Source organism: Mesorhizobium sp. M7A.F.Ca.US.011.01.1.1 (genome assembly GCF_003998295.1).
Taxonomy (GTDB): Bacteria; Pseudomonadota; Alphaproteobacteria; order Rhizobiales; family Rhizobiaceae; genus Mesorhizobium.
This window is the reverse complement of the sequence record NZ_RZRT01000002.1, coordinates 49,840-105,583: the sequence shown is the minus strand read 5'-3', so window position 1 is coordinate 105,583 and position 55,744 is coordinate 49,840. Positions and strand designations below refer to the sequence as shown.

57 protein-coding genes and 1 pseudogene (1 of these 58 cut by a window edge) are annotated in these 55,744 nt (G+C 63.6%); 21 read left to right on the top strand and 37 right to left on the bottom strand.

Annotation, left to right across the window (positions count from 1 at the left end):
- Both EOA13_RS03090 and EOA13_RS03085 read right to left on the bottom strand, forming a co-directional pair.
- Window positions 1–355 carry the 5' portion of a cytochrome b gene (locus tag EOA13_RS03090; RefSeq protein WP_127289610.1) on the bottom strand. It extends 218 nt beyond the left edge of the window, so only the first 355 of its 573 coding nucleotides appear in the window; its start codon is at window positions 353–355; the stop codon falls past the left edge of the window.
- Between the two features lie 201 nt (window positions 356–556).
- The gene (locus EOA13_RS03085) at window positions 557–1,447 is read right to left on the bottom strand and encodes a LysR family transcriptional regulator (protein WP_127289608.1); all 891 of its coding nucleotides are present in this window, start codon (window positions 1,445–1,447) and stop codon (window positions 557–559) included.
- A gap of 96 nt (window positions 1,448–1,543) precedes the next feature.
- Here EOA13_RS03085 and EOA13_RS03080 point away from each other — a divergent pair, with 96 nt between their 5' ends.
- Window positions 1,544–2,539, top strand: a complete 996-nt coding sequence (locus EOA13_RS03080) for an aldo/keto reductase (RefSeq protein ID WP_127289606.1) — start codon at window positions 1,544–1,546, stop codon at window positions 2,537–2,539.
- A gap of 273 nt (window positions 2,540–2,812) precedes the next feature.
- Here the strand turns inward: EOA13_RS03080 and EOA13_RS03075 are convergent, their stop codons facing one another.
- The 9 genes from EOA13_RS03075 to infC form a co-directional block, all read right to left on the bottom strand.
- Window positions 2,813–3,415, bottom strand: a complete 603-nt coding sequence (locus EOA13_RS03075; protein ID WP_127289604.1) for a nucleotidyltransferase family protein — start codon at window positions 3,413–3,415, stop codon at window positions 2,813–2,815.
- A 38-nt stretch (window positions 3,416–3,453) separates the two neighbouring features.
- Window positions 3,454–5,862 carry a phenylalanine--tRNA ligase subunit beta gene (pheT, locus tag EOA13_RS03070; RefSeq protein WP_127289602.1) on the bottom strand — a complete coding sequence of 803 codons (2,409 nt, stop codon included), beginning with the start codon at window positions 5,860–5,862 and terminating at the stop codon, window positions 3,454–3,456.
- Window positions 5,859–6,281, bottom strand: coding sequence for a GFA family protein (locus tag EOA13_RS03065; RefSeq protein WP_127289600.1), 423 nt, complete (start codon window positions 6,279–6,281; stop codon window positions 5,859–5,861). The genes pheT and EOA13_RS03065 overlap by 4 nt, the downstream gene beginning before the upstream one ends.
- Window positions 6,278–7,375 (bottom strand): phenylalanine--tRNA ligase subunit alpha, encoded by a 1,098-nt coding sequence (gene pheS / locus EOA13_RS03060; protein WP_127289598.1) that lies wholly within the window; start codon window positions 7,373–7,375, stop codon window positions 6,278–6,280. Before pheS ends, EOA13_RS03065 begins: the two co-directional genes overlap by 4 nt.
- Window positions 7,376–7,516: 141 nt before the next feature.
- Entirely contained in the window at window positions 7,517–7,918 is a 402-nt protein-coding gene (rplT, locus tag EOA13_RS03055; protein WP_023672281.1) for a 50S ribosomal protein L20, read from the bottom strand.
- Between the two features lie 148 nt (window positions 7,919–8,066).
- Complete coding sequence (gene rpmI / locus EOA13_RS03050; RefSeq protein ID WP_006201248.1) at window positions 8,067–8,270, bottom strand: 50S ribosomal protein L35; 204 nt, start codon at window positions 8,268–8,270, stop codon at window positions 8,067–8,069.
- A gap of 182 nt (window positions 8,271–8,452) precedes the next feature.
- Entirely contained in the window at window positions 8,453–9,097 is a 645-nt protein-coding gene (locus tag EOA13_RS03045) for an isoprenylcysteine carboxylmethyltransferase family protein (RefSeq protein ID WP_127289596.1), read from the bottom strand.
- Window positions 9,098–9,239: 142 nt separating this feature from the next.
- Entirely contained in the window at window positions 9,240–9,866 is a 627-nt protein-coding gene (locus EOA13_RS03040) for an isoprenylcysteine carboxylmethyltransferase family protein (RefSeq protein WP_023810607.1), read from the bottom strand.
- 129 nt (window positions 9,867–9,995) lie between these two features.
- Window positions 9,996–10,532 carry a translation initiation factor IF-3 gene (gene infC / locus EOA13_RS03035; protein WP_023810608.1) on the bottom strand — a complete coding sequence of 179 codons (537 nt, stop codon included), beginning with the start codon at window positions 10,530–10,532 and terminating at the stop codon, window positions 9,996–9,998.
- A gap of 203 nt (window positions 10,533–10,735) precedes the next feature.
- Here infC and EOA13_RS03030 point away from each other — a divergent pair, with 203 nt between their 5' ends.
- The 4 genes from EOA13_RS03030 to EOA13_RS03015 all read left to right on the top strand — a co-directional run bounded on the left by EOA13_RS03030 (window position 10,736) and on the right by EOA13_RS03015 (window position 14,206).
- Window positions 10,736–11,506, top strand: coding sequence for an alpha/beta hydrolase (locus EOA13_RS03030; protein WP_127289594.1), 771 nt, complete (start codon window positions 10,736–10,738; stop codon window positions 11,504–11,506).
- On the top strand, window positions 11,506–12,648 hold the full coding sequence (locus EOA13_RS03025; RefSeq protein ID WP_127289592.1) for a benzoate/H(+) symporter BenE family transporter: 1,143 nt from the start codon (window positions 11,506–11,508) through the stop codon (window positions 12,646–12,648). Before EOA13_RS03030 ends, EOA13_RS03025 begins: the two co-directional genes overlap by 1 nt.
- Before the next feature lie 117 nt (window positions 12,649–12,765).
- The gene (locus EOA13_RS03020; protein WP_013528315.1) at window positions 12,766–13,248 is read left to right on the top strand and encodes a DUF2852 domain-containing protein; all 483 of its coding nucleotides are present in this window, start codon (window positions 12,766–12,768) and stop codon (window positions 13,246–13,248) included.
- Between the two features lie 199 nt (window positions 13,249–13,447).
- Entirely contained in the window at window positions 13,448–14,206 is a 759-nt protein-coding gene (locus EOA13_RS03015) for a M48 family metallopeptidase (RefSeq protein ID WP_127289590.1), read from the top strand.
- 5 nt (window positions 14,207–14,211) lie between these two features.
- Here EOA13_RS03015 and EOA13_RS03010 read toward each other — a convergent pair whose 3' ends face one another.
- Window positions 14,212–14,430: a hypothetical protein gene (locus tag EOA13_RS03010; protein WP_127289588.1), complete on the bottom strand. Its 219-nt coding sequence runs from the start codon at window positions 14,428–14,430 to the stop codon at window positions 14,212–14,214.
- Window positions 14,431–14,542: 112 nt separating this feature from the next.
- Here EOA13_RS03010 and EOA13_RS03005 point away from each other — a divergent pair, with 112 nt between their 5' ends.
- The 6 genes from EOA13_RS03005 (at window position 14,543) to EOA13_RS02980 (ending at window position 20,248) form a co-directional block, all read left to right on the top strand.
- The gene (locus tag EOA13_RS03005; RefSeq protein ID WP_127289586.1) at window positions 14,543–15,202 is read left to right on the top strand and encodes a phosphoribosylanthranilate isomerase; all 660 of its coding nucleotides are present in this window, start codon (window positions 14,543–14,545) and stop codon (window positions 15,200–15,202) included.
- Between the two features lie 92 nt (window positions 15,203–15,294).
- A complete protein-coding gene (trpB, locus tag EOA13_RS03000) occupies window positions 15,295–16,545 on the top strand; it encodes a tryptophan synthase subunit beta (RefSeq protein WP_127289584.1) in 1,251 nt (416 codons plus the stop codon).
- A gap of 2 nt (window positions 16,546–16,547) precedes the next feature.
- Window positions 16,548–17,387, top strand: a complete 840-nt coding sequence (gene trpA / locus EOA13_RS02995) for a tryptophan synthase subunit alpha (RefSeq protein WP_127289582.1) — start codon at window positions 16,548–16,550, stop codon at window positions 17,385–17,387.
- Window positions 17,388–17,432: 45 nt separating this feature from the next.
- A complete protein-coding gene (gene accD, locus EOA13_RS02990) occupies window positions 17,433–18,359 on the top strand; it encodes an acetyl-CoA carboxylase, carboxyltransferase subunit beta (protein WP_127289580.1) in 927 nt (308 codons plus the stop codon).
- Window positions 18,360–18,478: 119 nt separating this feature from the next.
- The gene (locus tag EOA13_RS02985; protein WP_127289578.1) at window positions 18,479–19,804 is read left to right on the top strand and encodes a folylpolyglutamate synthase/dihydrofolate synthase family protein; all 1,326 of its coding nucleotides are present in this window, start codon (window positions 18,479–18,481) and stop codon (window positions 19,802–19,804) included.
- 24 nt (window positions 19,805–19,828) lie between these two features.
- Window positions 19,829–20,248: a VOC family protein gene (locus EOA13_RS02980; RefSeq protein ID WP_127289576.1), complete on the top strand. Its 420-nt coding sequence runs from the start codon at window positions 19,829–19,831 to the stop codon at window positions 20,246–20,248.
- A gap of 137 nt (window positions 20,249–20,385) precedes the next feature.
- On the opposite strand, the pseudogene EOA13_RS02975 reads toward EOA13_RS02980, so the two are convergent.
- The 15 genes and pseudogenes from EOA13_RS02975 to EOA13_RS02900 all read right to left on the bottom strand — a co-directional run bounded on the left by EOA13_RS02975 (window position 20,386) and on the right by EOA13_RS02900 (window position 38,989).
- Window positions 20,386–20,798: pseudogene (locus EOA13_RS02975) on the bottom strand (type II toxin-antitoxin system VapC family toxin).
- Window positions 20,795–21,043 (bottom strand): plasmid stabilization protein, encoded by a 249-nt coding sequence (locus EOA13_RS02970; RefSeq protein WP_127289574.1) that lies wholly within the window; start codon window positions 21,041–21,043, stop codon window positions 20,795–20,797. The pseudogene EOA13_RS02975 and the gene EOA13_RS02970 overlap by 4 nt, the downstream one beginning before the upstream one ends.
- 71 nt (window positions 21,044–21,114) lie before the next feature.
- Window positions 21,115–21,396, bottom strand: coding sequence for a cupin domain-containing protein (locus EOA13_RS02965; RefSeq protein ID WP_127289572.1), 282 nt, complete (start codon window positions 21,394–21,396; stop codon window positions 21,115–21,117).
- 131 nt (window positions 21,397–21,527) lie between these two features.
- Window positions 21,528–21,851 (bottom strand): thioredoxin, encoded by a 324-nt coding sequence (trxA, locus tag EOA13_RS02960; protein ID WP_127289570.1) that lies wholly within the window; start codon window positions 21,849–21,851, stop codon window positions 21,528–21,530.
- A 75-nt stretch (window positions 21,852–21,926) separates the two neighbouring features.
- Entirely contained in the window at window positions 21,927–25,445 is a 3,519-nt protein-coding gene (addA, locus tag EOA13_RS02955) for a double-strand break repair helicase AddA (RefSeq protein WP_127289568.1), read from the bottom strand.
- A complete protein-coding gene (gene addB, locus EOA13_RS02950) occupies window positions 25,442–28,576 on the bottom strand; it encodes a double-strand break repair protein AddB (RefSeq protein WP_127289566.1) in 3,135 nt (1,044 codons plus the stop codon). The genes addA and addB overlap by 4 nt, the downstream gene beginning before the upstream one ends.
- Window positions 28,573–29,301 (bottom strand): nucleotidyltransferase family protein, encoded by a 729-nt coding sequence (locus EOA13_RS02945; RefSeq protein WP_127289564.1) that lies wholly within the window; start codon window positions 29,299–29,301, stop codon window positions 28,573–28,575. The genes addB and EOA13_RS02945 overlap by 4 nt, the downstream gene beginning before the upstream one ends.
- Window positions 29,298–30,809: a tRNA (adenosine(37)-N6)-threonylcarbamoyltransferase complex ATPase subunit type 1 TsaE gene (gene tsaE, locus EOA13_RS02940; protein WP_127289562.1), complete on the bottom strand. Its 1,512-nt coding sequence runs from the start codon at window positions 30,807–30,809 to the stop codon at window positions 29,298–29,300. Before tsaE ends, EOA13_RS02945 begins: the two co-directional genes overlap by 4 nt.
- A gap of 8 nt (window positions 30,810–30,817) precedes the next feature.
- The gene (locus tag EOA13_RS02935) at window positions 30,818–33,373 is read right to left on the bottom strand and encodes a PAS domain-containing sensor histidine kinase (RefSeq protein WP_127289560.1); all 2,556 of its coding nucleotides are present in this window, start codon (window positions 33,371–33,373) and stop codon (window positions 30,818–30,820) included.
- Window positions 33,374–33,572: 199 nt separating this feature from the next.
- Window positions 33,573–34,973, bottom strand: a complete 1,401-nt coding sequence (gene ahcY / locus EOA13_RS02930) for an adenosylhomocysteinase (RefSeq protein WP_023810629.1) — start codon at window positions 34,971–34,973, stop codon at window positions 33,573–33,575.
- A 172-nt stretch (window positions 34,974–35,145) separates the two neighbouring features.
- Window positions 35,146–35,442, bottom strand: coding sequence for an HPr family phosphocarrier protein (locus tag EOA13_RS02925; protein WP_127289558.1), 297 nt, complete (start codon window positions 35,440–35,442; stop codon window positions 35,146–35,148).
- Entirely contained in the window at window positions 35,439–35,840 is a 402-nt protein-coding gene (locus tag EOA13_RS02920; protein WP_010912939.1) for a PTS sugar transporter subunit IIA, read from the bottom strand. Before EOA13_RS02920 ends, EOA13_RS02925 begins: the two co-directional genes overlap by 4 nt.
- Window positions 35,841–36,004: 164 nt before the next feature.
- Window positions 36,005–36,478 carry an HPr kinase/phosphorylase gene (locus EOA13_RS02910; RefSeq protein ID WP_127289556.1) on the bottom strand — a complete coding sequence of 158 codons (474 nt, stop codon included), beginning with the start codon at window positions 36,476–36,478 and terminating at the stop codon, window positions 36,005–36,007.
- Window positions 36,479–36,482: 4 nt separating this feature from the next.
- Window positions 36,483–38,267, bottom strand: coding sequence for a sensor histidine kinase (locus EOA13_RS02905; protein ID WP_127289554.1), 1,785 nt, complete (start codon window positions 38,265–38,267; stop codon window positions 36,483–36,485).
- A 20-nt stretch (window positions 38,268–38,287) separates the two neighbouring features.
- Window positions 38,288–38,989: a response regulator transcription factor gene (locus tag EOA13_RS02900; protein WP_013528337.1), complete on the bottom strand. Its 702-nt coding sequence runs from the start codon at window positions 38,987–38,989 to the stop codon at window positions 38,288–38,290.
- A 342-nt stretch (window positions 38,990–39,331) separates the two neighbouring features.
- Here EOA13_RS02900 and EOA13_RS02895 point away from each other — a divergent pair, with 342 nt between their 5' ends.
- From EOA13_RS02895 to EOA13_RS02880, 4 genes are all read left to right on the top strand, one after another.
- On the top strand, window positions 39,332–40,942 hold the full coding sequence (locus tag EOA13_RS02895) for a phosphoenolpyruvate carboxykinase (protein WP_127289552.1): 1,611 nt from the start codon (window positions 39,332–39,334) through the stop codon (window positions 40,940–40,942).
- A gap of 85 nt (window positions 40,943–41,027) precedes the next feature.
- On the top strand, window positions 41,028–41,465 hold the full coding sequence (gene arfB / locus EOA13_RS02890; protein WP_127289550.1) for an alternative ribosome rescue aminoacyl-tRNA hydrolase ArfB: 438 nt from the start codon (window positions 41,028–41,030) through the stop codon (window positions 41,463–41,465).
- An 89-nt stretch (window positions 41,466–41,554) separates the two neighbouring features.
- Entirely contained in the window at window positions 41,555–42,028 is a 474-nt protein-coding gene (lysM, locus tag EOA13_RS02885; RefSeq protein WP_127289548.1) for a peptidoglycan-binding protein LysM, read from the top strand.
- 164 nt (window positions 42,029–42,192) lie between these two features.
- Window positions 42,193–42,837: an alpha-ketoglutarate-dependent dioxygenase AlkB gene (locus tag EOA13_RS02880; RefSeq protein WP_127289546.1), complete on the top strand. Its 645-nt coding sequence runs from the start codon at window positions 42,193–42,195 to the stop codon at window positions 42,835–42,837.
- On the opposite strand, the gene coaA is transcribed toward EOA13_RS02880, so the two are convergent.
- From coaA to hisB, 9 genes are all read right to left on the bottom strand, one after another.
- Complete coding sequence (coaA, locus tag EOA13_RS02875) at window positions 42,824–43,783, bottom strand: type I pantothenate kinase (protein ID WP_027039969.1); 960 nt, start codon at window positions 43,781–43,783, stop codon at window positions 42,824–42,826. The two genes, EOA13_RS02880 and coaA, sit on opposite strands and share 14 nt — an antisense overlap.
- 24 nt (window positions 43,784–43,807) lie before the next feature.
- Complete coding sequence (locus EOA13_RS02870) at window positions 43,808–44,131, bottom strand: phosphoribosyl-ATP diphosphatase (RefSeq protein WP_127289544.1); 324 nt, start codon at window positions 44,129–44,131, stop codon at window positions 43,808–43,810.
- Between the two features lie 70 nt (window positions 44,132–44,201).
- Window positions 44,202–44,996 carry an imidazole glycerol phosphate synthase subunit HisF gene (gene hisF, locus EOA13_RS02865; RefSeq protein WP_164779973.1) on the bottom strand — a complete coding sequence of 265 codons (795 nt, stop codon included), beginning with the start codon at window positions 44,994–44,996 and terminating at the stop codon, window positions 44,202–44,204.
- Complete coding sequence (locus EOA13_RS02860) at window positions 44,993–45,829, bottom strand: arginase family protein (RefSeq protein ID WP_127289540.1); 837 nt, start codon at window positions 45,827–45,829, stop codon at window positions 44,993–44,995. Before EOA13_RS02860 ends, hisF begins: the two co-directional genes overlap by 4 nt.
- Complete coding sequence (gene hisA / locus EOA13_RS02855) at window positions 45,826–46,575, bottom strand: 1-(5-phosphoribosyl)-5-[(5-phosphoribosylamino)methylideneamino]imidazole-4-carboxamide isomerase (RefSeq protein ID WP_127289538.1); 750 nt, start codon at window positions 46,573–46,575, stop codon at window positions 45,826–45,828. Before hisA ends, EOA13_RS02860 begins: the two co-directional genes overlap by 4 nt.
- 4 nt (window positions 46,576–46,579) lie before the next feature.
- Entirely contained in the window at window positions 46,580–46,870 is a 291-nt protein-coding gene (locus tag EOA13_RS02850; RefSeq protein WP_127289536.1) for a DUF1330 domain-containing protein, read from the bottom strand.
- Window positions 46,871–46,876: 6 nt separating this feature from the next.
- Window positions 46,877–47,527, bottom strand: coding sequence for an imidazole glycerol phosphate synthase subunit HisH (hisH, locus tag EOA13_RS02845; RefSeq protein WP_127289534.1), 651 nt, complete (start codon window positions 47,525–47,527; stop codon window positions 46,877–46,879).
- Between the two features lies 1 nt (window position 47,528).
- Window positions 47,529–48,005 carry a DUF2628 domain-containing protein gene (locus tag EOA13_RS02840; RefSeq protein ID WP_027039976.1) on the bottom strand — a complete coding sequence of 159 codons (477 nt, stop codon included), beginning with the start codon at window positions 48,003–48,005 and terminating at the stop codon, window positions 47,529–47,531.
- A gap of 4 nt (window positions 48,006–48,009) precedes the next feature.
- Window positions 48,010–48,609 (bottom strand): imidazoleglycerol-phosphate dehydratase HisB, encoded by a 600-nt coding sequence (gene hisB, locus EOA13_RS02835; RefSeq protein WP_127289532.1) that lies wholly within the window; start codon window positions 48,607–48,609, stop codon window positions 48,010–48,012.
- 242 nt (window positions 48,610–48,851) lie between these two features.
- On the opposite strand from hisB, the gene hslV reads away from it, so the two are divergent.
- From hslV to EOA13_RS02805, 6 genes are all read left to right on the top strand, one after another.
- Window positions 48,852–49,403, top strand: a complete 552-nt coding sequence (hslV, locus tag EOA13_RS02830; protein WP_127289530.1) for an ATP-dependent protease subunit HslV — start codon at window positions 48,852–48,854, stop codon at window positions 49,401–49,403.
- 71 nt (window positions 49,404–49,474) lie between these two features.
- On the top strand, window positions 49,475–49,987 hold the full coding sequence (locus EOA13_RS02825) for a GNAT family N-acetyltransferase (protein ID WP_127289528.1): 513 nt from the start codon (window positions 49,475–49,477) through the stop codon (window positions 49,985–49,987).
- The gene (locus EOA13_RS02820; RefSeq protein WP_127289526.1) at window positions 49,984–51,144 is read left to right on the top strand and encodes a hypothetical protein; all 1,161 of its coding nucleotides are present in this window, start codon (window positions 49,984–49,986) and stop codon (window positions 51,142–51,144) included. Before EOA13_RS02825 ends, EOA13_RS02820 begins: the two co-directional genes overlap by 4 nt.
- A 52-nt stretch (window positions 51,145–51,196) precedes the next feature.
- Complete coding sequence (locus EOA13_RS02815; protein ID WP_127289524.1) at window positions 51,197–51,796, top strand: DUF2585 domain-containing protein; 600 nt, start codon at window positions 51,197–51,199, stop codon at window positions 51,794–51,796.
- 4 nt (window positions 51,797–51,800) lie between these two features.
- Window positions 51,801–53,114, top strand: a complete 1,314-nt coding sequence (gene hslU / locus EOA13_RS02810; RefSeq protein WP_127289522.1) for an ATP-dependent protease ATPase subunit HslU — start codon at window positions 51,801–51,803, stop codon at window positions 53,112–53,114.
- A 232-nt stretch (window positions 53,115–53,346) separates the two neighbouring features.
- Window positions 53,347–54,306, top strand: a complete 960-nt coding sequence (locus tag EOA13_RS02805) for a DUF1402 family protein (RefSeq protein ID WP_127289520.1) — start codon at window positions 53,347–53,349, stop codon at window positions 54,304–54,306.
- Window positions 54,307–54,551: 245 nt separating this feature from the next.
- On the opposite strand, the gene EOA13_RS02795 is transcribed toward EOA13_RS02805, so the two are convergent.
- A partial coding sequence (locus tag EOA13_RS02795; RefSeq protein ID WP_245490292.1) for an FAD-dependent oxidoreductase occupies window positions 54,552–55,744 on the bottom strand: 1,193 nt, incomplete at its 5' end.

The following is a 55,744-nucleotide window of genomic DNA, read 5'->3' as shown; positions in this document are numbered from 1 at the left end:
CCAGCATCGAGACCGACACCAGCGCCCAGCCGGACAAGGGCAAGGCAAGCTGGAATGCGTAGAGCGCAAAATGGGCCAACGGTGCTGCCCGACGTTCCACAGACCCGACCGAACGCGGCAGCGCCGGCGTTGCATTGCCCAGGCGCCAGGCGATGCGCAGGATGATCAGGCCGAGCAGCAGAAAGCCGAAGGATTTGTGCAGCTGGATCAGCTCGAAGGCGGTGCGCTGACTGGTCAGCCGCACCATGACGAAGCCGAGAGCGAACTGGCCAATGAAGATCAGCGCAATCAGCCAGTGAAGAATGATCGCGCCCCAGCCATAGCGGGTGGTGCTGTTGGTGATCGATGTTTGCATGGGACGTGAACGAACGGTGAGGCGGCTTTCTTCCGACGCGCTTCACCCTCCCCCTTGTGGGGAGGGTCGGCTCGCGGTCGGAGCGAAGCGAAGACTGCGAGACGGGGTGGGGGTGCGCCCTACGAGACCCCCACCCCGCTTCGCAAAAGCCGCCTTCGCGGCATTTTACTGCGCGACCCTCCCCACAAGGGGGAGGGTGGGCTATCCACTCACCTTGAAGAAATCGACGAAGGCGCGCAGCGCCGGGCGCATCTGTCGGCGGCTCGGATAATAGACGAAGAAGCCGTCGAAGGACGGACACCAATCCTCCAGCACGCGGATCAGCCTGCCGTCGGCGAGCGGGGCGCGGACATAATCCTCAAAGACGAAGGCGAGCCCGGCGCCGTCGACCGCCGCCTGCGCGATCAGATGGTCCTCATCGAGGATCAGCGGTCCCTCCACCGCCATCTCGATCGTCTCGCGGCCTTTCTCGAATTCCCAGCGGTAGAGAATGCCGCTGGAGAAGCGGAAGCGGATGCAGCGGTGGCCGGCCAGGTCGCGCGGGTGGCGCGGCTTAGGGCTCGCCTCGAAATGGACCGGGGCGCCGACCACCGCGCCGCGAAGGTCCGGCCCGATGCGCACCGCGATCATGTCGCCCTGCAGGCTCTCGCCTAGCCTGACGCCAGCATCGAAGCCGCCTTCCACCACGTCGGTGAAGCGGTCCTCGATGGCGATCTCCAGCACGATGTCGGGATAGGCCGCCGCAAAGGCGCCCAGCCGCGGCGTCAGCACCAGATGCGCTGCCGTGCGCGGCACGGTCAGCCGCAGATTACCGGCCGGCCGGTCGCGCGCTTCGATTGCCGTCTCCAGCGCCAGGTCGATCTCGGAAAGCGCCGGCCGCAATCGCTCGAGTAGTTGCGCGCCCTCCTCGGTCGGGGCAACGCTGCGCGTGCTGCGTGCCAACAGGCGCACGCCAAGCCGGGCTTCGAGGCTGGATACCGCGTGGCTAACCGCCGAAGGCGCGATGGCCAATTCCCTGGCAGCGCCGCGAAAGCTGCCGCATTGAGCGACAGTCGCCAGCACCGCCAGTTGTGAAAGATGCGCTCGATTCATTGATCTATCTTTTAGTACAGCCCGTGCGGATGAAAACCGATTATCGAACACAAGGCAAGGCGCTATTTCTGCCACATCGCAACAAGGAGACGCGTTATGCAAACCCGCAAGCTAGGAACTGAATTGAACGTCTACCCCGTCGGCCTCGGCTGCATGGGCATGAGCTTCGCCTATGGCGGCCAAGCGGAAGCCGATGCGATCGCCACGCTGCACCGCGCCGTCGACATCGGCGTCAATTTCTTCGACACGGCGGAAGTCTATGGCCCCTTCGAGAATGAGATCCTGCTCGGCAAGGCGCTGAAACCGGTGCGTGACAAGGTGACGATCGCGACAAAATTCGGCTTCAAGATTTTGGAGGAAGGTACAGGCCTCGACCGCATGGCGGGCGTCGACAGCCGCCCCGAGCACGTCAAGGCGGTCGCCGAGGCCTCGCTGAAACGGCTGGGCACCGATGTGATCGACCTCTACTACCAGCACCGCGTCGACCCCGACGTGCCGATCGAGGACACCGTCGGCGCCATGGCCGAACTGGTGCGCGAGGGCAAGGTGCGCGCGCTTGGCCTGTCCGAGGCGAGTGCCGCGACCATCCGCCGGGCCCATGCCGTGCATCCAATTGCTGCCGTGCAGAGCGAATATTCGTTGTGGAGCCGCGACCCGGAGGACGAGGTGTTCGCCATCTGCCGCGAACTCGGGATCGGCTTCGTTCCCTACAGCCCGCTCGGCCGTGGCCTGCTGACCGGCACGATCGGCAAGCCCGAGGCCTTGAGCGACGACGACTGGCGCCGGACCTTGCCGCGCTTCCAGGCCGAGGCGATGGAAGCCAATGCCGCCGTCATCGCCACGCTGGAAAAGCTGGCGGCTGAAAAGGGCGCAACCTCGGCGCAGCTGGCGCTGGCCTGGGTGCTGCACCAGGGCGATTTCATCGTGCCGATCCCCGGCGCGCGAAAAATCCGTCATCTCGAGCAGAACACGGCGGCGGCCGGGATCGAACTGAGCGCGGCAGAGGTTGCGGCGATTGGTGATGCGCTTTCGCCGGATAAGGTGATGGGCAAGCGCTATACTGAGGAGCTTCTGGCGCTGGTGAATGGGTGAGCCTGATCACCACTTGGTAGTCGAAGGGGGCGCTTCGGCGTCCCTTTTGCGTGGCGCGGGACGTAGAAGATTGTGAGACCCTGGCGCGAGACACCCCCCTCTGGCCTGCCGGCCATCTCCCCCGCAAGGAGGGAGATTGGCAGCTCCACTGCCGGCACCTCTCCTTCGATGTTGGTGATTGGCGAAAGCCGGCGTGACATCCGATCTCCCCCCTTGCGGGGGAGATGTCCGGCAGGACAGAGGGGGGTGCCTCGCGCCGACATTCCGGCATTCCTACCAAGCCACCACTGAAATCTCCGGCCAGTGCTCCTTCGCCCGCGCACCCTTCACCTCATGCGTTCGCTGGTTGTCCATCACCCGGTTCGGCACGATGCGAAACGAGAAAATGTCGTCGAGCCCGAATGGTGCAACCAGATCGAGCTGCCCATCCGCGTCGTATCGGACACCGACCGCGTGGGTCTTCGACGCGAAATAGCTGACGGATTCGCTGGAGCTGAAATAGCGCGGGCACGGTTGCCCGAATTTCTGCGGATACCACAGATGCACCCGCGCCTGGTTGCGCACCTCGACCGGCAGCGGCAGTCCTTCGAAATGCGCCGCCGCACGGCGGATGACCGCGTCCTCGGCTTCGTAGGACAGGTCGCTGTCATCGAAGTAGAAAAGATCAACATCCCTGATGCCGTAGCCCGACGGTTTGCCGGTCAGGTGGTTCCAGACACTGTTGTAGAGCGCGCCGGACACCACCAGCCAGTCCGGCAGGTCGAGCGTGCGAGCCAGCGCCAGCGCGTCGCGGACCAGCGGGTCGGCAGGCACGATGGCGAGAAACGCCGCGCGCTGTTCTTCGAAAGGAAGTCCGGAATACCGCAGATGGTCCATCGCCCTTTGGAGGGCGATTCGCCATCTGCTCGCAAGTCTTAGCCGCGCAGAACGCCACCCGTCTGCTTGCCGACATTCTCGACGATACGCTTGGCCAGTGCCTCGAAATCCTCGTCGGTCAGTGTCTTTTCAACCGGCTGGATCGACACTTCGATTGCAATAGACTTCTTGCCCTCGCCCAGCGAAGCGCCTTCGAAGATGTCGAAGACCGAAACCGCGGTGATCAGCTTCTTGTCGGCGGCAAGGGCTGCGCGGACCAGCGTGCCGGCCTCGACCGACTTGTCAACGACGAAAGCGAAGTCGCGCTTGACCGCCTGGAAGGGGGACAGTTCCAGTTTCGGCTTGGTTTTCGTCGGCTTGGCCTTCGGTTCGGGCACCGCATCGACGAACACCTCGAAGCCGCACAGCGGCCCGGAAACATCGAGCCCCTCCAGCGTCTTCGGGTGGAATTCGCCAAAGGTGCCGAGCACGGTTTTCGGGCCGAGCTTGATGGTGCCGGAACGGCCGGGATGGTACCAGGCTGGACCGCCGGCCTCGATCTGCAGCCGCTCGACCGGCGCACCGCAGGCTTCGAGCGCGGCGATCGCGTCGGCCTTGGCGTCGAACACGCCGACCGGGCCGGAATTGCCGGCCCAGTTGCGGCCGGAGCCGTCGAGCTTGGCGGTGCCGCGACGCACACCGGCGGCGACGCGCCGCTGTTGGTCGGCGCCGTCGCCCTCATAGGTGCCCGACACTTCGAACAGCGCCACGTCGCCAATACCTTTGTCGGCATTGCGCTGTGCAGCGGCGATCAGCCCGGGCAGCAGCGACGGCCGCATGTCGGACATATCGGCGGCGATCGGGTTGGCAAGCTTCAGCGCGCTCTGGCCACCGCCGAACAGTTCGGCGTGTTTGGCCGGAATGAACGACCAGGTGACGGCCTCCATCATGCCGCGTACGGCAAGAGCGCGCTTGGCCGTGCGGGTGCGGACCTGCAGCGTGGTGAGGATCCTTGCGTTGACCGCGTCATGCGCACCGAGCGGCTGCGGCGCGATGTTGTCGACGCCGTGGATGCGCATGACTTCCTCGACCAGGTCTGCCTTGCCATCGACGTCGGGGCGCCAGGACGGCACGGCGACATCGACGACATCGCCCGATCCCTCCGGCTTGAAGCCGAGGCGCGACAGGATGTCGAGGCTTTCCGCCCTGGGAACCTCGATGCCGGTCAGCCTCTTCACTTCCGAAAGCGGGAAGGAAACGATCTTCGGCTGATAGCCGGCATAACCGACGACTTCCATTTCGGTCGGCGTGCCGCCGCAGAAATCGAGCACCAGTTTCGTTGCCAACTCGACGCCGGGAACCATGAATTCGGGGTCCACGCCGCGCTCGAAGCGGTAGCGCGCGTCGGTGATGATGCCGAGCGTGCGGCCGGTGCGCGCCGTGGTGATCGGATCCCAAAGGGCCGATTCGATCAGCACGTCGGTCGTGTTCTCGTCGCAGCCCGAATGCTCGCCGCCCATGATGCCGGCGATGGACTCGACGCCATTGTCATCAGCGATGACACACATTTCCGGCGTCAGCGTGTATTCGCGGCCATCGAGCGCCTGCACCTTTTCACCATCGCGCGCACGACGCACGACGAGATTGCCGGCAACCTTGCTGGCGTCGAACACATGCAGCGGGCGACCGCGGTCGAAGGTGACGTAATTGGTGATGTCGACCAGCGCGCTGATCGGTCTCAGACCAATGGCGATCAGCCGCTGCTGCAGCCATTTTGGCGACGGCCCATTCTTGACGCCCTTGACCAGGTTGAGCGCGAAGCCGGGGCAAAGCTCCGGCGCTTCGATCGTTACCTTGACCGGACACATGCCGTTGCCAACATGCGGCATGATGGCGCCGCCGACGAGGCGGCCAAGCCCGCTCGCCGCCAGATCCCTGGCGATGCCGTAGACGCTGGTGGCATCCGGCCGGTTCGGCGTCAAATTGACCTCGATGACCGGATCGTCGATATGCGCATAAGCGGCGAAGCTGGTGCCGACCGGCGCATCCTCGGGCAGGTCGATGATGCCGTTGTGTTCGTCTGACAGTTCCAACTCGCGCTCGGAACACATCATGCCGTGGCTTTCGACCCCCCTGATCTTGCCGACCGCCAGCGTCACGTCGATGCCGGGCACATAGGTGCCGGGCGCGGCAAAGGCGCCGATCAGGCCAGCGCGGGCGTTTGGCGCGCCGCAGACGACCTGCACCGGTGGCTTGCCGTCGCCGGTGTCGACGGTCAGCACGCGCAGCCGGTCGGCATCGGGATGCTGAACCGCCGTCAGCACCCTGGCGATGACGAAGGGCTTCAAGCTCGACTTGTCGTCGACATGCTCGACTTCAAGGCCGATCGAGGTGAGCCGCTCGACGATCTCGTCGAGCGTGGCGTCGGTCTCGAGATGATCCTTGAGCCAGGAGAGGGTGAATTTCATGGGACTGTTCCGTCTGGTCTTTTGACGCTTGATTTCAGATGTCTCGGCAGGTCGTCGGACATATGCAGGTAGGGCAGTTGCTCGCCGACATAGGCATGCAGCGTGGGTTCAAAATCGGCTGGCATGTCCATGGCGCCGAGCATGAAATAGATGTCGTCTTCCAGCCGCTCGTCGACATAGGCGATGGGCGAGCCGCAAGTGCCGCAGAACGAGCGCGTCACCGGGCCGTTCTCGTACATCTTCAGCGCCTTGCCGGTGAACGCGACCTGACCGGCCAGGAAGCCGACAAAGGCCGACACCGGCGCGCCGCTGGCCCGCCGGCAATCGCCGCAATGGCAATAGCTGACGTGATGCGGTTCGACTGATGCCTCGAACCGCACGGCGCCGCAGCGGCAGCCGCCGGCGAAGGGCGCTGTCATGCGCTCAGGCCTCCGAACAACGTCGGCATGTCGAGCGGCCTGAAGCCGTAATGCGACAGCCAGCGCACGTCGGCATCGAAGAAGGCGCGCAGGTCCGGCATGCCGTATTTCAGCATGGCGATGCGGTCGATGCCCATACCCCAGGCAAAGCCCTGATATTCGTCCGGATCGAGCCCGCCATGGCGCAGCACGTTGGGATGGACCATGCCGCAGCCGAGGATCTCCATCCAGTCGGAGCCTTCGCCGAAGCGCACTTCGCCCGGCCGCGAGCGGTCGCACTGGATGTCGACCTCGAGGCTCGGCTCGGTGAACGGGAAGAAGGACGGCCGGAAGCGCATCTTGACCTGCGGCACCTCGAAGAAGGCCTTGCAGAACTCCTCCAGCACCCACTTCATGTTGGCGACGTTGGCCGTCTTGTCGATCACCAGCCCCTCGACCTGATGGAACATCGGCGAGTGAGTGGCGTCCGAATCCTGGCGGTAAGTCTTGCCCGGAATGACGATGCGGATCGGCGGCTTCTTCGTCTCCATGGTGCGGATCTGCACCGGCGAAGTGTGCGTGCGCAAAAGCTTGCGCTCGCCCTTCTCGTCCGGCTGGAAGAAAAAGGTGTCGTGCATCTCGCGCGCCGGATGGCCTTCTGGGAAATTCAGCGCGGTGAAATTGTAGTAATCGGTCTCGATATCGGGACCTTCGGCGATGGAGAAACCGAGGTCGCCGAAGATCGCCGCAATCTCGTCGATGACCTGGCTGATCGGGTGGATACGGCCGCGCTCGGCCGGCGACTGCCGCACCGGCAGCGTCACGTCGACCCTTTCGGCGGCGAGGCGTGCGGTGATCGCCACATCTTTCAACTCGGCCTTGCGCGCAGTCAGCGCATCTGTGACGCGGTTCTTGAGCCCGTTGATTGCGGGGCCTTTGACCTGACGCTCCTCGGCGGTCATGGCGCCAAGGGTCTTCAGCATCTCGGACACGGCGCCCTTCTTGCCGAAGGCAGCGATGCGCACGGCCTCGATGGCCGGCTCATCGGCGGCCGAGGCGATTTCGGCCAGAAGTGAGTTTTCAAGCGTATCCAGGCCAGTGGTTGCGTCGTTCACGGTCAAACTCGCTACGTTGGAAATCAGCTCAAAGTGAAAGTCACTTTTAAGTTGAAAGTTCAGGCAAAAGAAAAACCCGCGCCAGCCGTGCCAGCGCGGGTTCCCCAAATCAGAATTGCGAATGCTTGGGAAGCGCTGGTCTTAGGCGACAGCGCTTTCAAAAGCGTTCGGCGTGGTGTTCTTCAGATATTCGAGCGCCACCTTGGCCTTGGCGACCAGGGCTGCGAAAGCCTGCGGCTCATGGATGGCCATGTCCGACAGGATCTTGCGATCGATCTCGATGCCCGACTTGTTGAGGCCGTCGATGAAGCGGCCATAGGTCAGGCCATGCTCGTGCGTCGCGGCGTTGATGCGCTGGATCCACAGCGCGCGGAACGAGCGCTTGCGATTCTTGCGGTCGCGATACGCATACTGCATCGACTTTTCCACCGCCTGCTTGGCGATGCGGATGGTGTTCTTACGGCGGCCGTAGAAGCCTTTCGCGGCTTTCAGGACCTTCTTGTGCTTGGCGTGCGAGGTGACGCCTCTTTTTACGCGTGCCATGTCATGATCTCCTTAAAAGCAATTCGAGGAAAAGTGCCTTGCGGTTTTCCGTTCGGAATTGCGTAAAACAAATGCGCGTCCGGACCGAATGATCTTATTTTGGCGAATGATGTTTTCCAAAAAGTCTGCAACTTTTTGGCATCATTCCCTAGAGACCGTTCGGCAGAAAATTCTTGATGACCTTCTTGCCATCCGGTTCAGCCAGAACCATCGTGCCGCGGGCATTTCGAATGAACTTGTTGGAACGCTTGATCATGCCGTGACGCTTGCCGGCCGCAGCCGACAGGACTTTACCCGTACCTGTGATCTTGAACCGCTTCTTGGCGGCCGATTTGGTCTTCATCTTGGGCATTTTGCTACTCCGTATTGTTGGCGCACTATCGCGCTTCTTGTTCGCTTCGGGCCGACCAAAGCCCGAAAAGCAAATGAAACCGCCACGGCATGCCCTGCCGGGCGGTTTTCTTGAACGGCGGTGCTATACGTCAAAGACGGCCCGCGCGCAACACCTGTGGAGATGCGGCGCCGTGTCCTTGGTCAGGGCAGCGTGAACCAGACCGGCAACATACCTGACAGCTGGGCTCCGTCTATCAGCTCGAAGGCCGGCAGGGCGACGAGGAAGACCAGGCCGTCGAGCAGCGTGGTCAGCAGCAGGCGGGGCTTGAAGCTGCCCGTATCGCCCTCCTGGTAGAGCGACAGCTTCGGGAAGAAGCGCGGCACCTTCTCCAGATAGGCCTGGTACGGCGCGCCGAGCGCTTCCTTGAGGAACTTCTCTTCGCGCAGGATGACGATGTGGAAGGCACCCGCGCACAGCAGCGCAAAGAGGATGATGCCGGAGAACGAGCCGATCTGGGCGCCGACGCCGGCCGCGGCCACGGTCGAGAACACATAGAGTGGGTTGCGGGTGATCGAGTAAGGCCCGCCGGTCACCACCTCGGAAGATTTGCGCCCGCCTATGTAGAGCGTCGCCCAAAGGCGCCCGACGATGCCGAGGAAAATCAGCAGCACGCCGAACATTTCGATCGACTCATGCACCCAGGTTTCAGGCGGAAACGTCGATTGACCAAATAGCAATGCTGCGAACAGCACGACCACGAGAACGGCAAGCACTATCCGGCGCATATGCTGGTAGTTGCCCAGCCCGTGTGCCTCGACAGGCGCAGACTTGATTTCATTGACCATGGCGGAATCCGATCGTCGAAAAAATTGCCGGCGATCGCAGCTTCTGGCCAAGAAAACAGGGCCCCGCCGATCGTTGGGACGGCTTGCAGGATAATTCAGGCGGATTTAATGCATGTCGCCTCTTTTGACTGCCTACCGCAGCTCAATACAGCCAGAAGAGGACGGGAATTACACCGCTTTCCTGTCCGGACTCGATGAGTTCGAAAAACGGTATGGAAACCAGAAACATCAAGCCGTCGCGCAGCGTGTGATTGAAGATGCGCGGTGTGAAGGTGACCTCGGCCTGATCGCGATAAAGCCGGGGATTGGGAAAAAAACGCGGCACCCGTGCAACGTAGTCCTTGTACGGCGCCCCGAGCACGGTCGTCAAATGCCGTTCCTCGCGCAGCGTGACGATGTGGAACGCGGCCGCGCACAAAACCGCCGACGCTACCGCGACGATCGCGCTGCCGGTCTGGGTGCCGATGCCGACGGCCGCTACGGTGGAGAAAAAATACAGCGGGTTGCGCATCACCGAATATGGGCCGGTTGCAACCACTTCGGCCGACTTGCGGCCGCCGATATAGAGGATCGACCAGAGCCGGCCGCCGATCCCGATCAGTATCAGGGCGATCCCGTGCGCCTCTATGCGTTCGTGGGTTAGTTCATCGTGCGGGGAGCCGCCGAAGATCAGCAAAGCGCAAAAAGCGCCGATTAGCAGCGCCAGCAGGACGCGCCGGCGCCGCTGATAGCGACCCATTTCACTCGTAGAACGTGCCGCAGCGGTCATGGGAGAATCCTTTCGCCGCGAGGACCGGCAACCAGAATCCTTGTCGAAGCAAGTTGCGGAGAAATCATGGCGGAGGCAAAACAAAACAAAAGGCCGCCGAAGCGGCCTTTGCTTTTGACGGGGATCGCTCTAGCGCGGCGACAGCACCATCATCATCTGGCGGCCTTCGAGCTTCGGTTCCGCTTCGACCTTGGCAATCGTCGCCACTTCCTCGCGGACCTTGTTCAGAAGCTGCATGCCGAGTTCCATATGCGCCATCTCGCGGCCACGGAAGCGCAGCGTCAGCTTGACCTTGTCGCCTTCCTCGAAGAAGCGGCGAACCGCCTTCATCTTGGTCTCGTAGTCATGGCTGTCGATGTTCGGGCGCATCTTGATCTCCTTGATCTCGATGACCTTCTGGTTCTTGCGCGCCTCGGCCGCCTTCTTCTGGTTGGCGTATTTCAACTTGCCGAGATCGAGGATCTTGACGACGGGGGGCACCGCATTGGGCGATATCTCGACGAGATCGAGCCCAGCCTCTTCGGCGAGCAGCAACGCATCGTTGATGGAAATATCGCCGCGGTTCTGGCCATCGGCGTCGATAAGCTGGACCCGGGGAACCCGGATGTCACGGTTGGAGCGCGGGCCATCCTTGGTCGGCGCCGCTGCTTTGAAAGGTCTGCGAATGGTCGTGGTCTCCTTGGCCGTTTCGTTCAGGTTCGTCAGTCTTGATGCGTGGACGCGCAATGTGGTGAGCGCGCGGGCGGAGTCAATAGCACAGCATTGACAGAAAATCACCCTGATCGCTGCCCTGCACCAAACAAAGAACATAGTGAGCACTTTTCGCCACGCCACCGGCTGTGTCACAAGACCCGCGTTGAGGAAAAGCCATGACTGCCACGCCCCCAATCTTTCTGGATGTAGATGGATCGCGCATCGCGGTGCGCCATACTGCTGGCTCTGCGCCAGGCATCGTCTGGCTCGGCGGCTACAAGTCGGACATGCTGGGCACGAAAGCTCAGACGCTGTCGGACTGGGCGGCAAGCGAGGGCCGCGCCTTCCTGCGCCACGACTATTCCGGCCATGGCGAATCCGGCGGCGCCTTTGCCGACGGCACGATTTCGACATGGCTTGCACAAAGCCTTGCCGTGTTCAGGCATTTCACCCGGGGCAGCCAGATCCTGGTCGGCTCCTCGATGGGCGCCTGGATCGCGCTGCGCATGGTGCAGGAATTGCGCAAGGCAGGCGATAGCAACGTCGCCGGCATGGTGCTGCTGGCGCCGGCCCCGGATTTCACCGCCGACCTGGTCGAACCGGTGCTGACCAAGGCGCAGAAGCGCGATCTCGCCAAAAAGGGTTTCTTCGAAGAGCCGTCGGACTATTCCACGGAACCCTACATCTACACCCGCGCGCTGATCGAGGACGGGCGCGATAACCGGGTTATGACAGGCCCGATCGACACCCATTGCCCTGTGCACATCCTGCAGGGCCTGGCCGATGCGGACGTGCCTGCAAGCCACGCACTGAAGCTGGTCAGCTTGCTGCCCGCCGACGACGTGACACTGTCACTGATCCTCGACGGCGACCATCGCTTGTCGCAACCCCAAGATCTCGACATGCTGGTGCGGGCCGTCGATGCGATGGCGCAGAGGGGAAACTGATGCGCGTATCCATCCCGATATCCGCCTTCGTCGCGGCGATCGTCGGCTTCGGCGGCACGCTGGCCATCGTCATCGCCGCCGCCACCGCAGTCGGTGCGACGCAGATCGAGACGGCAAGCTGGGTGACGACGATCTGCCTGGCTATGGCGATCGAGAGCCTGTGGCTGTCATGGCGCACGAAAATGCCTGTCATCACCGCCTGGTCGACGCCGGGCCTGGCGCTGATCGCGGCATCGAGCGGCTTTTCGATGAGCGAGGCCGTCGCCGGCTTCATCGTCACCGGCGTCCTTCTGATCGCCACAGGGCTGTTTCGGCCCCTGACCAAGCTGATCTCGAGGATACCGCCCTCCGTAGCCTCGGGCATGTTGGCCGGTATCGTCGTCACCTTCGCGCTCAATGCGGTGAAGACCATTCCGATCGACCCGTGGCTGATCCTGCCGCTGATCGCCGCCTTCTTCGTCATCAGGCTGTTCAACCCGGCGCTATCGGTGCTGGCGGTTCTGATCGGCGGTGGCCTCGCCGCTTTCCTCACCGGCCGTGTCGGCGGCCTGCCGACACCGGAACTGTCGACGCTGACGCTGATTGCGCCTGACTTCACCACCAAGGCGGTGATCGGCCTGGCACTGCCGCTCTACCTCGTCACCATGGCGTCGCAAAACCTGTCCGGCCTCGCCGTGCTGCGCGCCGCCGGCTATCACCCGGAGCCCGGCCCGCTGATCGGCGTCACCGGCCTGTTTTCGCTGCTCTCGGCGCCGTTCGGCGGCTCGACGACCAATCTGGCGGCGATCTCGGCGGCGATCTGCACCGGACCGGACGTCCACCCCGATCCCGCCGAGCGCTGGAAGACCGGGCCGTTTTATGCGCTCGCCTATCTCATCTTTGCTATTTTCGGCGCCTCGCTGGTGGCGATCTTCGCGGTGCTGCCGCAGAGCCTGATCGTGCTGGTGGCAGGCCTGGCGCTGATGGCGTCGCTCGCCAACGCGCTGTCTATCGCGCTGAAGGAAGAGGCGGATCGCATGGCCGCCACCGTCACCTTTGTCGTCACCGCGTCGGGCCTGACGCTGTTCGGCGTTGGCGCCGCATTCTGGGGCCTGATTGCCGGGCTGGTCGTGCTTTCCCTCGATATGATCAAAAAGCGATAATCATTTCAGATGCTTGTCCGGATTTGGCGGATATTGTCTTGAATCGCCGTTTTTCTCTTCCCATTTCGATTCCACGCAGCCGGGTTTGGCTGTCTCCAACCGAAGGAATGGGAGAAAATGAACACATCCGCATTGATCCGTCCGGCCTGGACGCCGGCAACCATCGCGTTGATGGTTGTGGGTTTCATGGTGTTCTGGCCACTCGGCTTCGCCATGCTCGCCTACATCATCTGGGGCGACCGCCTCGATGGCTTCAAGCGTGACGTCAACCGCGCGACCGACGGCATCTTCGCCGGATGCCGCCGCGGTTCCGACAAGGCCGCGCGCTGGGGCAATGGCTCCGCCCGCACCGGCAACGTCGCTTTCGACGACTGGCGCGAAAAGGAACTGGAGCGCCTGAACGAAGAGCGTCGCAAGCTCGACGAGATGCTGACCCAGTTCGACGAGTATGCCCGCGAATTGCGCCGCGCCAAGGATCAGGACGAGTTCGACCGGTTCATGGCCAACCGCAACAAGTCGACGGCTCCGACGAAGACCGATCCGGGCACTGGGACAACGACCACCAAGCGTGGCAAGGGTTCGAACCTGCTTGACGACTGAGGCCCGACGCATAACCCCGAAACCGGAACCGGTTTTCGGAAAGGGTCATGCGCCAACTTAAAGTGCTACAGCGTCCTTTGCGCGTCCCAGAGGACGCGCGGCGCTGTAGGACAGGCCAAGGTATGACGACGGCGTCGCGCGAGCGGCGCCGTTTCTTTTTTGTTCTAGTCGTTTTTCTCGAATCGCGTATCGTCCCGCCATGACTCTCGGCTTCTTGCGCAATCTGACAAAGCCCAAGCCCACGCCTGTCGTGGAACGCGAATATTGCGTCGCCGGCCGCACGCTGCCGCTCAAGATCGTCGAGAGCGCCAGGGCGCGCCGAATGACGCTGCGCATCGATTCAGGCGGCCAGGGTCTGCGCATCACCGTGCCGCCAGGCCTGCGCCGCGGCGAGGTGGACAGGTTCCTCGAGCGGCACCAGGACTGGCTGGAGCAGCGACTGGCCAAGGTGCCGACGCGGCCGCAGGTGCGGCCCGGCATCAGGATCCCGGTGCGTGGCGTGGCGCACCGCATCGTCCATGAGCCATCAAAGCGCGGGACCGTGACGGTGTCGAGCGATGAGCGCGGCCCGCTGCTGATCGTGCACGGCGATCGCATACACCTACCGCGCCGCATCGCCGACTTCCTCAAGCGCGAGGCCAAGAAGGACATCGAGAAGCTGGTGCTCAAGCACACCCAGGCGTTGGGCAAACGCGCCAAGGCCGTCCGCTTCAAGGACACGTCGAGCCGCTGGGGCTCCTGCACCTCCGAAGGCAATCTGTCCTTCTCCTGGCGCATCATGATGGCGCCGTCGCCGGTCATCAACTACCTTGTGGCGCATGAAGTGGCGCATCTCAAGGAGATGAACCACGGTCCGAAATTTTGGAAATTGTGCGAAAAGCTCTGCCCCGACACCGATCGCTGCAAGGACTGGCTGAAGCGCAATGGCGGTGCGCTGCAGGCGATCATGTTCGAGTAGATCGCTCAGTCGTCGTTGGCGGCGTTCAAATCCTCAGGCCGCAGCCCCTCATCGCCATGATGCGGCCACGGCAGGAAATTGCCGTCGAACTCATCGCCGCCGAAATAGTCGAGCGCCCGGTGCGCTTCGGCGCCATTGAAGGCAGCCTTGTCGATCAGGTGCGCGATGACCTCGCGCGCCTGCGCTATCTTCTGCCTGAGTTCGGCAATTGTCCTGTCGGTCATGATCGTGCTCCCGCCTTGCATCCTGTCCATCCATAGGTAGCGCCTTTGGCCGTGCCGGCAAACAGCATGCTTTTTCTCGACTTTTATCGCTTTTCATGCCAATTCCCGCGCCATGGCACTCGACATCAAGATCTGCGGCTTGAAGACCGACGTGGCAATGGCCGCGGCGCTGGCCGGCGGCGCCAGCCATGTCGGGTTTATCTTCTTCGCCAAAAGCCCACGCTATGTCGAACCTGCCGAGGCTGGCCGTCTGCGCGAGACTGCGCGCGGCAAGGCGATGGCGGTTGCCGTCACCGTAGATACCAGCGACGCCTTCCTTGATGAAATCGTTGCCAAAATGCAGCCTGACATGCTGCAGCTGCATGGTGCGGAAACGCCCGAGCGCGTCGCCGAGGTCAAAGCCCGCTATGGCCTGCCGGTGATGAAGGCGCTGCCGCTCAGCGAGGCCGCCGATCTCGAACGGTTAAAGCCGTTCATCGGCATAGCCGATCGGTTCCTGTTCGACGCCAAGCCGCCGAAAGGCTCCGAACTGCCGGGCGGCAATGGCGTGGCCTTCGACTGGCACATCCTAGCCGGCCTTGACGGCAGCGTCGATTACATGCTTTCCGGTGGGCTCAACGCCGCCAATATCGGCGATGCCCTTCGGCTTGCCGACCCGCCCGGAATAGACATTTCCTCAGGCGTGGAAAGCGCGCCGGGCATCAAGGATCCGGCGCTGATCGAACAGTTTTTCCGGGCCGTCAGGGCCGCGCGGAACACCCGCGCAGCCTAGTATTGCCTTAAACCAGAGCATGTCCCGGAAAAGTGGGAACCGGTTTTCCGACAGGGACATGCTTCATAAGTCAAGATGCCAGGAGATCGGCGATGAACAAGCCGGCGACACCCAATTCCTTCCGCACTGGGCCCGATGAACAGGGCATGTTCGGCATTTTCGGCGGTCGTTTCGTTGCCGAAACGCTGATGCCGCTGATCCTCGATCTGGAGCGGCACTGGAACGAGGTCAAGAACGATGCGGATTTCAGGGCCGAGCTGACTGACCTGTCGACCCACTATGCCGGACGGCCGTCGAAGCTTTATTTCGCCGAGGGGCTGACCAGGCATCTTCGTGAGGTTTCCTCGGCGAAGGGCCTCGGGGGCGGCGCAAAGGTCTATTTCAAGCGCGAAGATCTGAACCACACCGGTTCGCACAAGATCAACAATTGCCTCGGCCAGATCCTGCTGGCCAAGCGCATGGGCAAGAAGCGCATCATCGCCGAGACCGGTGCCGGCCAGCATGGCGTGGCCTCGGCCACGGTCGCGGCCCGCTTCGGCTTTCCCTGCGTCGTCTATATGGGCGCCACCGACGTCGCCCGGCAAAGCCCCAATGTCTTCCGCATGAAGCTGCTGGGCGCCGAAGTGCGGCCGGTGACCGCTGGTCACGGCACGCTGAAGGACGCCATGAACGAGGCGTTGCGCGACTGGGTGACCAATGTCGAGGACACCTATTACCTGATCGGCACCGCCGCCGGCCCGCACCCCTATCCGGAGTTGGTGCGCGACTTCCAGTCGGTGATCGGCATCGAGGCGCGGGCACAGATCCTCGAGCAGGAAGGCCGGTTGCCGGACACCATCATCGCCGCTGTCGGCGGTGGCTCGAACGCCATCGGCCTGTTCCATCCCTTCCTCGACGACAAAGAGGTTCGCATCATCGGCATCGAGGCCGGCGGACGCGGCCTCGACGGCATCGAGCATTGCGCCTCGATGAATGCCGGCGCGCCGGGCGTGCTGCATGGCAACCGCACATACCTCTTGCAGAACGCCGACGGCCAGATCATGGACGGCCATTCGATCTCGGCCGGCCTCGACTACCCCGGCGTCGGGCCGGAGCATTCCTGGCTGCGCGATTCAGGCCGCGTCGAATACGTGCCGATCCTCGATGACGAGGCGCTGGAGGCCTTCAAGCTGACGACGCGCGTCGAAGGCATCATCCCGGCGCTGGAATCGGCGCATGCCATCGCGCATGCGGTGAAGATCGTGCCTGCCATGGACAAGGACCAGATCGTCATCGTCAACCTGTCCGGCCGGGGCGACAAGGACGTGCATACCGTAGCCTCGATGCTGGGCATGGAGATCTGATCATGGCCACCCGCATCGACCGCCGCATGGCAAAACTGAAAGCCGAAGGCCGCCCGGCGCTCGTCACCTATTTCATGGGCGGCGACCCCGACTACGACACCTCGCTGTCGATCATGAAGGCACTGCCCGGCGCAGGCTCCGACATCATCGAGCTCGGCATGCCGTTCTCCGATCCGATGGCCGACGGCCCGGCGATCCAGGCAGCGGGCCTGCGGGCGCTGAAGGGCGGCCAGACGCTGGTCAAGACGCTGAAGATGGCGTCTGACTTCCGCGCCGGTGACAATGAGACGCCGATCGTGCTGATGGGCTATTACAATCCGATCTACATCTATGGCGTCGACCGCTTCCTCAAGGACGCGATCGCCAGCGGCATCGACGGGCTGATCGTCGTCGACCTGCCGCCGGAGATGGACGAGGAACTGTGCATTCCGGCGCTCAAGGCCGGCATCAACTTCATCCGGCTGGCGACGCCGACCACCGACGACAAGCGCCTGCCCAAGGTGCTGCAGAACACGTCGGGCTTCGTCTACTACGTGTCGATGACCGGCATCACCGGCTCGGCACTGGCCGACACCGGCAAGGTGGCGGCGGCGGTCAAGCGCATCAAGGGCCACACCGACCTGCCGGTCTGCGTCGGCTTCGGCGTCAAGACCGCCGAGCAGGCCCGGGTGATCGGCGCCAATGCCGATGGCGTCGTCGTCGGCACCGCGATCGTCAATGCGGTGGCCAATGTGCTGGGACCGAAGGGCGAGAAGACCGCCGACCCGGCCGAAGCCGTCGCCACGCTGGTCAGCGGCCTTGCGCAAGGCGTGCGCTCGGCCCGCCTTGCTGCTGCCGAATAGTTCTCCTATCTCTTCCCAATCCTCGTCAGGACAGGAGCCGAAGCGATGAACTGGATCACCAATTACGTTCGCCCGAAGATCAATTCGATGCTCGGCCGGCGCACCGACATGCCCGAGAATCTCTGGATCAAGGATCCGGAGACCGGCGAGATGGTGTTCCACAAGGACCTGGAATCCAACCAGTTCGTCATTCCTTCGTCCGGCCATCACATGAAGATCTCGGCCAAGGAGCGGCTGAGATTCTTCTTCGATGGCGGCAAATACGAGACCCTGGACAACCCCAAGGTGATGCAGGATCCGCTGAAATTCCGCGACGAGAAGCGCTATGTCGACCGGTTGAAGGACGCCAAGGCCAAGACTGGCCTTGAGGACGCGATCATCAATGCGCTGGGCACCGTCGAGGGTCTGCCGGTTGTGGTCACGGTGCAGGACTTCGCCTTCATGGGCGGCTCGCTCGGCATGGCTGCCGGCGACGCCATCGTGCATGGCTTCGAAGTGGCCCTGCAGCGCAAGCGGCCGCTGATCCTGTTCGCCGCTTCCGGCGGCGCGCGCATGCAGGAAGGTATCTTGTCCCTGATGCAATTGCCGCGGACAACGGTCGGTGTCGACCGGCTGAAGGAAGCCGGCCTGCCCTACATCGTCGTTTTGACCAATCCGACCACGGGCGGTGTGACCGCCTCCTACGCCATGCTGGGCGACGTGCACATCGCCGAGCCCGGCGCGCTGATCGGCTTTGCCGGACCGCGCGTCATCGAACAGACGATCCGCGAGAAATTGCCCGACGGCTTCCAGCGCTCCGAATATCTGATGGAGCACGGCATGGTCGACATGGTGGTGTCGCGGCTGGAGCTGCGCGAAACCATATCGCGGCTGCTCAAGATGCTGCTCAAGCTGCGGGAGGAGCAAAAGCCGCTGGAGCCGGAAGTCCTCCCGCCGGCGGCGGTCGCCGCGGAAGCTCGGCCGCAAGCCTGAAGCGACACGAAGCGCCGCGACCGCGATTGCACGAGGGCTTCGGCGCGCTGTAGCTTTTTGATTGCCATGGCCATCCGAAACCGATTCTGGTTTTCAGGCTCATGTGCTGGGATTCTGCCATGACGACGCTTGCCGCCGACCGCGAAATCGAAGCCCTGATGGCGCTCCACCCGAAAGGGTTCGACCTTTCGCTCGACCGCATTTCGCGGCTGCTGGAGCGGCTTGACAATCCGCAGGATCGGCTGCCCCCGGTCATCCACATCGCCGGCACCAACGGCAAAGGCTCGTGCGCCGCCTTTTCGCGCGCCCTGCTCGAGGCAGCGGACTACCGCGTCCATGTCCACACCTCGCCGCATCTGGTCAACTGGCATGAGCGTTACCGGCTGGCCGCCGATGGCGGCGGCAGGCTGGTCGAAGACAGGGTTTTCGCCGATGCCATTGCCCGTGCGGCCAGAGCCAATGAAGGCGAGAAGATCACCGTCTTCGAGATCCTCACCGCAGTCACCTTCCTCTTGTTTTCCGAACACCAGGCCGACGCCGCCATCATCGAGGTCGGGCTCGGCGGCCGCTTCGACGCGACCAATGTCGTCAAGGAGCCGGCCGTGTCGGTGATCATGCCGGTGTCGCTCGACCACGAGGCCTATCTCGGCGACCGTGTCGAACTGATCGCGGCCGAAAAGGCCGGCATCATCAAGCCCGGCTGTCCGGTGGTCATCGGCGCGCAGGAGAGCGAGACGGCGCTGCAGGTGCTGATCGAAACCGCCGAGCGGCTTGAATGCCCCACCTTCGTCTACGGCCAGGATTTCCTTGCCTTCGAGGAAAACGGCCGCATGGTCTACCAGGACGAAGACGGGTTGATGGACCTGCCGCCGCCCAGGCTGCCCGGACGCCACCAGTTCGCCAATGCGGCGGCGGCGATCGCTGCGGTCAAGGCGGCCGGTTTCGAGATCAGCCATCGTGCCGCCGAAAAGGCGATGATCAATGTCGCCTGGCCCGGCCGCATGCAGAAGCTGATGCAGGGCCGGCTGGCCGAACTGGCACCCAAGGGCGCCGACATCTGGCTCGACGGTGGCCACAATCCGGGCGCCGGCGTGGTGGTTGCCGAAGCGTTGGCCGAGCAGGAAGAGAAGAACTCGCGTCCGCTGTTCCTCATTTCGGGCATGATCAACACCAAGGACCAGAGCGGCTATTTCCGTGCCTTCAAGGGCCTCGCCCGGCATGTCTACACGGTGCCGGTGAGCCTCAGCGAGGCCGGCGTGCCTAACGACGAACTGGCGATCCGCGCAACGGAAGCCGGGCTGACCGCCGAGCCGGTGAGTTCCGTCGCCAGCGCACTGATGCTGCTGCGCGACACCTGGGACGGCCCGGCGCCACGCATCCTGATCAGCGGTTCGTTGTATCTGACAGGCGCGGTGCTGGCCGAGAACGGCACTCCGCCGACCTGAGGTCGGAGTTGCGAGGAACCCGTCATGATCAAGGTCAAGCAGCTCGCTCACGTCTGCATCTTCGCGCATGACCTGGAGGCAACGCGAAGCTTCTATCGCGACGTGCTGGGCCTGGATGCGCAGTTCAATTTCCTGCGCGACGGCAAGATTTTCGGGTTCTATCTCAATTGCGGCGGGCGCAGCCACATCGAGGTGTTCCAGAAGGACGGCACGGCCTACACCGAGCAGAACCAGATCAACCATTTCTGCCTCGAGGTGGAAAACATCGATGCTGCGATCGATCACATCAAATCGAAGGGCATCGACGTCACGGCCAAGAAGCACGCCTGCGACGACACTTTCCAGGCGTGGATCCGCGATCCCAACGGCCTGAAGATCGAGCTGTTCGAATACACCGGCAAAAGCGCACAGTTCGCCGGCGGCGACCGCATCGCCGATTGGTAGAGCATTCCTCCTTTCCGTGAAACGGTGAAACGCCCTAAAGCGTGTCGCGTCTGAACGGATTCAGGTGACCCGCTTTAGGCCATTGTTTTTATGCATGTCGTCTTCCCAAAACCGAGATCACTTTTGGGCGACATGCATTAGAAATCCCAAGGTGAGATCAGCTCGAGGTTGGCCGGGCCGAAGTCATTCAGGTTACGCGTTGCCAGCCGACCGCCATTCACGCGCGCTATCGCTGCAATCATGCCATCGGGTGCCGACATGCCCCGGCCCTGGCGCGTCGCCGTTCCCATAATCTCGCCATAAGCCAGAGCCGCCTCCTCCGTCAGCCCAAAAATGCGACCGGCAAAGCGATGGCGCCATTGGGAGAGACCTTGCTCCAGGCGATCGGCACGCTCGTCAGGTCGTATCTTTTGGATACCGAAAGCGATTTCGGCAATCGCCACCGTGGGAGCGCCAGTTCGGTATCGTTGCGGACCAGCCAAGCCATGACAGCCGCGTCAGGCGCCTTTCTAAGGCTCTCTGAAATCACATTGGTGTCGACGAAAATCAAAGCTCCGGCCCTGTATGGACCTTGCGGCTTTCCCGGATGATTTTTTCCAGATCGATGTCGACGCCAACGCTTGCCGTCAGGCGAGAGTAGAAGGCGGATGCCGGTTCTCGCCCGGCCTCGCGAATCTCATAGGATTCAAGCGCGCGTTCGACGATATCAGCTATTGAGCGGTTTTCGCGACGAGCGAGTCGATGCGCAAGATCACGTGCTTTTGCGCTGCGGACGGAAAGCTGGGGTTCGGCCATTTCAAACTCCCTTTTGAAAAAGATATAGCCTTCCTGCCCCTGCCATCAAGATGGCAGATGATGGCACGCCATCACTTCAGCTCGATCTCGATGAAGGCGTATTCACCCTCATTGGCGCTGATCACGTCGTGCTCGACGCCTTCCTTGCGGAAATAGGGCGCGCCCTTCTTCATCTCGGCGAAGCTCTCGCCATCCTTGGTCACCAGCTTCACCTTGCCGTCCATCAGCGGCACCACGACATAGTCATGGCCATGGCGATGCCAGCCAGTATTGTCGCCAGGCTGGAAGCGGTATTCGGTGACGATGACGCGCTCATTGTCGATGAAGACGGTGGCCTTGGCGGATCCAGTCATATCGCTTCTCCCTGCTCGGCCGCCAACAGAAGACACGGAGTGGCCGTACGTCAGGGCCAGAGCGGCCCAGCGATGACGCCAACAAAAAGCCCGGCACGAGGCCGGGCTGATGGTCATGAATTTCAGATGGATCAGGCGAGATTGCCGTTGATCCAGTGCGACAGCGCGGTCTTGGGCGCCGCACCCACCTTCATGTCGGCCATTTCGCCGCCCTTGAAGATCATCAGCGTCGGGATCGAGCGCACGCCGAACTGGGCTGCAAGCTCCGGATTCTCGTCGATGTTGAGCTTGGCGATCCTGACCTTGGCGCCGAGTTCGGTGGCGATTTCTTCGAGCGACGGCCCGATCTGCTTGCAGGGGCCGCACCATTCCGCCCAGAAATCAACCACGACCGGTACGCTGGCGTCCAGCACATCGGCCTGGAAATTGCTCTTGTCGACCTTGACGGTTGCCATATGGAAAATCCTTTCGAAAGTTTTCGTCGCACCAAATGTGGTGGTGATCGCGCCCTTCTTCAAGCAGGTGTTGTGTCACGCTCCCGTGAGTCGAGCAAGGGCGTCGTCCATGGCCTTGGCCGGCAGTTCGATCAGCCGCGGCGCCTCGGTGAACAGCAAGGCCGCCTTGACCGCGCGGCCGGGATAAAGCGGTTGCAGCAAGGCGCGATAGAGCGCGAGCTGCAGCAGATAGGCCGGCGGCACCTCGGCCAGAGTGGCGGGCGCCGGCCGGTTGGTCTTGTAGTCGACGATCGACACCGTATCCGGCGTCACCGCCAAGCGGTCGATCTTGCCGGAAATCGAGCGCTTTTTGCCCTTGACCTCCAGGCTGCCCATGATCGCGACCTCGGCGCGCGACGACGGTGCAAACAGCTGACCGAAGCCGGGATCCGCAAGGATTGATGTGACCGACGCCAGGGCCTTTTCACGCTCTGACGAAGGCCAGTCCGCACCCGTTCGTGCGAGATAGCGTTCCGCCGCGCCCTGGCGTTCGGGCTCGGCAATGCCGGGCAACATCTGCAGCAGTTTGTGCAGGGCAAGCCCACGCAGCACGGCAAAGCCAGGCTCGGCATCGGCGTCGAGCACCGGCGACGCCTTGTCGACCACCGCTTCCTTGCCTTCGTCGATCAGCGCCGAGGCGCCGGATGGCGACAGCGGGCGCGGCAGGTCCTCGAAGGGCGGCAAGGGCCGGAACAAAGTCGCCGGCAAAGGCCCGAAAGCATCCGTCCGCCGCGCCTGCTCGCTGGAAGCCTGTGCGACCGGCGGCAGCTTGGTGACATGGAAACGATGCACCGGCTCGCCGCCGGCGGGATGCGCACGCTGTTCGCTTTCCGGCGCGCCGATCAGCGCGCGGCTGACGATCGAGTGCCAGGTGCCGGCGTTCGGCGCCCGCTTGCCGTGATAGCCGCAGACGATCAGCCGGTCCTCGGCACGGGTCATGCCGACATAGAGCAGCCGGCGGTATTCGTCGTCGGCGAGTTCTCGTGCCCGCGCTGCCGCTGCTTTCGAAAAGCCGTTGGCGACGTCGCTGGCCGAGCGCCAGAGATAGCCCTTGCCGTCCCAATTCGCGCCGGAGCCGTCGAAGGGCATCAGGCGCGGCAAATGCTGGTCGCTGAACGGGGCGGAACCGCCATCGACCAGGAACACGACCGGCGCTTCTAGCCCCTTGGCAGCGTGCACGGTCATGACCCGGACCTCGTCGCGGGTCTGGTCCATCTCCCGCTTGATCTCGGGACCGGCGTTTTCCAGCGTCGACAGGAAGGCTTCCAGCCCCGGCAGGCCGGTTCGCTCCTCGGCAAGGCAGAAGCTCAGGAACTCGTCGAGAATGTCGCCGGCTTCGGGCCCAAGCCGCGCGATCATCTTGCGGCGCACGCCATCGCGCGCCAGCAGGCAAGCGTAAAACTCGAACACCGGTTTGAAGGCGGCCTCGTTCGTCCAGATGTCGACCTGAGCGACGATCTTCGCCAGTCTCTCGCTCTCGCCGGCGTGCTGGCGCAGCGATGCGATCAACGACAGGCCAGCCGGCCTCTGCGCGGCGAGCGTGAAAAGCGTCTCTTCCGGCAGATCGAAGATCGGGCTGCGCAGCACGGCGGCGAGCGACAGGTCGTCCTGCGGCTGGATGAGGAGGTGACCGAGCGCAATCAGGTCCTTGACCGCGATGTGCCCGGGCAGGCTCAGCCGGTCGGCGCCGGCGACCGGAATGTCGCGGCGTTTGAGTGCGCGGGTCAGCGCATGGACGAAGCGATCGCGCTTGCGCACCAGCACCAGCACATCGCCCGGCCGCAGCCGCTTGCCGCGACCTTCGATGATCTCGCCACTGCCGATCCAGCCGGCTATGGTGGCGGCGACGTTCTCGGCCACGCGCACCGCCGGCGCGTGCGCATGGTCGATGGCTTGCGTCCAGTCGTCGGGCTCATCGACGACATCGGCGCCGACTGACGGCCACACCTCGACATAGCCCGGTGCGTCGGTGCGGATCGCCTGGTGGCGCAGCGGATCGGGATCATGGCTGATGCCGCGCCGCACGCTCGCGTCGGCAAAGACGCGGTCGACCGCGGTCAGAACATCGTCGGTCGAGCGGAACGACCAGGTCAGCTTGAGGTCGGCAAAGGACGCCTCGGCGTCACGCACTCGTCCGGCGAACAACAGCCGGCCGTCGGCGAAGGAGTCCGGGGCAGCACCCTGGAACGAATAGATCGACTGCTTCTCGTCGCCGACGGCGAAGACCGTGCGATGGACCCTGTCGCGCGCGCCAAAGCCGGCAAAGAATTCTTCCGCCAGCCGTTTCACCACTTCCCATTGGTCCGGACTGGTGTCCTGCGCTTCATCGAGCAGGATATGGTCGATGCCCTGGTCGAGCTTGTACTGCACCCAGGGGCCGGCGTCTGGTCGCGCCAGCAGGTTGACGGTGCGGGTGATCAGGTCGTTGAAATCGAGAAAGCCGCGGCTGCGCTTCAGCATTTCGTAGCGGGCGATCAGCCAGTCGGCGATGGTCAGCGCCGCTCTTGTACCCTCCAGCATCCGGAACAGGGCCAGCCGGTCGGTGGTTTCGACGATGGCGTTGGCGGCCGAGAGATAGCGCTCCGCCAGATCCGGCAGCCGGTCGACCAGGGCCTTCTTGAAGGCCTTTGCCGGGTCGTAGGCGTCGCCATCGGTCTTGAGGAAGGCTCGCGCGAGCAGTTGCAGGCGCCGAATGGGATCGCCCTCGGCGAAAGCCTGCCGCGCATAGGGCAGGATGTTGTTCAGCACCGATCTGGCGTCGGTGGCCTCGGCTGCGTGGGCGAAGCCGGCAAAATAGTCGGGCAGGAAGCCCTGCAACGGCCATACCGAAGCGGCTATGCCCTCGGCCGTCTGGCCTGGATGGAAATGGAATTCGTCGAACAGGGCCTGGAAGCGCGTGCCGTCACGCCCGACGGCGTCGATGAAATTGCGCAAGCCGTCGCGCTTGCGCACGATCTCACCCAGCAAGGCGTCTAGCCCGGCTTCGCCGCCCCGATCAAGAATGGCGGCAAAAGCCTCGGCCAGATCCTTGTCACCGGCGGATGTGCCCGAAATCATCTCGCGGCGAGCCGCGGCAAACAGCGAGGCCTCCATCTGGCCGTCGAGCATCTCGAAATGGGCCGGGATATTGGCTTCCAGCGGGAACTGGTGCAGCACCGATTCGCAGAAGGCATGGATGGTCTGGATCTTCAGCCCACCGGGTGTTTCCAGCGCCTCGGCGAACAGGCGCCGCGCCCGGCGCATGGTCTCGAGATCGGGCCGGCGGCCCTCCAGCGCCTCGACCTTTGCCGCAAGGTCCGCGTCACCAAGCGTCGTCCACTCCGACAGCGTCGAGAACACCCGGTTCGACATGTTGGCGGCGGCGGCACGCGTATAGGTCAGGCACAGGATCTTCGACGGATCGGTGCCGCGCAGCAGCAGCCGGATGACGCGCTGGGCCAGCACATGGGTCTTGCCGGATCCGGCATTCGCCGACACCCAGGCGGAATTGCCGGGATCGGCGGCGCGGGCCTGGCTGGTCGCGGTGTCGCTGGGGATCGGATAGGCCTTTTTCATGCCTCCCCTCCCTCGTCACCCGCGTCGCCGCCGGCGGACCATTCGAGCACGCGGGCGAGATGGTCGTAGTCGCCATCGGTCTCGCCTTCGCGAAACGGCAGCGCGCGCGACAGATAACCGGTCGCCGGGTCCGCATAGTGGATCAACAGCTTTTCCAGCCGCGCCCAGGCCTCCTCGGCAAGATCGGCGGCGGTTCGCGGCTGGCGATTGTGTTCGAGGATGGACTCTTCGAACACCTCGCCATTCGGCTTCAGCCTGATGAAGGCCAGTTGCGAGGGCTCGCGCGCGCCCAAATCCTTGAAGGCGCCGCGCCTGAGCAGCGCGCCCTCCAGCGCCAATTGCGGCGCCAGCAGCGTGTGCGCCTGCGCCTTGGACGGCGAGGACCCCGTCTTGTAATCCAGTATGTCGGCCATGCCGCCGGCCAAAAGGTCAACGCGGTCGGCGTAGCCGGACAGAGTCACGCCGGATTGGCCGACGACGGTCTTTCCGGCGCGCTCCTCGGCATGGCGCCTTGTCACTGCATCGGCGCGCGTGCGCTCCCACTCGATGATGTTTGCGGCGAGTTTCTCGAAACGGGGCCACCACACGGCCTCGACATCGGCCGGAAGGTCGGCTTCGGCGAAACAGGCGCGGCCGGCGGCGATGAGGCCGGCAAGCGCATCGGGCGCGCGCGGATCGGCGACGCGCGCCGAGAAGAGGTGCAGGATGGCATGAAACAGCGTGCCGCGCTCGGCCGCACCAGGATCGCGAATGACCGGATCGAGCGGCATTAGGCCGAGGATGCGTCTGGCATAGACGGCGTAGGGGTCGCGGCGCAGGGTCTCGATCTCGGTGACCGAGAAATGCGTCGGGCGCACCGACAGGGGCGGCTTCGGCTGCGGCCGTGGCGCGAAATCCTGCCTTGGGCCGGTATCCAGCGCGCGCGCCCAGGCGAGCAGTTCGTCGCCACGCCGGCGCAGCTCCACTGCCTGATCTTTGCCGATGAAGGTCAGCAGCCGCTGAAGCCAGCGCGACGGCACGGCGGGTGCGTCGCCGGCACGCGCCGAGCGGGACAGCACAACCTTCCTGGCGCCCATGGCCATCTGGAAATCATGCGCGGCAAGGCCGATGCGCCGCTCGGGCGGTTCGAGGTCGATGCCGGTCTTCATCAGCCGCGACATGAAGCGGTCGCTCTCGGGCTTGCGCGGCCATACGCCCTCGTTGAGCCCGCCGATGACCAGCGTGTCGACGGTCTGCAAGCGCGCTTCCAGCGCGCCCCAGATGGCGATGTTCCGGTCGGTGCCGTGTGCCGGCTTGACCGTTTCAGGCGCGATCAGCGCCGCCATGATATCGGGCCACTCGGTCGCCGCGAAGGATAGCGAAGCCGAAGCCGCGACCAGCCCGCGCAGCAGTTCGGCAAGCTTCTCGCCGGCGTCACCGGCATAGAGTTCGCCAAGGCCACCATCGGCGGTGCGGCCGAGATTTTCGAGGGTGGCGACACTGGCCCTGACAAGCGCGGCAAGGTCGGCATCGTCCCGGCCGCGGAAGGCTGCGAGCGGCGCCAGCGCCTGCTTGAGACGTTCAAGCAAATTCCGGGCGGTTTCGATGGAGCGCACGGTCAGCCGGGAAAACCAGAAGGGCTGCCGGCTGCCGCCGCCCAGGCCGGTGAGGCGGGCCTCAAACAGTTCCGGCAGCGAAACGATGTCGGGGCGGCCGGTGCCGCCGCGCAGCGCCACCAGTTCAATCAGCTCCCCCGCGTGGCGCACATCGGCCCGTTCGAGGCCGAGGCCAAGCAGCGGATGCTTGAGCAGCGACAGCAGGCCGACCGGATCGCCTGGCCTGAACAGCGCCTCGAGCGCCAGCCTGAGCAGGCTGGCCGCCGGGGTGTTGGCCAGCGGCGTGCCACCGGCATCGTCGGCAACGACACCGAAGCGCTGGAGCTCGATCGAGACGCGCCGCGCCAGCGCGCGGTCGCCGGTGACGAGAGCCGCCCTTTGGCCGGGCTGTTCAACCGCGCGCTTGAGCGCGACGGCGATGGCGACGGCTTCATCACGTTCGCTTGCAGCTTCGAGCAAGGTCACCCCGGCGAAGGCGCCGGCCATATCGGAGGCCGGGAAGCCCGCACGTGTCTCGGCCCAGAGTTCGGTGGTCTCGGCCGGCCGCAGCGCTTCGCCGACAAGGGCAGCGCGAAGCGCAAGCTGCGGTTCGGCCGCGCCGATCTCCTCGACATCGCCGCGCAGCACGCCGATCTTGGCAATCAACCTGGCCAGGCCATATTGCGGGTGGCCGAGCACGGCTGGACGCGCGCCAGGCGCGGCGATTGCCTGGAACGACGCTTCGTCCAGCGTACGGTCGAGACCGGGCAGCACGATGGCGCCGCCGGGCAAGCGCGCGATCGCGGCAAGCAGTTCGGCCGTGGCGGGGATCGAGCCTGTGGAGCCCGCGGCGATGACGGGGCCGGCGGGCGGATTGCGCAGCAGCCGCGCCGCCTCGGCGCGGATCAGCGCACTGCGATGCGCGGCCGGATTGGAGCGGTCGCTTTCCGCGAGGAATTTCGGCCAGGCTTCGGTGACGATGCCGAGGAATTCGAGGGTCACCTGCCACCATCCGGCAAGGTTGCCGGTCACCAGATCGGTGAGCTTGGCCCAGTCCGCTCCTTCCGTCTCGATCTCGTCCATCAGCCGGGCGAGATCGCGCGCCAGCCAAATTGCGTCGGCGGTGGAAGCCGGGATGACGATCTCCTCGGCAAAGAGGGCGGCGACATGCGCCGGCAGCCGGCGTTTCCAGGCACGAACCAGCGGCGTCAGCAGCAACAGGCGTTCGATCGCGGCGATCGGCGGCGCGAGATCGATGGCCGCCGATGCCTCGGTCTCGAATGCGGCCTCATCCTCGTCGAACTCGCCCAGTGGCCGGATGACCGGCAGGATAGCCGAGCCGCCGCCGCCGCGTGCCGCCAGGCTGTCGACGAAGACACCCCGCAGAGCGCGCGCAGCACGGCGTGTCGGCACATAGATGGTGACATCGGCCAAAGCGAGCGGGTCGCCGTCAAATCGAAACCCCGGGACAAGACGGCCGGCCAGCAGCGCCTCGGCAAGCGTCGGCAGAAACGGCGCTCCGGGCGGGATCGAGAAAACGCGGCTGGAGCCGCTCATTGCGACTCGATGAGCGCGCCGGCGACCGCCGCTTCCGCGAGCGGTACGGCATCGGGCGTGCCGACGGTGATCCAGTGGCCCTGCATGGGCATGCCGAACAGGCGCCCCGCGGCAATGGTCGAATCGAAATAGGCGTTAAGCGAGTGCGGCCCGGCCGGTGCTTGCCTGAACAGGCGCGGATGGACGATCGCCGCGCCGGCATAGATCAGCCCCGCCGGGTCGCCTTTCGAACGCCGCAAGCCGCCATCCGGCGCCACCAGGAAATCGGTGCTGCCGCAGTGTCCGGTCGCCTGTTGGAGATCCGCCAGCATCAGCAGAATATCCATTTTCGCCGCGTCCCATGCAAGGGCGAGGCGCTGGAGATTGAGAGGACCGTCATCGATCCAGAAGGTGTCGGCGTTGAGGATGTAAAAGGGCTGATCGCCCAGTTCCGGCAACGCCTTGACGATGCCGCCGGCGGAATCGAGCAGTTGTTCGCTCTCATCGGAAATGACGATTTTTGGCGCGCGGCGCGCGGCGACATGGGCGACGATCTGTTCGGGAAAGTAGTGAACGTTGACGACCGCCTTGCCGACGCCGGCGGCGGCCAGGCTGTCCAAGCTCCAGTCGAGCAACGTCTTGCCGGCAATCCTGACCAGCGGCTTGGGAATGGTGTCGGTGATCGGCCGCATGCGTTTGCCAAGGCCGGCGGCAAGTACGATGGCGGTGTCCGGTCCTGCTGTCACAGCGCTCGCTCCTCCAGCAAACCGTGGGCGTCGTAGAACTCGCGCAGGCTTGCCAGCGCCGGATGAGACAAGGCCCGGCGCAGATAATCGCGGATGCGCGGCAGGTGCTTCAGGTAATACGGCTTGCCGTCGCGTTTTTCGAGGCGAACGAAGATGCCGAGGATCTTGGAATTTCGCTGCGCCGCCATGATGGCGTAGGATTCCAGGAAGCTTGCCTCGTCGAAAGCGCCGGCTGCGTGGCGCGCAGCGACGTAGGCATCCAGCGTCTTTCTCTCGATGTCGGGCGACATCGTAACACGCGCGTCCATGGCGAGCGAGGCGACGTCATAGGCACAGGGGCCGATCAGCGCATCCTGGAAATCGACGATGCCCAATCGATCATGCCCTGAACGGTCGCCGCGCCAGATGATGTTGGGCGAATGGAAGTCGCGCAGCATCAGCGTGACCTCGCGGCCGTGCAGCCGGTCGAGCAGCGTGTTCCATTGCTTGTGGTAACCGGCGCGCAAGCTGTCGCTTGCCGGAGCGCCAGTGATTGCCGGCACGTACCAGTCGACCAGCAGATCGGCTTCGATCATCATGGCGTCGCGGTCGAAAGGCGGCACCTCGTGGAAGCCGTCGTGTCCTGTTTCCAGGCGCCTGGGCCAAGTCCTGCCATGCATCATGGCCAGCAGCTCGGCCGCCGCCGCGCAGCGCTCGGCCAGCGGCTGGCCATCACTGCCGAGAAACCCTTCCGAACCAAGATGTTCGAGCAAAAGGAAGCCTTGCTCCTGGTCCTCGGCATGGATTTGCGGAACGCTGACGCCGCCTGCCTTCAAGACGCGGTCGATGGCAACGAAGGCCGAGACCGACTGAGCGGTATGCGCGATCTCGGCATAGGGCTTGCCGCCGCGCACAGGGGGACCGAGAATCAGCCGTGGCGAGTTCATCAAGACCCGCGGCTTTTGGTCCGGCAACGAAACGATCTCGTAAGAGCGGGCCGAAGCATCGCCGATGAAATGGCGGCGTTGCGCTTCCCCCCAGCCGGCGTTCACGAGAAAGTCGCGCATGGCCAGCGACCGTGCCGCCCGATCGAAGGCAGTTCCCTGCCCCGACAATCGCGCCAGCCGGCCGTCGCCATGCTGGACGAGCTCGATCAGGATCGTGGTTTTCGGCAGATGGGCTTCCGCCCGTTCCGGCCATTCGACCAAAGCAGCACCTTGCGCCAGGGCTTCGTCGAACCCAAGCTCATCTATCTCGTCCGCCGAGGACAGGCGATAGAGATCGAAATGATGGACCGGAATGCGGGTGTCGTAGCTCTGCACCAATGTGAAGGTCGGACTCGGAACGTCGAGGCCGGCATCATCGGCCAGGGTCCTGATCAAGGCCCGCGCCAGCGTCGACTTGCCGGCGCCCAGATCGCCCTTGAGGGCGAGCACGTCGCCCGGGCGCAGCGACAGCGCCAGATCTTCGCCCAGCCGCGCTGTGTGGGTCTCGTCGGCGAGTAATCGCTCCAGCACCAGTCCGGTCATCGAACGCGCTACTCGGCCGCGGCGCGGATGCCCGGCATGTCTGGAAAGGTGCAGATGACGGTCGTGCCCTTGTCCTTGCCGGTTTCGATGCGAACGCTGCCGCCATGCAGCTCGACGAAGCTCTTGACGATCGACAGGCCGAGGCCGGCGCCGCGCCGGCGGCCGCCATTGGCGCGCGGCTCGAAACGGCGGAACACCGAATCGAGCACATCCGGCGGCATGCCGGGGCCGTCGTCATGAACCGAGAATTCCACCCCATCCGCCAGATGGCGGCAAGTGAGCCGGATGATGCTGGCTTCCGGGGCGTAATTGGCGGCGTTGCTGAGCAGATTGTAGAGGATCTGGCGGACGCGGACCTCATCGCCGTGAAACGTCTTCGGCGCCGCGACGGCGTCGACCTGGAGACTGATCGAATGCTCTTCCAGCCGGTCGGCCACCAGTTCGGCCGCAGCGGCGATGGTGCGATCGACCTGCACCTCGGAAATGTCGAGCTGCATGATGCCGGCGTCCACCGTCGCCAGGTCGAGGATATCGTTGACGATGGTGAGCAGGACCGAGGAGGACGAGCTGACATGCTCGACATATTCGCGCTGCTTCTGCGTCAGCGGACCGGTCGTGGGCTGCGACAGGAGTTCGGTAAAGCCGATGATGTTGGTCAGCGGCGAGCGCAGTTCATAGGAGACGTGCTGGACGAATTCGTTCTTGAGCTGGTCGGATTTTTGCAGCGCCTCGTTCTTGTCCTTCAGCGCCCGCTCGACATGGACGCTGTCGGTAACGTCGACGAAGGTCATCATCACCTGCCCGTTGGGCAGCGGGATCATGGCGTAACTCAGCACATTGCCGTTGTTGAGCTCGGTCTGTCCGTGGCGGTCGCGGCGCTCGTCGTCAAAGCCGGTGATGGCGGCAACGAAGCTGGGCCAGGGGCTGTCCGCGGCCTGCCGGTCGCAGAGGTCACGTATCGCCGACACATGGACGCTGGGCTTGGCCGCTTCACCGCTCAATCCCCAGAGAGTGGCAAAGGCAGGATTCGACAGCCGGAGCCTGCCGTCGGGTCCGAACACCGCCACGCCTTCGGCAAGATTGTCGAGCGTCTCGCCCTGAACCCGCACCGCTGTCTGGTAGCGGCTTTCGAGGTCCATCTTCTCGGTCAGGTTCTCGTACACCCAGGTCACGCCGCCCTTGGGCTGCGGATTGGCGACGACGCGAATGGTCTTGCCATCCGGCAGATGCCACCAATGTTCCTGGGATTCGACGGCGCGATAGGCGCCGAGCAGGCCTTCCTTCCAGCGGCGCCATTCAGGCTGTTCGGCGATCTTGCCTTCGCTGCGCAGTCGGTCGAGCAGCAAGGCATTGTCGGGTGCGCTGTGCAGGAAGCCGGCGTCCAGCCCCCAAAGCTTCTGGAAGGCCTGATTGAAGAACCGCAGCTTCTCGTCGGTGTCGAAAATGGCGACCGCCGTGTTGAGCTGGTCGAGCGTGTCGGCGTGGCTTCGCACGGTCCGTTCGTATTCGCCGCGAACGGCCTCAATGGCACTGGTGTCGCAGGCAAGGCCGGCCGAGCCATCGCTGCCGGCGAAATCGGTGACCGCGAACACACGGCGGTCACCTTCGATCACGGTGGACAGCGACTGCTCGAAAACCGGATGCGTCTTGTGCTGGGCGGCAATAGCATCGCGCGCCTGACCGCCGAGGAACTCCTTTTTCTCCCGAACCGCGGCTTCGGCATTTTCGGCTTCGACGGCATCGGCATAGGCGCGGTTGACCCACTTCAGCCCGCCATCCTCGCCGCGGAGCCATGCCGGCATGTTCAACGCGTCGAGCAGGCCGATCATCGTGTCGTGGTCGGCGGCCAGCCGCTGGTTCTCGATCTTCAGCCTGGCCTGGCTGCGCTGCGTCTCCGAGAGCGAGACAAAACGCACGAGCACATGCGCGGCACTCTTGCGGCCATGCACTTCGAGCGGCGCGCCGGCCTGCGATTCGATGACGAGGTCGAAGGGTCTGGCCTTTTCGCGCAATCCCGCGACGGCATGTTCGAGTGCCGCCGCCGAACGCGGCATCAGCCAGCGGCCGAAAGCAAGAAAAGCGGCCCTATCCTCGGGAGCGCCGCTTTCGACGGGCAATGTGCCGATGAGCTCGGGCTTCTTGTTTTCCGCGGCCCAGACAACGACGCGCTGGTCGCGCAGATTGAGCAGCGCCTCCGAACGGCGGAGCGCCGCGTTGATGTCGGCCAGGCGGCTCCTGAGTTCGACATTCTCCGCCGAGGTGCGGGCTCTTTCGCGGATGAGAACGATGGCCGATATCAGTGCGGCACCCGTCACGCCGACGAACACGGCAAGCTGCATGACCTCGATGGCGCTCAGCGACAGTCCGGCGACGCTGGCAGCAGCGGTTTCGGCATGCGCGACGGCGCCAGCCAAGGGGACCGTGAGCGCGGCGGTGGCAAGAAATGTCGACGCGCGGGCGCGCCAAGACAGGCTCCCGCCTTCCTGGGCGGAGCCAGCAATCCCCGAATCGTCATGGCCGCCGGAAACGGCCCGTCCCGCTCTGTGCGGGTGTTGCCCCGGCATGTCTTGGTCCTCTCCGCCGCCTGAATGCAAGACCGCCCTGATGCGTGCCTCTCTTGACCCTCTTGGGCTGGAAGCATCGCCGAATCACCTGACAATAACCCCTCGCCGAATCGCCGTGAAGGCTGATGGCGCGCAAAAATATGGCCGGGCGAAAAGTCAATCGCCCGGCCTCAATATCTGGTAGTAATTTTAGCTTTGGTTAATAGCGGTAGTGTTCCGGCTTGAACGGACCCTGCGGCGTGACGCCGATATAGGCGGCTTGTTCACCGGACAGTTCGGTCAGACGGGCGCCGAGCTTGTCGAGATGCAGGCGCGCGACCTTTTCGTCGAGATGCTTGGGCAGGACATAGACCTGGTTCTCGTACTGGCCGGGCTTGGTGTAGAGTTCGATCTGGGCCAGCACCTGGTTGGTGAAGGATGCCGACATGACGAAGCTCGGGTGGCCGGTGGCGTTGCCGAGATTGAGCAGCCGCCCTTCCGACAAAAGGATCATCCGCTTGCCGTCCGCGAAGGTGATCATGTCGACCTGCGGCTTGACGTTTGTCCATTTCAAATTGCGCAGCGCGGCGACCTGGATCTCATTGTCGAAGTGGCCGATGTTGCCGACGATGACCATGTCCTTCATCGAGCGCATATGGTCGAGGGTGACGACATCCTTGTTGCCGGTGGTGGTGATGACGATGTCGGCGGTGGGGGCCGCATCTTCCAGCGTGACGACTTCAAAACCGTCCATCGCCGCCTGCAGGGCGCAGATCGGATCGACCTCGGTGACCTTGACGCGGGCGCCGGCGCCCTTGAGCGAGGCCGACGAGCCCTTGCCGACGTCGCCATAACCGCACACGACAGCGACCTTGCCGGCCATCATCGTGTCGGTGCCGCGGCGGATGCCGTCGACCAGCGATTCCTTGCAGCCATATTTGTTGTCGAACTTCGACTTGGTGACCGAGTCGTTGACGTTGATGGCGGGGAAGGGCAGCAGGCCCTTCTTCTGCAGTTGGTAGAGCCGGTTGACGCCGGTAGTCGTCTCTTCGGTGACGCCGCGGATCGCCGCCTTCTGCTTGGTGAAGAAGCCGGGCGAAGCCTTCAGGCGCTTCTTGACCTGGGCGTAGAAGTATTCCTCTTCCTCGCTCTGCGGGTTGGACAGCACATCCTCGCCGGCCTCGGCGCGGGCGCCGATCAGGATGTACATGGTGGCGTCGCCGCCATCATCGAGGATCATGTTGGAGAGGCCGCCATCGGCCCACTGGAAGATCTTGTCGGTGTAGTCCCAATACTCCTCGAGCGACTCGCCCTTGACGGCGAACACCGGGATGCCGGCTTCGGCGATGGCCGCGGCCGCATGGTCCTGGGTCGAGAAGATGTTGCAGGAGGCCCAGCGGATATCGGCGCCCAACTCCTTCAGCGTCTCGATCAGCACCGCCGTCTGGATCGTCATGTGCAGCGAACCGGTGATGCGCGCGCCCTTGAGCGGCTGCTTGGGACCGAATTCCTCACGGCAGGCCATCAGGCCCGGCATTTCGGTTTCGGCGATCTCGAGTTCCTTGCGGCCCCAGCCGGCAAGCGAGATGTCGGCGACCACATAGTCCTTGCTACCCGTCATGGCAGTACTCCGATGCGAATGTTGTGCTTGCGAATTTGTTGCGGATGCGCCCGCGCCGGTCGGCGCGTCGAAGGGCGCGAATTGCCGGCCTGACTAGCAGATCGGAGCAAGGACGACAATGGGATATAAAGAAATCTTTATCCCTGCATGTCTCTCAGACACGCATCTGCACTCAGCATTCCTCGCCAAAGCGGGACGCCACCAGCTGCTCCAGGGCGTCGATGACCTGCCGGGCCTCCGGCCCGCTGGCGGTGACGCGGATCGAATAGCCGGGGCTTGCCGCCAGCATCATCAGGCCCATGATCGAGGTGCCGCCGACCTTGACGCCATCCTTCTCGACATGCACCGAGGCATCGAAGCCGCTGGCCAGCTGGACGAACTTCGCCGAAGCGCGCGCATGAAGGCCACGTTGGTTGATGATGGGAAAATCCCGGACAATTTGTTCTTTTTCCGGGGACAGCGCGGTCATTTGCTGCTCAGGAGCTGGCTGGCGACGTTGATGTATTTGCGGCCGGCGGCCTGAGCCTCATCGAGCGCGGCGGCCATATTGTCGCCCTTGCGGATCGAGGAGAGCTTGATCAGCATCGGCAGGTTCATGCCGGCGATCACCTCGGTGCGGCCGGATTCCATCACCGAGATGGCAAGGTTGGAGGGCGTGCCGCCGAACATGTCGGTCAGCACGATGACGCCCGCCCCGGTATCGACACGGGCAACAGCGTCGACGATGTCGCGGCGACGCTGCTCCATATCGTCGTCGGCACCGATCGCCACGGTTTCGAAATTGTCTTGTGGCCCGACGACATGTTCGACGGCATGTCGGAACTCGGTGGCCAGTTGACCGTGCGTTACAAGCACGAGTCCGATCATTCTTTGGTGGCTCCCGTCATCGCCGCTTCACAGGCGCATTTTATGCTCGCCAGCCAATCCAGGCGGCGGGAGCGCTATCTTGTCGACGCACGGCCCGTTGACAAGCCCAAAATTGCGCAGGCACATGCCATTTTGACGCATTGCAGCAAAAAACCCGGAACGGATCATAGAAAAGGCGCGATCGACAGCCGCGCCATCACGACCGGCAAGACCGCTGGGACATTGCGTTCGACCACGTCGACCCGCGGCACCAGACAGCCCGCGATGCTGCTTGCGGCATCCTCCTGGAAGCGCACCGCTTCGCCGGCCGGCACCAGGCGGACATGGAGGTCGACGAGGCCTGCCGGCTCGAATGGCAGAGGTCGGGGGCCGAGCCCCGGCACCTCGACGAGCCCTTCTATGGCGACGGGAGCGCGGCACAGCAGCCGCCCGGCATGCGCCTCGACGAAGAGCTGATCGTCGCCGACGAGCCGCGAGAACAGGCCGCGATGGCGACAATGGTCGATGAGCGCCAGCGCCAGCGTCGTCTTGCCCGAGCCGGAGGCTCCGGTGACGAGAATGCCGCGCTCGCCGATCAAAACCATTGTCGCGTGAATGTTTTCAGGCTGCACGGCTGGACCAAGCGTGGTGGAATTCATGCTCTCAGCCTTCGGCCGGCAACGTCACCACAAAGCGTGCGCCCTTGATCTCGCCGGGCTTGGTGCCGGGGATGTTCTCGGCGGTCAGCGTGCCGCCATGGGCCTCGACGATCTGCCTGGAGATCGACAGGCCAAGGCCCGAATTCTGGCCGAACGCCTCGCCGGCCGGCCGGTCCGTGTAGAAGCGCTCGAAGATGCGGTCGATGTTGTCGGCCCGGATGCCGGGACCATTGTCGTCGACGGTGACGATGTTGAACTTGCCGGCGCGCGTCAGCGACAGGCTGATGTGGCCATGATCCTCGGGAACGAAGGAGCGGGCGTTCTCGATCAAATTGGTGATGACCTGGCCGATGCGCAGATCATGCCCGACGACGACGTAGCCTTTGACGCCTTGCGGCAGTTTGGCGGCCTTGAACTCGATTTCGACCGCCTTCTTGTTGCGCGTGGCTTCGCGCGAAACGGCGACGAGATCGGTGATGAATTTCTTCAGGTCGACCGTCCCGGCATCTTCACGCGCGAGCTCCGCGTCCAGGCGCGATGCGTCGGAAATATCGGTGATGAGCCGGTCCAGCCGCCTGACATCGTGCTGGATGATATCCATCAGCCGGCCGCGCGAATCGTCGTTCTTGGCCAGCGGCAAGGTTTCCACCGCGCTGCGCAGCGACGTCAGCGGGTTCTTCAACTCGTGAGAGACATCGGCCGCGAAGCTTTCGATCGCCTCGATGCGGGCGTAGAGCGCGTTGGTCATGTCGCGTATGGCGATCGACAGATTGCCGATCTCGTCCTGACGGTCGGAAAAGTCGGGGATCTCTTCACGGCTCTTGACGCCGCGCCGCACCCGAACCGCCGCCGCCGACAGCCGGCGCAGCGGATTGGCGATGGTGGAGGCGAGCAGCATCGACAGGATGGCGGTGACAAGGGCCGCGATGCCGAAGACGCGCAGGATCGCCTTGCGCTCGGCGGCGACGATCTTGTCGATGTCGCCGCCTTCGGTCGACAGCATCAGCACGCCCAGGACGGCACGAAAGCGCTGGATCGGCACCGCCACCGAAACGATCTGCTCGCCCTGTTCCGAGACGCGCACGATGGTCGACGGGCTGCCGGTGAGTGCCTTGACCACTTCCGGGAAAGCGGCGCCATTGCCGCCCGGCTGCTCGTGATAGACCGGCAGCTCGGTGTTGCGGAAGAAGTCGAAGACGAATTTCTGGATGCGCTCGACAAGATCGGGCTCTTCCTCTTCAACCGGCGGCAGGTCGTAGCGCAGGATCTGGCCGCGCGAATAGAGGTGGCGCGAATCGAGCAGCAGATTGGCGTCGCGGTCATAGATGCGTGCGCGGGTCCTGGTCGGCGAGATCAGCCTTCTCAGCACCGGCGCGACCCGCTCCGGGTTGATCGGGAAGTCGAGATTGTCGAGTTGGTCGGAGCCGGGTCCCAGGCTTTCGCCGGCCTGCAGCTCAAGCAGCTTTTCCGGGTCGATGCTGATCGAATCCGTCTCGACGGTCGCCGACGCGGCAATGGCGCCGGCGATGATCTCGCCCTGGGTCATCAGGCTTTCGACGCGGGCGTCGATCAGTCCGTCGCGGAAGGTGTTGAGATAGAGGATGCCGGTCACCAGGACGGCGAGGCCGGCAAGGTTGAGGAACAGGATACGCCGCGTCAGGCTGGAAAAGATATGATGGCCAAGGAAGCGGCGCATCGGCACCGTGATCTTCGAGACGAAGGACGGCATGATCCGGGACGGCCGCCTGGAGGCGCCCGCCGGTCTTGTTCGCTGTGTTTCCACTGCCATCGAATAGCAGGCCCTGCTACTTACGCTTCGCGGAACCGGTATCCGACTCCGTAAAGGGTTTCGATCATCTCGAAGTCGTCGTCGACGGCTTTGAACTTCTTGCGCAGCCGCTTGATGTGGCTGTCGATGGTGCGATCGTCGACATAGACCTGTTCATCATAAGCCGAATCCATCAGCGCATCACGGCTTTTCACGACGCCGGGACGCTGCGCCAGCGAATGCAGGATCAGGAACTCGGTGACGGTGAGCGTCACCGGCTCGCCTTTCCAGGTGCAGGTGTGGCGCTCCTGGTCCATGACGAGCTGGCCGCGCTCGAGCGAGCGGGCCTGCTGGCTTGGCGTCTTGGCGGCAGCCTCGCGGGCACTGGCGCGGCGCAGCACGGCGCGCACGCGCTCGACCAGCAGGCGCTGTGAGAAGGGTTTGCGGATGAAGTCGTCGGCGCCCATCTTGAGACCGAACAACTCGTCGATCTCATCGTCCTTGGAGGTCAGGAAGATCACCGGCAGGTCGGACTTCTGGCGCATCCGGCGGAGCAGTTCCATGCCGTCCATGCGCGGCATCTTGATGTCGAGGATGGCAAGGTTCGGCGGGCGTGCCGCCAGGCCTTCCAGCGCTGACGCACCATCCGTGTAGGTCTCGACGCGATACCCCTCGGATTCCAGGGCGATCGACACCGATGTCAGAATGTTGCGGTCGTCATCGACAAGCGCGATTGTTGCCATTTCAAGCGGCTCCCTCATGAGCTGTCCCTTCTGTCGTAGAGAAGGGGCTTTTGCAGGACAAATTAGGTACAAAATGTGGCATAGGCCTTGTCCGCTGTCACGCGCGGCATGCCGGCGGCCACAATCCTACCTCGACATGGATTGGACGAACGTACATCGCCAATCCTTTGGCAACCGCGAAACTTTTTGCACATATAAACGATTTAAACAACTTTCAAAATATTTAAATCGATTAATGATTTGATATCATTTGGCTTTTCTGGTTCTGACCATCTCAGCCCGCGTAGTGGGCGTGCCGGAAACGTGCCGGCAAAGATGCGGCAAATCCAAGAGGGACACTCGATGTCGGAAGTCGGCAAACGCAATTCCGCCTGCGCGATCGATCATATCGGCCTGAAAACCACCGGCGTGGTGCGCTATAATTTCGGTGCGGCTGCCCTTTATGAGGAATCGATCCGGCGCGGCGAGGCCCGCTTGACCGCCCATGGCGCGCTGGTCGCCGAGACCGGCCAGCACACCGGCCGCTCGCCCAAGGACAAGTTCGTCGTCCGCAACGGTGACACCGAACCACATGTCTGGTGGGAGAACAACAAGGCGATCTCGCCGGCCCAGTTCGACACGCTGCTCGCCGATTTCCAGGCGCATGCCGCGGACAAGGATCTCTACGTCCAGGACCTGATCGGCGGCGCCGATGAGGAGCTGAAGCTGCCCACCAGGGTGATCACCGAATTTGCCTGGCACTCGCTGTTCATCCGCAATCTGCTCATTCGTCCCGGTGCCACCGAACTCGAGCAGTTCGTGCCCGAGATGACGATCATCGACCTGCCGTCCTTCCGCGCCGATCCCCTCCGTCACGGCAGCCGCACCGAAACGGTGATCACCGTCGATCTTTCGCGCAAGATCGTGCTGATCGGCGGCACCTCCTATGCCGGCGAGATGAAGAAGTCGGTGTTCACCATGCTCAACTATCTCCTGCCGGCGAAAGGCGTGATGCCGATGCATTGCTCGGCCAATGAGGGTGCGGCCGGCGACGCCGCCATCTTCTTCGGCCTGTCGGGCACCGGCAAGACGACGCTCTCGGCCGATCCCTCGCGCACGTTGATCGGCGACGACGAGCATGGCTGGGGGCCGCACGGCATCTTCAATTTCGAAGGCGGCTGCTACGCCAAGACGATCAAGCTGTCGGCGGAAGCCGAGCCGGAAATCTTCGCCACCACGCAGCGCTTCGGCACGGTGCTGGAAAATGTCGTGCTCGACGCCGATGGCGTGCCGGATTTCAACGACGGAAGGCTGACCGAAAACACGCGCTGCGCCTACCCGCTGGATTTCATCCCCAACGCCAGCAAGACCGGACGCGCCAATCATCCAAACAACATCATCATGCTGACCGCCGACGCCTTCGGCGTGATGCCGCCGATCGCCCGACTGACGCCGGCGCAGGCGATGTATCATTTCCTCTCCGGTTACACCGCCAAGGTGGCGGGAACCGAAAAGGGCGTGACCGAGCCCGAAGCGACGTTTTCGACCTGTTTCGGTGCCCCGTTCATGCCGCGCCATCCATCGGAATACGGCAATCTGCTGCGCGAGCTGATCGCCCGCCATGGCGCCGATTGCTGGCTGGTCAACACCGGCTGGACCGGTGGCGCCTACGGCACCGGCAAGCGTATGCCGATCAAGGCGACGCGGGCCTTGCTTGCCGCCGCACTCGACGGCTCGCTGAAGACGGCCGAGTTCCGCACCGACCCTCATTTCGGTTTCGAGGTGCCGGTGGCGGTTCGGGGCGTCGACAGCGCCATTCTCGACCCGCGCTCAACCTGGGCTGACAAGGCCGGTTATGACCTGCAGGCGGCAAGACTGGTCGGCATGTTCGCCGTCAACTTCGAGAAATTCGAAAGCCATGTCGACGCCGTGGTGCTGGGTGCGGCGCCGCGCATGCAGGAAGCGGCGGAGTAATCGCGCCACAGGGTTCAGCTTTCGTTGAAAGGCCCGGTTTCGATCGGGCCTTTTCTTTTTCGATCCGTCGCGCCATGACTGCGGCATGGCGAGCGACGAAAATATCTTCATATCAGGCGATGCGGTGATCCATCCGGGGGACCTGCACGAGGATTTCATCCGCTCGTCCGGTCCCGGCGGTCAGAACGTCAACAAGGTGGCGACGGCGGTGCAACTGCGCTTCGACGCGGCCAACGCAACGGGTCTGTCGGAGCGCGTGCGCGAGCGGACGATCAAGCTTGCCGGCCAGCGTGCCACCAAGGACGGCGTCATCGTCATCGAGGCAGGCCGCTTCCGCACCCAGGAACAGAACCGGGCGGATGCGCGGGCACGGCTGACGGCATTGGTCGCCAAGGCCGCCGAACCGCCACCGCCGCCGCGCAAGAAGACACGGCCGTCGAAGGGTGCCGTGGAACGGCGGCTGAAGAGCAAGGCCGGGCGCGGCACGATCAAGAAGCTGCGCGGCCGGGTGGAGAACGATTAAGCACCACACCAATCACGCGCACAAAACGACTTCCCATTTTGGACCGCAGATGCAAGGTTCACCATTGCCATTAGCAAGGGAGACCAAGGATGGGCATGTTCGATTTCGTCAAGAGCGTCGGCAAGAAACTGGGCATCGGCGGCGACGAAGAAGCCGCACCCACGGCCGACACACTCAAGAAGGAGCTCGATTCGCACAAGCTCGGCACCGATGGCGTCGAGGTCGTCGTCACGGGCGATACGGCGGTGCTGAAGGGCGTGGTCAAGGACCAGTCGATCTTCGAGAAGGCGGTCATCGCCGTCGGCAACACGCTCGGCGTCTCCAAGGTGCAGGCGGACGAATTGCAGGTCGCGCCAGCGTCTGGCACGGCCGCCGCCCCGGCCAAGGAGCCCACCTTTTACACGGTGAAGAAGGGCGACAATCTCTGGAAGATCGCCGAGAAAAGCTACGGCAAGGGCCAAGGCGTCAAGAACACGGTCATATTCGAGGCCAACAAGCCGATGCTGACCCATCCCGACAAGATCTATCCGGGCCAGGTGCTGCGCATCCCAGATCTCGCCTGATCGGCGGCTGCCAATTTGTGAAGAGCAATTCCAGGAAAAGTGTGAAACGGTTTTCCGTCCGGAATTGTGCCAAACAAAGAGTTAGAGCGGCGGCTTTCGGGTCGCCGTTTTCATTTGATCGTGGCATTTTACGGTTCCGAACCATCCAAGAGGTAACCGAATCCGTGCTCGTCTTGCCCAAAGGCGTCCGCCACATGCCGGCCTACCTGTCGCGCAGCGCGCAGGAAGAGCTGGTCGACGAGGTGAGACGGATCGTGCAGCAGGCGCCGCTGTTCGTGCCGGCCATGCCGCGCACCGGCAAGGAGATGAGCGTGCGTATGAGCAATTGCGGGCCGCTGGGCTGGGTCACCGACAAGGAGCACGGCTATCGTTACCAGCCGGCGCATCCGGTAACCGGGACGCCTTGGCCGCCGATTCCGGATGCGCTGCTCGAGCTGTGGCGCGAGGTCTCGGGCTATCCGCACCCCCCGGAAGCATGCCTGATCAATTTCTACACCGCGGATGCGAAGATGGGCCTGCATCAGGACCGCGATGAGGCCGATTTTTCGGCGCCGGTGGTCTCCGTCTCACTCGGCGACGATTGCCTGTTCCGTGTAGGCCAAGCGACACGCAAAGGGGCTATGCGTGATGGCGCCACCAAGTCGTTCAGGCTGCAAAGTGGTGACGTCGTGGTGCTCGGCGGCGAGGGGCGGCTGTGCTTTCACGGCGTCGATCGGATCTATCCCTCGACCTCGGCACTGCTGAAAAACGGTGGGCGGATCAATCTGACATTGCGGCGGGTGACGAAGCCGGCCGTCACAGCTTCCTGAGCGCCACTTCCTCGATCAGGTGGTCGGCGCCCTTGCGCAGGATCAAGTCGGCGCGAGCCCGCGTCGGCAGGATGTTCTCGCGGAGATTCTTCAAATTGATGTTGGTCCACAGGCCTTCGGCGATGGCGCGCGCCGAACCCTCCGACAGCTGCGAGTAGCGGTGAAAGAAGGAGTCCGGGTTGCGGAAGGCGGTCTCACGCAGCCGCATGAAGCGGGAAATGTACCAGTTGTGGATCAGCTTCTCGTCGGCATCGATGTAGATGGCGAAGTCGAAGAAGTCCGACAGAAAAGGCACGATCTTGCCGTCCTGCGGCAGCTTGCCGGGCTGCAGGACATTGATGCCTTCGAAGATCAATATGTCGGGCCGGTCGATGGTGACGAACTCGCCGGGAATGACGTCATAGGTCAGGTGCGAATAGACAGGGGCGCGGACATCGGGCAGCGCCGACTTGATGCCCGACAGGAAGCGCAGCAGCGCGCCGACATCGTAGCTGTCGGGAAAACCCTTGCGCTCCATCAGGTTCTCGCGCCGCAGCACCTCGTTGGGCAGCAAAAAACCGTCGGTGGTGATGAGATCCACCTTGGGGCTCGACGGCCAGCGCGCCAAAAGCTCCTTCAGCACGCGTGCGGTGGTCGATTTGCCGACCGCGACCGAACCGGCGATGCCGATGATGAAGGGTGTCTTGACCACGTCGACCGCGTTGAAGAAGGCCTGGCGTTGCCGAAACAGCAGCTGGCTCGCTTCGACATGCGCAGACAGCAGCCGCGACAGCGACAGATAGATGCGCGTGACCTCTTCGAGATCGACCGGATCGTTGAGCGAGCGCAGGCGGCGAAATTCGTCCGCGCTCAGCGTCAGCGGCGTGTCGGCACGGAATTGCGACCATTGATCGGCGGAGAAGAAACGAAAGGGGGAATATTTCTCGGTCGGCGCGAGCTGATCCATCGAGATACCTGCCCTTCCTCGCGGTCAGCCCTTGGGCCGTGACGCCTTCTCGGCGATGCCCGAACGCCGGGTGCGGCCTTCGAGCTCCTTGAGCACGTCGCTCAGCGAAACCCCGGAGAGGCCGAGAACGACGAGCCAATGATACATAAGATCGGCACTTTCCGAAACGAGGGCCTGTTTGTCGCCCTTGACGGCGGCAATCACGGTCTCGACCGCCTCCTCGCCGAGCTTCTGCGCCGCCTTGTCGATGCCGCGCGCGAACAATTTTGCCGTCCATGAGTCCGGGTCGCCGGAATGGGCGCGTTCCCTGATGGTTTCTTCAAGATCTGACAGCGAAAACTCAGCCATGGCGTCATCTATCTGCTTGTTTAAGCATGATCTTTTCCGAAAACCGGTTCCCACTTTTCGGGATCATGATTTAGGGCCGATTATTCACAGAGTCCAGCCGCATCGGCAGCCCCGCGGCGGCCATATGCGCCTTGGCCTGCGCTATCGTGTAGGTGCCGAAATGGAAGATGGACGCGGCCAGCACCGCGCCGGCATGGCCGTCGCGAATGCCTTCGACCATGTGGTCGAGCGTGCCGACACCGCCGGAAGCGATCACCGGCGCGCGCACGGCGTCTGATATCGCGCGGGTCAGCGCGATGTCGTAGCCGGCCTTGGTGCCGTCCCGATCCATCGAGGTCAGCAATATCTCGCCGGCGCCGCGATCGACCATTTTCCGCGCGAACTCGACCGCGTCGATGCCGGTCTTTTCGCGGCCGCCATGGGTGAAGATCTCCCAGCGGTCGGCCTCACCGGTGCCCGACACCTTCTTGGCGTCGATGGCGACGACGATGCACTGGTTGCCGAACTTGTCGGCGGCCTCAGCGACGAAATCCGGGTTCTTCACCGCCGCCGTGTTGATCGATACCTTGTCGGCGCCGGCCAGCAGCAGCTTCCGGATGTCGGCGACCTGGCGCACGCCGCCGCCGACGGTCAGCGGCATGAAGCATTGTTCGGCGGTGCGGGCGACGATGTCGAAGATGGTCTCGCGATTGTCCGACGAAGCGGTGATGTCGAGAAAGCAGAGTTCGTCGGCGCCAGCCGCGTCATAGGCCTTGGCCGCCTCGACTGGATCGCCGGCGTCGATGAGATCGACGAAGTTGACGCCCTTGACGACGCGACCGTTCTTGACGTCGAGGCAGGGGATGACACGGGCTTTGAGCATCAGCGGCCCTCTATCGTGGCGATGAGATCGTTCAGCAACTGGCCAACCAGCGGCGGAACATCGGCTTGGGCGTCGAAGGCCGGGTCGTAGGCGGAGACGGTGATGCCGACGACCGGCACCGCAAGCGCCATGGCGCAAGTGGCGTCGCGCAGCTGTTCCGGGCTCGGGCCGCCCGAAGTGATATAGCGGTTGGCCTGCAGCTCCCGGGGATCGTGCACGTCCATATCGAGATGCATGTGCACGCGTCTGGCGCCGGCTATCTTCAGTCTTTCGGCCGCCTGCGCCACCCCGGAGCATTCCGTCCGCACGATCGGCAATGTCTCAAGCAGCCGCTTCTCGTCCGGATCGAGATCGCGGGCGTTGACGAGCACGCAGCGTGACGGATCGACCGGCTTGAAGCCGGGAATGGCCGACGCCATCGGCCGCCAGCACAGGCCGAGCACGGTCGCCAGCGCCATGCCGTCGAGAAAGCCGTATGTGGATGTCTCGGGCGTGTTGAGGTCGCCATGCTGGTCGGCCCAGATGATCGCATCGGCGTCCTCGCCGGCGACCGCGCCGGCGCTGGTCAGGCAGTTTCCCGCAAGGACGATGGGAAACCGACCGGCGTCACGGGCAAGGCGAACCTCGGCTGAAACCGCGTTGCAGACAGCAAAGCCGGTGGCGATCTCGCGCTCCTGGATGTCTCCGACCTTGCCGATGTCTTCCACCGTAACGTCATGGCCGGCCATGGTCAGGGCGTCGACGAGACCGCCTGATATCAGTGCGTCCGGGCCCTGGCCCATGCCGCCATGGTAGTGGCCGCTGTCATAGGACGCGAGGATAATGGAGATTTTCACGGTCGCGTCTCCGCCGCTGGCCGGCCCTGCAGGATCGCCAGCGCCTCCGTTGGATCGATGCGACCGTCATAGAGCGCGCGCCCGGAGATCGCGCCTTCGAGCTTTTGCGCATCGGGCATGGTCATGCGCACGATGTCGGTGACCGAGGCGAGGCCGCCGGAAGCGATCACCGGGATCGACACGGCATCAGCGAGGTCGATGGTGGCGTCCCAATTGATGCCGGTCAAAACGCCGTCGCGGTCGATGTCGGTGTAGATGATGGCGGCGACGCCGGCGCCCTCGAATTTCCTCGCCAGTTCGATGACGCCAAGGCTCGACGCCTCGGCCCAGCCCTCGACGGCGACCTTGCCGCCCTTGGCGTCGATGCCGACGGCGACCTTGCCCGGAAACGCCTTGCAGGCCTGCTTGACCAGGTCCGGGTCACGCACCGCCACCGTGCCCAGGATGACGCGGGCCAGCCCGCGATCGAGCCAATCCTCGATCTGCGCCAGCGTGCGGATGCCGCCGCCGAGCTGCACCGGGTTCTTCGTTGCCTTGAGGATGGCGCCGACCGCCGCACTGTTGACGCTCTGGCCCTGGAAGGCGCCGTTGAGGTCGACGACATGCAGCCATTCGAAGCCCTGTTGCTCGAAGGCCCGCGCCTGCGCGGCAGGATCGTCGTTGTAGATGGTCGCGGTGGCCATGTCGCCATGCCTGAGGCGCACGCACTGGCCGTCCTTGAGATCTATCGCCGGGAAAAGGATCATCCGTTCAGGCGCCTTCCACAATGGCGAAATGCGACGTCGAATAGAGGCGTCGGAATTTCAGCGCCGCCTGGTATTCGGGCGAATGGAAGCAGGCGAGTGCGACCGCGTAGCTCTCGAACTCGATGATGACATGGCGATTGCCCGACGGCCCTTCCGGGCTCGACGACTGACCGCCGCGGGTCAGGAATTTTGCGCCATATTTGTCGAAAGCCGCTTTGTTGGCGGCAATGTATAGCGGATAGTTTTCCGGATCGGTCACCTCGACCATCGCCATCCAGTAGCCCTTCTTGCTCATCGGTTTTCAGGGCCTCCAGCGCATGAAATTGGTGATCAGCGCCAGGCCGAGCGCCTGGCTCTTTTCCGGGTGGAACTGCGTGCCGACGAGATTGTCGCGGGCGACAGCCGCCGTCACCGGGCCGCCATAGTCGGCAACCGCCAGAACCTCGTCCGCCTTGCGCGCATCGAGATGATAGGAATGCACGAAATAGGCATGCAGCCCGCTTGCGCCAGTCGGAATGCCGGCAAACAGCGGATGCTGGCGCTTGAGCTCGATCGTGTTCCAGCCGATCTGCGGGATCTTCAGCGCCGGATCGGAAGGCATGATCTCCTTCACGTCGCCCGATATCCAGCCGAAGCCCTCGGTAATTGTCTTTTCGAGGCCGCGCTGCGACATCAGCTGCATGCCGACGCAGATGCCGAGGAACGGCCGGCCCTTGACGATCGCGACCTCCTCGACGGCTTCCCACATGCCTTCGACGGCCTGCAGGCCGGCCGCGCAGTCGGCATAGGCCCCGACGCCGGGCAGGACGATGCGATCGGCCGTGCCCACCCGCTCGGCATCCGCGGTCAGGTCGATATCGGCCGATATGCCGGCTTCGCGCGCGGCGCGCTCGAAAGCCTTGGTGGCCGAGCGCAAATTGCCCGAGCCGTAGTCGATGATCGCAACCCGCATGTCAGCTTCTTCCCGGAATGTGGGTCAGCCCCAGCGCCATGCCCGGCTGCGCTGGCCGCGCCAGGGCAGCATCGGGGACCATGCGCGGCGCCGGCACTACCTCATCGGCAAGCGCTTCCGCTTCCAGCGCATAGCGTGTGTCGGCGTCGTCGAGCCAACCGGCTTCGACCGCGCCCCATTCGTGCCAACCGCGCCGGCGAAGTGCCGCGATGCGCAGGCCTTGCCCTTCCAGTCCGACATAGAGCGAAACCAACAGTGACAGCAGCGAGCCGGCCAGACCAAGGCCGAGCTTCTGGCCCAGCATCGAAAGCAGGCCCATGACGACGAAGGCAAGCGCTGCCTCGATCCACAGCCGATGCCAGGCGAACCATAGCGGCGGCACCAGGAGGCCCAGCCAGGTGAAGCCATCGCGGACAAAGGCCGTTGCATCGGCCTTCTCGCTGCGGCCTGGCGGTTCCATCACGACATAGGTGGCCATGGCCTTATCCCTTCAACGATCCCTTGGTGGAGGGAACCGCATCCGGCTGGCGCGGATCGCGTTCGAGGGCAACGCGCAGCGCGCGCGCCACCGCCTTGAAGCAGGTCTCGGCGATGTGATGGTTGTTGGCGCCATAGTGATTGGTGACATGCAGCGTGATGCCGGCATTCTGCGCCAGCGCCTGGAAGAACTCGCGCACCAGCTCGGTGTCGAAAGTACCGATCTTCGGCGATGAGAAGGAAACGTTCCAGACCAGGAAGGGACGGCCGGACACGTCGATCGCGGCGCGCGTCAGCGTCTCGTCCATGGCAAGGTCGATCGAGGCATAACGCATAATGCCGCGCCGCTCGCCCAGTGCCTTGGCCAGCGCCTGGCCGAGCGCGATCCCGGTATCCTCGACCGTGTGATGATCGTCGATATGCAGGTCGCCCTTGGCCCTGACCGTCATGTCGATCAGGGAATGGCGCGAGAGTTGGTCCAGCATATGGTCGAAGAAGCCGACCCCCGTGGCGATATCCGACTTGCCGGAGCCGTCGACATGGACCGACACGGAGATGTCGGTTTCCTTGGTCTTGCGGCTTGCTTCGGCGGAACGGGGCGGCATCACTCTATCCTTGTCCCAGAGGTTCACATCGTGACCGGCTCAGAGGCTTCAAGCGCTCGCAGGCTTGAAAACGAAAGCCTTCTAGCAGCATGATCCGGCGATTGCCAGTTGCCTCTGACAGCGGTATCGGCCTTGCCAGAGAGCGATTTGCAATCACCGGCCCCATGCATACATATGGCCGATCAAAGTTACTCGTACCGCGCCAATCGCCTTATCGGGATGGCGCTGCTCGGAGCCAGTAAATGTCCAATGAACTGACCATGCACGCCACGACCATCGTGACGGTGCGCAAGGGCAACAAGGTGGTGATCGCCGGCGACGGCCAGGTCAGCCTTGGCCAGACCATCATGAAGGGCAACGCCAAAAAGGTGCGCCGCATCGGCAAGGGCGGCAATGTGATCGCCGGTTTCGCCGGCGCCACGGCCGACGCCTTCACGCTGCTGGAGCGGCTCGAAGCCAAGCTCGAACAATATCCCGACCAGCTGACGCGCGCCTGCGTCGAACTCGCCAAGGACTGGCGCACCGACCGCTATCTGCGCCGGCTCGAGGCGATGATGCTGGTGGCCGACAAGTCGGTCTCGCTGGCGCTGACCGGCACCGGTGACGTGCTCGAACCCGAATTTGGCGTGATGGCCATCGGTTCGGGCGGCAATTACGCGCTGGCTGCGGCCCGCGCGCTGATGGACAGCGACAAGGATGCCGAGGAGATCGCTCGCAAGGCGATGCAGATCGCATCCGATATCTGCGTCTATACCAACAACAATTTTGTCGTCGAAACGCTCGATGTCGGCTGAGCAGGCCGACCATGATCCCGAAAAGTGGAAACCGGCTTTCTCGGACGAACGGTTCCGTTCGTCCAGAGATCATGGCCGAACAACAAGATAGCTACGATTTTCGGCCGGTGACGGAGAAAGACCTGCCGATGATTGCAGGCTGGCTCGCCGAGCCGCATGTCGCCGAGTGGTGGGACGATCCGGAGACGGAAATCGCCGGCATTCGCGAGCACATCGATAGCATTTCCGTCGAGCCGCTGATCGTCGAGCTCGACGGCAAGCCGATAGCCTATCTGCAAAGCTACGATCCGCACCTGGAAGACGACCACCCCTATGCCGACCAGCCGTTCGGCACGCTCGGCATCGACGTGTCGATCGGCGTGCCGGAGCTGGTCGGGCGCGGCCATGGCTCGGCGATCATGCGCCAGTTCGTCGAACAGCTTTTCGAGGAAGGTGTTCCGCGCGTCATCATCGATCCGGATCCCGCCAATGTCAGGGCGATCCGTGCCTATGAAAAGGCTGGCTTTGTTGCTTTTGACACCAGAACATCGGAGTACGGGCCGGCCTTGATGATGGCGCGCGACGCGACGCAGGAGCCCAATTGATCAGCGCCGAAACCCTCGACAAGGCAGTCGCGAAAGGTTTGATCTCGCAGACCCTTCGCGATCAGTTGGAGGCCATGGAACGCACGGTCGCTCTCGCCCCCGAGGCGAGGAGCGCCGATGACGAGGGTGACGAGGAAAACCTGCGGCTGGTGGGCGGCGGCAACGATCTGTTTGTCACTGTCGGAACCGTCCTGCTCAGCGCCGGCTTCTTCTTTGTCCTGACCACCTTGCTTCCTGGCCAGACATTCTGGATCGCCGGCATCCTCGCGGTTTTCGCCTGGGGGCTCGCCGAAATCGTCACGCGTCAGCACCGGATGAAACTATCGTCGTCCGTGCTTGCCCTGATTTTCATGGCCGCCATTCTGGCCGCTCTGGCGCTACAAGTGGAGGCCAGCTTCGGCATACGCAAGCCGGAGACTGTCTGGCAGCTATTGGCGTTGCGGCAGACGGCGTCTCGGGCCGGATATCTGTTCCTGGGCGGAGGAATAATCGCGGCGGCGATCTATTTCTGGCGCTTTCGCGTCCCCATCATTGCCGGGGCTATCGCCATCGCCTTCACACTGCTTGCCTTCCTGCAAACGGCGATAATCCTGTATGACAGCGTGACAGCGGGTGCGATTGCGCCGCCGCGCCTCGAGGATGTTCCAGAACTGCTTCGCGCGGCACTTTACATGCCGCTGATCTGCGGCCTGATCGTGTTCGCAACGGGTGTAGCTTTTGACATTTACGATAGGGATCGACGCAAGATCTGGTCCGATTGCGCTTTCTGGCTGCATGTCGTCTCGGCGCCCATGCTGGTGCATCCGCTCTTCATCATGGCAACCGGCCAGAACGTCGTATTCGGACATATCGCGCCGGATGCCAATGCAACCATCATGCTGACGATCCTGATCCTTGGCTTCCTCTATGTCGCGCTTGCCATCGACCGCCGTTCGCTTCTGGTTCCGACATTGGCTTACTTCGGCTCGCTGGGCATCTATTATCTGGTGAATTCCGCCTCCGATTCGACGGGTATCCCGCCTTTTGCCTTGATCCTGGTCGTTGTTGGCGCGCTGATCATTCTGTTCGGGGCTGGCTGGCAGCGTATCCGGCGGATTGTGGTCAAACCCACCTTGCCGGCCGCCGTGATCCGCCGGCTACCGCCGCTGAAGGCGTGACAAGGCTTTGTGATGATCGAGACGGCGACGCGAAACGAGGGGGAATGAACCGATGACGACACCGGCCACGGAGAGCAGCTATTCGGCCTATGAAGACAGCTGGCGGATGGGGCTTCTGCTCGTCCTCGCCCTGATCATCTTCCAGGCCGGGGCGCTCTACGGCATGGGGCGAACGCCGATCTGCACCTGCGGCTACGTCAAGCTCTGGCATGGTGTCGTGAACAGTTCGGAGAATTCCCAGCACATTTCGGACTGGTATACGTTCTCGCACATCATCCACGGCTTCCTGTTCTATGCGCTGGCAAGATTCCTGTTCCCGCGTTCGCCGATCGGCTTGAGGCTGGCGTTCGCCGTCTTCATCGAAGGCGGCTGGGAGCTGCTCGAAAACAGCCCGTTCATCATCGAGCGCTACCGCGCCGGCACCATCTCGCTCGACTATTACGGCGACAGCATCATCAATTCGGTGTCCGACACACTGGCCATGGTGCTGGGATTTGTGATGGCGCGAAGGCTACCTATATGGGTGATCGTCAGCCTGGCCATCATCTTCGAACTCGGTACCGGCTATCTCATCCGGGACAATCTGACACTCAACGTGATCATGCTGCTGCATCCGTTCGAGGCCATCAAGCAGTGGCAAAGTGGAATTTAGTGATATGAGCACATTTTCTCCCCGCGAAATCGTTTCGGAACTCGACCGTTTCATCATTGGCCAGAAAGACGCCAAGCGCGCCGTGGCCATCGCCTTGCGCAACCGCTGGCGCCGCCAGCAGCTGGAGGGCCAGATGCGCGAAGAGGTGATGCCGAAGAACATCCTGATGATCGGGCCGACCGGCGTCGGCAAGACCGAGATTTCGCGCCGCCTGGCGCGGCTCGCCGGTGCGCCTTTCGTCAAGGTCGAGGCGACCAAGTTCACCGAGGTCGGCTATGTCGGCCGCGACGTCGAGCAGATCATCCGAGACCTGGTCGAGATCGCCATCGGCCTGGTGCGCGAGAAGATGCGCGAGGACGTCAAGGCACGCGCCCACGTCAACGCCGAGGAACGCGTGCTGGAAGCGCTGGTCGGCAAGACGGCGAGCCCGGCCACCCGCGATAGTTTCCGCAAGAAGCTGCGCGACGGCGAACTCGACGACAAGGAGATCGAGGTCGAGGTCGCCGACACCGGCGCTGGCGGCATGCCCGGCTTCGAAATCCCCGGTATGCCGGGCGCTAACATCGGCGTGCTGAACATCAACGACATGCTGTCGAAGGCGATGGGCGGCAAGAAGACCAAGATGCGCAAGACGACGGTGAAGGAATCCTACGACTTGCTGGTCAACGACGAGTCCGACAAGCTGCTCGACCAGGACGAGGTGGTGCGCCGGGCGCTCGATGCGACGGAGAATGACGGCATCGTCTTCCTCGACGAGATCGACAAGATCGCGTCGCGTGAAGGCGGCATGGGCGCCGGCGTTTCCCGCGAAGGCGTGCAGCGCGACCTGCTGCCGCTGATCGAAGGCACCACGGTGGCGACCAAATACGGACCGCTGAAGACCGACCACATCCTGTTCATCGCCTCGGGTGCGTTCCATGTGTCCAAGCCGTCAGACCTGTTGCCGGAATTGCAGGGCCGCCTGCCGATCCGGGTCGAGCTGCGGGCGCTGGAAAAGGACGATTTCGTCCGTATCCTGACCGAGACAGAGGCCAGCCTGATCAAGCAGTATATCGCTCTGATGAAGACCGAGGGCGTCGAGCTGACCTTCACCGACGACGCTATCGATTCGCTGGCCAGCATTGCCGTCGACCTCAACGCGAGCGTCGAGAACATCGGCGCAAGAAGACTGCAGACAGTGATGGAGCGGGTGCTGGACGAAATCTCCTACGACGCGCCCGACCGCAACGGGACCAGCGTCACCATCGACGCCGCCTATGTGGAAAAGCATGTCGGCGACCTGTCCAGGAATACCGACCTGTCGCGGTTCATCCTTTGAACGACGGCGCCGGAACGTTCCGGCGCCGGTCCAGGCAACATTTTCCGGCCAGCAAAATCATGTGTGGCCAGATGGTATCATCTGGCCAGCTTTCGTGGTGCCGGGTGAAGGGGCGCTCTCGACTCGACCAAGAGCTTTACCTAGTTTGCGCGGCAATTCTCGATCTCTTGGTTTGACGCAATTCCGGAAAACCGTTTCACACTTTTCCTGGAATTGCTTGGGCGGCGGGTGCATGAAAAAACTGATTCTGGTTATTCTCGGCTTGACGCTAGCGGCGACGCTGTTCGCCGCCGAGGCAGCGACATTGGTGCCGCCGGGAAATCGCAATGCCGTGCAGCCCGACATTCCCGGCGCCTCCAGCCGGCGCACGCAAGCGACCAGCACCAGCTTCCAGGCGAAGTATCGCAAGGTCTACGCCCTGCTGCAGAACGACGCCGAATTGCGCGGCAAGATCAAGAAGGCAGCAGCCACCTACGGCATCGATCCCCTGCACATCGTCGGTGCGATCGTCGGCGAGCACACCTACAATGTCGACGCCTATGACCGGCTGCAGACCTACTACGTCAAGGCGATCTCCTATCTCTCCAGCAAGCTGTCCTTCGCCTATGACGGCGAGGACATCACCGATTTCGTGCAACGGCCGGAATTCAAGAAATGCGCCGCAATGTCCGACAGCTATGATCTGTGGGAATGCCGCGAGCAGGTGTGGAACCGTTCGTTTCGCGGCAAGAGCGTCGGCGGGACGAGCTTTCCCGACGATCGTTTCGGCGCCACCTTCTTCCAGCCCTATTATGCCGGCCAGACCTTCGGCCTGGGTCAGCTCAATCCGCTGACCGCCCTGCAGATGAGCGATCTGGTGCACAAGGTTTCGGGCCTGCCGAAGCTCGACGTCGGCGACCCAAACTCGGTCTACAAGACCATCATGGATCCCGACCTGACGCTGCCTTACGTCGCGGCGACGATCCGGAAATCGATCGATGCCTACAAGAGCATTGCCGGCTTCGACATTTCGGGCAATCCCGGACTGACCGCCACGCTCTACAATGTCGGCAATCCGGAGCAGCGGGCCTATGCCTTGAAAGCTGAGAACGACAGGCGCCGCGCCGCCGGCGAGCCGGAAAAGCTGCCGGAAGAGAATTACTATGGCTGGCTGGTGAATGACAAATTGGCGGAGCTGAAGGCGCTGTTTTAGGGCGCGTTGCGGATTCAGCAGCGAACTCGCCGACGTTTGCGCCGCCCCTCATTGCCCTGCCGGGCATTTCTCCCCGTATAGAGACGGGGAGAAAGTAGCTGGCCGCGACCTCGGCGCCCTTCTTGCAATGCTGGTGACTGGCGAAACCGGCGATGATGGCCCCCTTCTCCCCGTCACTATACGGGGAGAAGATGCCGGCAGGCAGATGAGGGGCAGCGCCAACTTCCACAATCGGCACAGCGTTCCTACGCTGCCAGCAACGACTTCAGCTTGACGTCCTGCGATCCCAGTGCTTCCGGCGCCGGCTTCGCGCGCTTGCCGATCAGCATTTCGGCCAGCCTGATGTCGCGGGCGACCGCGTTGCCGGGGCCGATGCCGCTGGCCGCCACCAGCCTGCCGTCCTCGGCCAGATGGAAAAGGATGAAGGCGCCGTCGCCGAGGTCGCGGCGCACGGTGCTGCTGCCTTCGTCGGACAGCCCGGCGATCTGCAGGGACAGACCATATTGATCCGACCAGAACCATGGCACCGCCGCATGCTCCTCGCCGGCACCCAGCATGTTCCTCGCCGCCAGCGCGCCCTGTTCCTGGGCGTTGCGCCAGGCTTCCAGCCGTACGCGGCGGCCGCCATAGACGGCGAGCGGGAACGAGCAGCAATCGCCGGCGGCATAGATGTCGGGGTCGCTGCTGCGCAGCTCGGTATCGACAGCAATGCCGTTGTCGATCGCCAGACCGGCTTCGCCCGCAAGCCCGGTCACCGGCACGGCGCCGATGCCTATCACGGCAAGATCGGCTGATATCTCCTTTCCGCCGGCAAGTGTGATCCGCACCTCGTTGCCGTCGTCGGCGATGGACGCGATGCCGTCGCCGCACAGGATATCCACACCCTCGGCGACATGCGCGTCATGGATGATTTCGGCGATCTCCGCCGGCACGCCGCGCATCAGGATGCGCGGCTGCGCCTCGATAACGGTGACCGCGGCGCCCAGCTTGCGGGCCGCGGCCGCGAGTTCGAGACCGATGAAACCGCCGCCGATGATGGCGATACGGTTACCACGGTTGAGATGCGCGCGAATGGCGAGCGCGTCAGTGAAGGTTCTGAGATAGACGCAGCGCGGACCCAGCCCCGGCATCGGCAGCTTGCGCGGCGTCGAACCGGTTGCCAGCAGGAGCTTGTCGTAAGGCAGGACCGATCCGTCCGACAGGCGCACCGCATGCGCCGCGCGATCGATCGCCACGGCCTGGACGGAATGTATATGCCGGATCGATTTCTCGGCCAGAATTGCGTCGCTGGCGATCGCCTTGATCTCGGGCGCATCGCTGGCCATCGCCTCCTTGGACAGAGGCGGGCGCTCGTAGGGCAGATGCGGCTCGTCGCCGACCAGCGTCACTGGCCCCTGATAATCGAGGTCGCGCAGCGCCAATGCCGCGCGCCCGCCTC

Bases quoted from the DNA above. Each gene is read 5' to 3' on its own strand.
- EOA13_RS03085 (WP_127289608.1), bottom strand. From the start codon at position 1,447: ATGAATCGAGCGCATCTTTCACAACTGGCGGTGCTGGCGACTGTCGCT.
- EOA13_RS03080 (WP_127289606.1), top strand. From the start codon at position 1,544: ATGCAAACCCGCAAGCTAGGAACTGAATTGAACGTCTACCCCGTCGGC.
- EOA13_RS03075 (WP_127289604.1), bottom strand. From the start codon at position 3,415: ATGGACCATCTGCGGTATTCCGGACTTCCTTTCGAAGAACAGCGCGCG.
- pheT (WP_127289602.1), bottom strand. From the start codon at position 5,862: ATGAAATTCACCCTCTCCTGGCTCAAGGATCATCTCGAGACCGACGCC.
- EOA13_RS03065 (WP_127289600.1), bottom strand. From the start codon at position 6,281: ATGACAGCGCCCTTCGCCGGCGGCTGCCGCTGCGGCGCCGTGCGGTTC.
- rplT (WP_023672281.1), bottom strand. From the start codon at position 7,918: ATGGCACGCGTAAAAAGAGGCGTCACCTCGCACGCCAAGCACAAGAAG.
- rpmI (WP_006201248.1), bottom strand. From the start codon at position 8,270: ATGCCCAAGATGAAGACCAAATCGGCCGCCAAGAAGCGGTTCAAGATC.
- EOA13_RS03045 (WP_127289596.1), bottom strand. From the start codon at position 9,097: ATGGTCAATGAAATCAAGTCTGCGCCTGTCGAGGCACACGGGCTGGGC.
- EOA13_RS03040 (WP_023810607.1), bottom strand. From the start codon at position 9,866: ATGACCGCTGCGGCACGTTCTACGAGTGAAATGGGTCGCTATCAGCGG.
- EOA13_RS03030 (WP_127289594.1), top strand. From the start codon at position 10,736: ATGACTGCCACGCCCCCAATCTTTCTGGATGTAGATGGATCGCGCATC.
- EOA13_RS03025 (WP_127289592.1), top strand. From the start codon at position 11,506: ATGCGCGTATCCATCCCGATATCCGCCTTCGTCGCGGCGATCGTCGGC.
- EOA13_RS03020 (WP_013528315.1), top strand. From the start codon at position 12,766: ATGAACACATCCGCATTGATCCGTCCGGCCTGGACGCCGGCAACCATC.
- EOA13_RS03015 (WP_127289590.1), top strand. From the start codon at position 13,448: ATGACTCTCGGCTTCTTGCGCAATCTGACAAAGCCCAAGCCCACGCCT.
- EOA13_RS03010 (WP_127289588.1), bottom strand. From the start codon at position 14,430: ATGACCGACAGGACAATTGCCGAACTCAGGCAGAAGATAGCGCAGGCG.
- EOA13_RS03005 (WP_127289586.1), top strand. From the start codon at position 14,543: ATGGCACTCGACATCAAGATCTGCGGCTTGAAGACCGACGTGGCAATG.
- trpB (WP_127289584.1), top strand. From the start codon at position 15,295: ATGAACAAGCCGGCGACACCCAATTCCTTCCGCACTGGGCCCGATGAA.
- trpA (WP_127289582.1), top strand. From the start codon at position 16,548: ATGGCCACCCGCATCGACCGCCGCATGGCAAAACTGAAAGCCGAAGGC.
- accD (WP_127289580.1), top strand. From the start codon at position 17,433: ATGAACTGGATCACCAATTACGTTCGCCCGAAGATCAATTCGATGCTC.
- EOA13_RS02985 (WP_127289578.1), top strand. From the start codon at position 18,479: ATGACGACGCTTGCCGCCGACCGCGAAATCGAAGCCCTGATGGCGCTC.
- EOA13_RS02980 (WP_127289576.1), top strand. From the start codon at position 19,829: ATGATCAAGGTCAAGCAGCTCGCTCACGTCTGCATCTTCGCGCATGAC.
- EOA13_RS02970 (WP_127289574.1), bottom strand. From the start codon at position 21,043: ATGGCCGAACCCCAGCTTTCCGTCCGCAGCGCAAAAGCACGTGATCTT.
- EOA13_RS02965 (WP_127289572.1), bottom strand. From the start codon at position 21,396: ATGACTGGATCCGCCAAGGCCACCGTCTTCATCGACAATGAGCGCGTC.
- trxA (WP_127289570.1), bottom strand. From the start codon at position 21,851: ATGGCAACCGTCAAGGTCGACAAGAGCAATTTCCAGGCCGATGTGCTG.
- addA (WP_127289568.1), bottom strand. From the start codon at position 25,445: ATGAAAAAGGCCTATCCGATCCCCAGCGACACCGCGACCAGCCAGGCC.
- addB (WP_127289566.1), bottom strand. From the start codon at position 28,576: ATGAGCGGCTCCAGCCGCGTTTTCTCGATCCCGCCCGGAGCGCCGTTT.
- tsaE (WP_127289562.1), bottom strand. From the start codon at position 30,809: ATGACCGGACTGGTGCTGGAGCGATTACTCGCCGACGAGACCCACACA.
- EOA13_RS02935 (WP_127289560.1), bottom strand. From the start codon at position 33,373: ATGCCGGGGCAACACCCGCACAGAGCGGGACGGGCCGTTTCCGGCGGC.
- ahcY (WP_023810629.1), bottom strand. From the start codon at position 34,973: ATGACGGGTAGCAAGGACTATGTGGTCGCCGACATCTCGCTTGCCGGC.
- EOA13_RS02925 (WP_127289558.1), bottom strand. From the start codon at position 35,442: ATGACCGCGCTGTCCCCGGAAAAAGAACAAATTGTCCGGGATTTTCCC.
- EOA13_RS02920 (WP_010912939.1), bottom strand. From the start codon at position 35,840: ATGATCGGACTCGTGCTTGTAACGCACGGTCAACTGGCCACCGAGTTC.
- EOA13_RS02910 (WP_127289556.1), bottom strand. From the start codon at position 36,478: ATGAATTCCACCACGCTTGGTCCAGCCGTGCAGCCTGAAAACATTCAC.
- EOA13_RS02905 (WP_127289554.1), bottom strand. From the start codon at position 38,267: ATGGCAGTGGAAACACAGCGAACAAGACCGGCGGGCGCCTCCAGGCGG.
- EOA13_RS02900 (WP_013528337.1), bottom strand. From the start codon at position 38,989: ATGGCAACAATCGCGCTTGTCGATGACGACCGCAACATTCTGACATCG.
- EOA13_RS02895 (WP_127289552.1), top strand. From the start codon at position 39,332: ATGTCGGAAGTCGGCAAACGCAATTCCGCCTGCGCGATCGATCATATC.
- arfB (WP_127289550.1), top strand. From the start codon at position 41,028: ATGGCGAGCGACGAAAATATCTTCATATCAGGCGATGCGGTGATCCAT.
- lysM (WP_127289548.1), top strand. From the start codon at position 41,555: ATGGGCATGTTCGATTTCGTCAAGAGCGTCGGCAAGAAACTGGGCATC.
- coaA (WP_027039969.1), bottom strand. From the start codon at position 43,783: ATGGATCAGCTCGCGCCGACCGAGAAATATTCCCCCTTTCGTTTCTTC.
- EOA13_RS02870 (WP_127289544.1), bottom strand. From the start codon at position 44,131: ATGGCTGAGTTTTCGCTGTCAGATCTTGAAGAAACCATCAGGGAACGC.
- hisA (WP_127289538.1), bottom strand. From the start codon at position 46,575: ATGATCCTTTTCCCGGCGATAGATCTCAAGGACGGCCAGTGCGTGCGC.
- EOA13_RS02850 (WP_127289536.1), bottom strand. From the start codon at position 46,870: ATGAGCAAGAAGGGCTACTGGATGGCGATGGTCGAGGTGACCGATCCG.
- hisH (WP_127289534.1), bottom strand. From the start codon at position 47,527: ATGCGGGTTGCGATCATCGACTACGGCTCGGGCAATTTGCGCTCGGCC.
- EOA13_RS02840 (WP_027039976.1), bottom strand. From the start codon at position 48,005: ATGGCCACCTATGTCGTGATGGAACCGCCAGGCCGCAGCGAGAAGGCC.
- hisB (WP_127289532.1), bottom strand. From the start codon at position 48,609: ATGCCGCCCCGTTCCGCCGAAGCAAGCCGCAAGACCAAGGAAACCGAC.
- hslV (WP_127289530.1), top strand. From the start codon at position 48,852: ATGTCCAATGAACTGACCATGCACGCCACGACCATCGTGACGGTGCGC.
- EOA13_RS02825 (WP_127289528.1), top strand. From the start codon at position 49,475: ATGGCCGAACAACAAGATAGCTACGATTTTCGGCCGGTGACGGAGAAA.
- EOA13_RS02815 (WP_127289524.1), top strand. From the start codon at position 51,197: ATGACGACACCGGCCACGGAGAGCAGCTATTCGGCCTATGAAGACAGC.
- hslU (WP_127289522.1), top strand. From the start codon at position 51,801: ATGAGCACATTTTCTCCCCGCGAAATCGTTTCGGAACTCGACCGTTTC.
- EOA13_RS02805 (WP_127289520.1), top strand. From the start codon at position 53,347: ATGAAAAAACTGATTCTGGTTATTCTCGGCTTGACGCTAGCGGCGACG.